The organism is Acidovorax sp. GW821-FHT09A11 (assembly GCF_059418365.1).
Genome location: NZ_JBWKPS010000016.1, coordinates 1 through 53,234 on the forward strand (window position 1 = coordinate 1; position 53,234 = coordinate 53,234).

Consider the following 53,234-nt stretch of genomic DNA (forward strand, 5'->3'; position numbering starts at 1 on the left):
CCGCTGCTCTTGCGCGGGGTGGATGCGGGGCGGCGGCTGCGGGGCGCGGGTGCCGGCGCAGGGGCATCGGGCAGCGCATCGCTCGCGGTCCCTTCCGCCGCCGGCGCCGCCACGGGCGCCTGCACGTGCACGTGCACGGGTTCCTCGTCCGCGAGGTCCTCGCCCCGCGCCGTCTCATGGCCGGATTGCGCCTGGGCCGTCACGGGCGCCGGCAGCTGCGGGCGAAAGTAGCTGCCCGCCGGGCGCTCCGGCAGCGCATCGTCGCGCGCGCCGGAAGCCGGCGGCTCGGCACGGGTTTCTGCCGACAGGTCCTGGCGCGCATCCGGCGGCACCGCCCCGGCGCGCGCAGCGGCATCGCCCCGGCGCCCGCGCGAACGGCCGCCACGCCCACCGCCCTCGCTGCCGCCAGCGGATGCCTCCGGCACCGACGCGACCGCATGGAAATCATGGCGGAAGTACCCCGCCCCGCCCTGCCGCTCAGCGGGCGCGTCGGCTCGGCCCACGGGCTCGGCCCCCGTGGCCGCGGGACCGTGGCCCCGGAACACATACGCGCCCGATTTCTCGTCGCGCCCGAACTCCAGCAGCCCCCGCGCCTGCGCTTCTTCGAGCAGGTTGCCAAAGGTGCGAAAGCCGTAGTAGCCCTCGCTGAAATCGGGCTTGCGGCGCTTGATGGCTTCCTTGAGCACCGAGGCCCAGATCTTGCCGCTGTCGCCACGCTCGGAGGTCAGGGCCTCGAAGGTCTCCACCGCCAGCTCGACGCCCTGGGCGCGGCGCACCTCCTGGCTTTCCTTGCGATGGCGCTCTTCCTCGGGGGACCGGCGCGGTGCGGGTGCCGCGCCGGGGGGCTGGCGCCGGGCCAGCGCGCGCTGCTTCTCGCGCACGAGGTCGTCGTAGAAGATGAATTCGTCGCAGTTGGCGATCAGCAGGTCGGACGTGGACTGCTTCACGCCCACGCCGATGACCTGCTTGTTGTTCTCGCGCAGCTTGGACACCAGCGGCGAAAAGTCCGAGTCGCCGCTGATGATGACGAAGGTGTTGACGTGCGACTTGGTGTAGCACAGGTCCAGCGCGTCCACCACCAGGCGGATGTCGGCCGAGTTCTTGCCCGACTGGCGCACATGGGGGATCTCGATCAGCTCGAAATTCGCCTCGTGCATGGTCGCCTTGAAGCCCTTGTAGCGCTCCCAGTCGCAATAGGCCTTCTTGACCACGATGGAGCCCTTGAGGAGCAGGCGCTCCAGCACGGGCTTGATGTCGAACTTTTCGTACTGCGCATCGCGCACGCCCAGGGCGACGTTTTCAAAGTCGCAGAACAGGGCCATGCTGATGCTGTCGGAGGGGGATGCCATAAATGCTCGCGGTGTTCCGTTCAATGTTGGGACGGATCATCACACGGAACGCCCCGGGCCCTTCATGAGAACCCGCCGCGCCATGGTGCATGAGCGTGGTCAACGGGCATTGTCCGCTGCGAACGGCTCGCCAGCGAACGTCGCAACTGGCGCGTCCCAGGCCAGTGCCCCCCGCGCAAGGGCCGCCAAGCCGCTTGCGGCGCTTCACTTCCGTGCGCTGGGGGCGTCCCCTTCCCGCCAGCGCAGCGCAGCGAGAGAGGGGGAAGCGGCGCAGCCGCTCAGGGGGAGCTCACTTCAACTCGGCTTTGCCAGGCCCAGCTTTTCGACCAGCGCCTTCTCGCGCGTGAAGGTGTCCTGCGCGAATTTCTTGTACGCCGCCGTGCTCATGTACATCGGCACCATGTCGTAGCGGGCCAGGGCCGTGCGGTAGCTTTCCTGCTCCATGGCCTGCTTGAACGCGTCGTGCAGGCGCTTGACCACCGCATCGGGCGTGCCCTTGGGCGCGCCGATGCCAAAGGGCGAGTTCTGCACCAGGTTCAGGCCCAGCTCCTTGAGCGTGGGCGCATCGGGGAACTTGGCCAGGCGCTCGGCGCCCCAGGTGTTGAGCACGCGCAGCTTGCCGGCCTCGACCTGCGGCGCAAAACCGGTGGAGTCGGCCGCCGCCATGATCTGCCCGCCCAGGATGGACTGCATGAGGTCGGCGCTGCCCTTGTAGGGCACGTGCAGCAGCTCGATGCCCAGCTGCTGCGCGATGAGCTCCATGGTCAGGTGCGGGCTGGTCATGGTGCCGGTGGAGCCGTAGCTGAGCTTGCCGGGGTTGGCCTTGGCCCAGGCGACGAAGTGCGTCCAGGTCTTGAGCGGCGAGTCGGCGGGTACCACCAGGCCGAACGCATAGCCCGTGACGTTCAGCACGTAGCTGATGTCCTTGACCGGGTCCCAGTTGATCTTGGTGGTGTAGGGCAGGCGGAACACCCCGAGCGGGATCTGCGCCACCGTGTAGCCATCGGCAGCGGCCGATTGCAGCGCCTGCGCGGGCAGCGTGCCGCCGGCGCCCGGCTTGTTCTCCACGATCACGGGCTGGCCCAGGATCTTGCTGGCGTTGTCGGCCAGGGAGCGCATGGTGATGTCGGTGGGACCGCCCGCCGGGAAGGCGATCACGAGCTTGATGGGCTTGTTGGGAAAGCTCTGGGCCTGAGCCAGGAATGCGGGGGCGGCGAGGCTGGCGGCTCCCCATTGGATGATCTGGCGGCGTTGCATGGAGGGCTCCTGAAAAGGCAAAACGAAGACCCCTTCATTGGACTGCAGCCACGGCGGCCAGGGCATGCGGAAACCCCCTAGCCGCTGTCGCCAACGCGGCACCCCTGGGCCGCGTTTCGCGCCTCCGTGCCACCGCCAGGGGCGGCGGCGGCGGCCGCCGCCGCCGCTCGCCCGCGCCGCGCCGGTGGGGCGAGCATGGGCCGGAAGGGGCTGTCCGCCAACCCCGGGGTTCAAGCCTTGTAGGTGGACAGCAGGATGCTGGTCTCGGTGTTGGCGATGCCGGGCGTGAGGCGGATGCGGCCCAGCGCCGCGTCGAACGCCTCCAGGCTCTCGGCGCGCACCTCGGCCACGATGTCCCAGCGGCCGTTGGTGGTGTGCAGCGTGCCCACCATGGGCTCGCCGCGCAGCGCGCGGATCACCTCGGGCGCGGCGTTGCCCTCCACCGCGATGCTCATCCACGCGCGGATGCGCTGCGGTTCGGAATCCGGCCGCAGGCGCACGGTGTAGCCCACGATCACGCCGCCCTCCTCCATCTTGTGCAGCCGGTTCTGCACCGTGCCGCGCGATACGCGCAGCTTCTGCGCGAGGGTGGCCACGGGGGTGCGCGCGTCGGCGCGCAGGATGCTGAGGATTTCCCGGTCGGTGTCGTCCAGCCTGTTCATAGTGGGCCTCATTGCTATCAGAGTGGCAGATTTTGCAGCATTTTGACCAGTTCTAAGGCTATTGGTTGGCGTGGGCTGCCAGCAAAATTCTCCCACCCCCTCCCTTGCACCCATCCACCGCCATGCCCACACCTGCTTCCGTCCAGGCCCCCCGCGCCGTCGTGATGGTGCGCCCGCACCACTTTCACCCCAACCCGGAAACCGCGCACGACAACGCCTTCCAAACCCGGCCGTGGAACGCCACCGCGGCAGAGACGGCGCTCCAAGCCCATGCCGAAGTCACGCAGGCCGCCGCGCGGCTCGAAGCCGCGGGCGTGCGCGTGCACCTGTTCGAGGACCGGGGCGAGCGCCACGCGCCGGACGCCGTGTTTCCCAACAACTGGTTCTCCACCCACGCGGGCGGGCACGTGGCCGTGTACCCGATGTACGCCACGAGCCGCCGGCGCGAGCGCCGCAGCGACGTGCTGGACCTGCTCAAGGCCGAGTACCGCGTGCAGGACGTGATCGACTACTCGGGTCTCGAGGCCGACGGCATGTTCCTCGAAGGCACGGGCGCCATGGTGCTCGACCACATCTCCCGGGTCGCCTACACCGCGCAGTCGAACCGCGCCGACCCCGTGGCCCTGGAGCGCTTTTGCACCCACTTCAACTACGAGCCCATGGTGTTCGCCACCGCCGACGCGCGGGGCCAGCCCTGCTACCACACCAACGTGATGCTCTGCGTGGGCACCGATTTCGCGCTGGGCGGGTTCCACATGATCACCGACCCGGCGCGGCGCGAGGCCGTGCGCGAGCGCCTGCGCGAAACCGGGCGCGAGGTGATCGAACTGAGCGCGGCGCAGATCGCCGACTTCGCAGGCAACGCGCTGGAACTCACGGGCGCCCAGGGCCGCGTGCTGGCCCTGTCGTCGCGCGCGGCGGCCAGCCTGGCGCCCGCGCAAAAGGCCGTGATCGAGCGCAGCGCCCGCCTGCTGCCGCTGGCCGTGCCCACCATCGAACTGGCCGGGGGCTCGGTGCGCTGCATGCTGGCGGGCATCCATCTGGCGCGGCGCCATGCCCCCGCACCCACGGGAATTCACATCGAAATGGCCACCAGCGCCGGATGAACAAGCGCGGCGCGCTATATATTCAATAGCAAACTCAATCCCGGGAAGGCGGCGGCAACGCCTGCGTGTGCAGCCGCGCATCGCACCCCACGCCCGAGGCGATCCAGCGCCGCGCCAGCGCCGACAGCGCGCGCACGGCCCAGGGGTGGGCCAGGCCGGTCACGCCGCCGGGGTCGGCCACCATGCCGCACCAGTAGCGCTGGTCGGCATCGCTCCAGCGCAGGGCCGTGCACGGCCCCGTGCGGCGCCGCGACACCAGCATGCCCAGCGGGCAGGGCTCCGCCAGGCAGCACAGCCCGCAGCCATTGCAGGGCGCGCCTTCCGGGGGCTTGGGCGGTGCCTGGGTGTGCAGCCACACCACGGCGTGCGGACCAGGGGATTGTGCGGGCATGGAGAAAGCGGATCGAATGGACCGCGCGCAGCGGCCTCGGGCCGCAGCGCTCAGGCCTGCATTGTGGCGCCATGCACGCATGGGCGCGTGGCGCGCCCGCAGGCCGGCCGCAGGGGCATGCACGCAAAAAAGCCCCGCGCGGCCGGGGCCACGGGGGCTGAACCGGTCGAGAGGACCGGGAGAGGGAGACAAGCAAGGGGGAGCGAGCTGCCCCGGAATCAGCAAGGCCGCATCAGCATCCCAGCGGGCGGTTCGGGCGCATGGGGACGATGCCCGAGACACGCAGCGTGGCGCTGGAGCCGTCGGTGGCGGTGAGCGTCTTGCCGGTGAAGCGCACCTGGTTGCTCTCGCGCACCACGGCCGTGTCGGTGGGCTCGCCGCTCGCGTATTCCTTGCCGTCGAAGGTCAGGAACACCTGGTGCAGGCCGGTGGCGTCGGGGCGGTAGCGGATGTCGCCAAAGGCCGTGGCCGACGATCCCACCTTGTTGGCACCGTCGAAGCGGAAGGCGCACAGCTCGGGCACGGAACCGACAGGGTTTTCCTTGTCCACGTCCGTGAGGTTCAGCGTGCCGTTGCCATACACGCCGTTGAGGCTGTCCAGGGTGGCGCTGCTCACGGTGAGCACGCCGGGCTCATTGCTGGGCGTCGGATCGTCGTCATTGCCGCCGCCGCAGGCGACCAGCAGAACGGAGGTGGCTGCAAGGGCAGCGCAGGTCTTGAGCAGTGATTTCATGGTGATGGGTCCGTAGGAGTTGGTGGAGATGTGCGGGGCCGCTGCGCCTGGCGCCAACCCCTGCACTGAATCCTAGAAACCTCACCCCGCGCCGCGCGTGCGCCATGTTCCGCGCCGTGCGTAGGACATGGGCCGACAGTGGCGTGCGCCACCGCCGGGCCCTCCGGTCACCGCGCCAGCACCGCCGCCAGCGCCTTGCCGGTGTGCGTGCCCAGCCGCACCACCTCTTCCGGCACGGTGGCCGCCACGATGCGGCCGCCCTCCCTGCCCCCTTCCGGGCCGAGGTCGATGATCCAGTCGGCCTCGGCGATCACGTCGAGGTCGTGCTCGATCACCACCACGCTGTGGCCGCCGTCGACCAGGCGGTGCAGCACGCGGATGAGCTTGTCCACGTCGGCCATGTGCAGGCCCACCGTGGGCTCGTCCAGCACGTAGAGCGTGTGCGGCACCTTCTGGCCCCGGCGGCCCACCTCGTCGCGCACCTTGGTCAGTTCGGTCACGAGCTTGATGCGCTGCGCCTCGCCGCCCGAGAGCGTGGGCGAGGGCTGGCCCAGCGTGAGGTAGCCCAGGCCCACGTCCTTCAGGAGCTGCAGCGGGTGCGCGATGGAGGGCATGCTGGCGAAGAACTCCACCGCCTCGTCCACCTCCATCTGCAGCACGTCGCCGATGCTCTTGCCGCGCCAGGTCACGGCCAGCGTCTCGGGGTTGAAGCGCGCGCCGTGGCAGGTCTCGCAGGGCACCTTCACGTCAGGCAGGAAACTCATCTCGATGGTGCGCACGCCCGCGCCCTCGCAGCTCGCGCAGCGGCCCTCGCCGGTGTTGAAGGAAAAGCGCCCGGCCGCGTAGCCGCGCGCCTTGGCCTCCAGCGTTTCGGCGAACAGCTTGCGGATGGTGTCCCAGAAGCCGATGTAGGTGGCCGGGCAGCTGCGCGGCGTCTTGCCGATGGGGGTCTGGTCCACTTCGAGCACGCGGTCGATGCTCTCGAAGCCCGACAGGCCCGTGCAGCCCACCAGCGGCGGCGCCTTGCCCGCGTCCATCGCGTCGCGCCCGGCCTTGGTGGCGCGCTGCTGCACCCAGGCCTGGACGTTGGCCAGCAGCACGTCGCGCGCCAGCGTGGACTTGCCCGAGCCGCTCACGCCCGTGACGGCCACCAGGCGGTGCAGCGGCACGGTGGCCGTCACGTCCTGCAGGTTGTGCAGGTGCGCACCGTGCACGGTAAGCCAGCGGATCGCGGCGCGCGCCTTGGCATCGGCCAGCGCATCGGCCGTGAGCGCCGCCGCCGCCGCGGCCCGCTTCTTGACCGCGGCGCTCTGCCGGCCTTTGGGCGCGTCGGCGGGTTCGCCCAGCGCGAGGGCCTCGGCGCTCAGCTCGCTCGGCAGCATGCTGCGGCGCAGCTGCAGCGGGTGTTTCATGGCGTGCAGCAGGTAGCGGCCGGTCTGGGATTCGGGCGCGCCGGTGATGTCGTCCACGCTGCCCTGCGCCACCAGCCGCCCGCCGCGCTTGCCCGCGCTCGGGCCGATGTCGATGATGTGGTCCGCGCGGCGGATGGTGTCCTCGTCATGCTCCACCACCACCAGCGTGTTGCCCTTGTCGCCCAGCTTGTGCAGGGCGTTGAGCAGGATCTGGTTGTCGCGCGCATGCAGGCCGATGGTGGGCTCGTCGAGCACGTAGCACACGCCCTGCAGGTTGCTGCCCAGCTGCGCGGCCAGGCGGATGCGCTGCGCCTCGCCGCCGCTGAGCGTGGGCGCCCCCCGGTCGAGCGTGAGGTAGGACAGGCCCACTTCCTCCAGGAATTCGAGCCGGCTCTGGATCTCGGGCACGAGGTCGCGGGCGATGTCGGCCTCGCGCCGGCTCATGCCGCCTTCGATCTGCAGGGTCTCGATCCAGCGGCGCACGTCCGTCACCGACAGCGCGGCGATGTCGGTGATGCCGATGCCCGCGAACCGCACCGCGCGCGCCGTGGCGTTCAGGCGCGTGCCCTGGCAGCTGGGGCAGGCGGTGTCGGCCAGGTCTTCCACCTCGGGCTCGGCGAAGGTCTGCTCGCGGCCCTTTTCCTTGTCGTCCTGCACCGAGTCGTCGAACACCTTGCGCTGGTCGCGGGTGAGCTTGACGCCCGTGCCCACGCAATCGGGGCACCAGCCGTGCTTGCTGTTGTAGCTGAACAGGCGCGGGTCCAGCTCGGCATAGCTGGTGGCGCACACGGGGCAGGCGCGCTTGGTGGAAAAGGCCTGCAGCTGGCCGATGCCCGCCGTGGGCTGGCCGCTTTCCATGGCGGCGCGCAGGTCGCCGATGCTGCTGAGCACGTGCACCACGCCCTTGCCGTGCGTGAGGGCCTCGGCCAGCGAGGCGCGCAGCAGCGCCTCGTTCCCGGCGGACACCTCGACGCTGGCCACGGGCAGTTCGATGGTGTGCTCCTTGAAGCGGTCGATGCGCGGGAAATGGGTGGTGGGCAGGAAATTGCCGTCCACCCGCAAATGCGTGTAGCCGCGCGGCCGCGCCCAGTCCGCCAGTTCGGTGTACACGCCCTTGCGGTTCATCACCAGCGGCGCGAGCAGCCCGATGTGCTGGCCCCGGAACTGCGTGAGCAGCTGGGCGGCGATGCTCTCGGGCGTCTGCGGCTGCACGGCCGCGCCGTCCTTCACGCAGTGCTGGGTGCCGAGCTTGACGTACAGCAGGCGCAGGAAGTGCCACACCTCGGTGGTGGTGCCCACGGTGGACTTGCGCCCGCCGCGCGACAGGCGCTGCTCGATGGCCACGGTGGGCGGTATGCCGTACACCGCATCCACCTCGGGCCGGCCGGCCGGCTGCACGATGGACCGCGCATAGGCGTTGAGCGATTCGAGGTAGCGCCGCTGCCCCTCGTTGAACAGGATGTCGAACGCGAGCGTGGACTTGCCCGAGCCGCTCACGCCCGTGACCACGTTGAATTGGCCGCGCGGGATGTTCACGCTCAGGTTCTTGAGGTTGTGCTCCTTGGCGTTGACGATTTCAATGGCGTTTTTGGCCGCTGGCGCTTTATCCATGAGCGCAGAGCGCTCCTGTTTTCGTAGCGCGGCGGCTTTTTCGTGCACCGAGTGGCCGCCGATGCCCAGCGTGAGTTCGTAGTCGCGCAGCGCCAGGCCCGTGTGCGAGGTGGCGTGCTGGCGCACGTCCTCGGGCGTGCCCTCGGCCACGACGAGGCCGCCCGCGTCGCCGCCCTCGGGGCCCAGGTCGATGAGCCAGTCGCTCGCGCGGATCACGTCCAGGTTGTGCTCGATGACGATGAGCGAGTGCCCCGCGTCGATGAGCTTGCGCAGCGCGCGCATGAGCTTGGCGATGTCGTCGAAGTGCAGGCCCGTGGTGGGCTCGTCGAACAGGAACAAGGTGCCCTTGCGCGCTATCGTCTGGCGCGACTTGCTTTGCACGCGGGCCGCTTCCGCCAGAAAGCCCGCCAGCTTCAGGCGCTGCGCCTCGCCGCCGCTGAGCGTGGGCACGGGCTGCCCCAGCGCCACGTATTCGAGCCCCACGTCCACGATGGGCTGCAGCGCGCGGATCACGTCGCGGTCGGCGGCGAACAGCGCGGCGGCCTCGGCCACCGTGAGGGCCAGCACGTCGGCCACGTTCAGGGCCCTGCCGCCCCGCTCGATGGTGATCTCCAGGATCTCGGGCCGGTAGCGCTTGCCGTCGCAATCGGGGCAGCGCAGGTACACGTCCGACAAAAACTGCATCTCCACATGCTCGAAGCCCGAGCCGCCGCAGGTCGGGCAGCGCCCGTCGCCGCTGTTGAAGCTGAACTTGCTGGCGGTGTAGCTGCGCTGCCTGGACAGCGGCGCCACGGCGTACAGCTCGCGGATGCTGTCCCAGGCGCCCACGTAGCTCACGGGGTTGGAGCGGGCCGTCTTGCCGATGGGCGACTGGTCCACGAACACCACGTCCGAGAGGTGGTCCGCGCCCAGCATGCGGTCGTGCGCGCCCGGCGTGTCGGTGGCCTTGCCGAAGTGGCGCAGCAGCGCGGGGGCCAGCACGTCCTGGATCAGGCTCGACTTGCCCGAGCCGCTCACGCCGGTGACGGTGACCAGGCGCTGCAGCGGGAACTCGACCGACACGTTCTGCAGGTTGTGCTCGCGCGCGCCTTCGAGGATGAGGCGCGGCGTGGCCTCGGTCACCATGCGCTTGAAGCCGAAGCCCACGTGCTTGCGCCCGCCCAGGTAGGCGCCGGTGAGCGTGTCGGCATGGCGCAGGTCGGCCGTGGTGCCGTCGAACACGATCTGCCCGCCCAGGCGGCCGGGGCCGGGGCCCATGTCGATCATGCGGTCGGCCGCGAGCATCACGGCCGGGTCGTGCTCGACCACCACCAGGGTGTTGCCCGCGTCGCGCAGGCGCAGCATGGCCTCGGTGATGCGGTGCATGTCGCGCGGGTGCAGGCCGATGCTGGGCTCGTCCAGCACGAACAGCGTGTTGACCAGGCTGGTGCCCAATGCGGTCGTCAGGTTGATGCGCTGCACCTCGCCGCCGCTGAGCGTGCGGCTCTGCCGGTCCAGCGTGAGGTAGCCGATGCCCACGTCGCACAGGTACTTCAGGCGCGTGGTGATTTCTTCATGCAGGAGTTTCAGCGCCTGCGCATCGCCACCGGCCGCGGCGTCGCCCACGGGCAGCTCCATGCGGTCGAAGAAGCGGCGCAGCCGGTCGATGGGCAGCAGCATCAGGTCGTGCAGGCACAGGCCGGGCAGGGCTTCGAGCTGCTCGCGCGACCACAACACGCCCTCGGGCATGAAGCGGCGGGCAGGATCGACCGCGGCGTCCGCATCCTCCTTGCTGCCCACGCGCCAGAGCAGGCTCTCGGTCTTGAGGCGCGCGCCCGCGCAGGTGGGGCACGGCGTGTAGCTGCGGTACTTGGACAGCAGCACGCGGATGTGCATCTTGTAGGCCTTGCTCTCCAGGTACTCGAAGAAGCGCTTGATGCCGTACCACTGCTTGCTCCACTGCCCGTCCTTGTAGCCCGGCGTGCCGCCGATGACCCATTTCTTCTGGTCGTCGGTGAGCTTGTACCAGGGGGTGTCGCGCGGGATGCCGGCCGCCTCTGCATGGCGCATGAGGTCGTCCTGCGCTTCCTTCCAGGCGGGGGTCTGGATGGTCTTGATCGCCCCCGCGCGCAGCGTGAGCCTGTCGTTGGGGATCACGAGGCCGTAGTCCACGCCGATCACGCGGCCGAAGCCCCGGCAGCTCTCGCAGGCGCCCACGGCGGAGTTGAACGAGAACATCGAGGGAATGGGGTCGCTGTAGCGCAGGTCGCTGTCGGGGCAGTGCAGGCCGGTCGAGAAGCGCCACAGCTCGGGCTCGCCCTCGTCCACGAGGCGGTACACGTTCAGGCGCCCCGTGCCGCGCTTGAGCGCGACCTCGATGGCCTCGACCACGCGCGCCTTCTCGGCATGGCCCAGGCGGAACCGGTCGGCCACCACATCGAGCACCTTGCGCGGGCCCGTGGGCGTGGCCACCTCGCGCTCGGCCTGCACCTTGGTGAAGCCGCTGGCGGACAGCCACTGCTCGACCTGCTCGGCCGACGTGCCGCCCGGCAGCTCCACGGGGAATGTCAGCACGATGCGGGGGTCGCCGGCCTCGGCGCCGCGGCGCTGCAGCTCGGCGTAGATGGTCTCGGGCGAGTCGTGGCGCACCGGCTGGGCGGTCTGCTTGTCGAACAGCTGTCCGGCGCGCGCGAACAGGAGCTTCAGGTGGTCGTTGAGCTCCGTCATCGTGCCCACGGTGGAGCGGCTGGAGCGCACGGGGTTGGTCTGGTCGATGGCGATGGCGGGCGGCACGCCCTCGACCTTGTCCACCGCCGGCTTGTCCATGCGGTCAAGGAACTGGCGCGCGTAGGCGCTGAAGGTCTCCACGTAGCGGCGCTGGCCCTCGGCGTACAGCGTGTCGAACACCAGGCTGGACTTGCCCGAGCCGCTGGGGCCGGTGACCACGGTGAGCTCCCCCGTGCGGATGTCCAGATCCAGGTTCTTGAGGTTGTGCTGGCGTGCGCCGCGGATACGGATCAGTCCCTGGGTCATGGAGGCAGTCTTTTTCGAGGGTGAGGCGGGACATTCTAGGCACCGCCACGGACCCCGTCCGGCCATGCCGCAATAGCCCCTGATCGCACATCTGCTGACAAGTCCTGTCACACCTTCGGGTTATGCCGATTCGCAAACCGAGGACATTTGTCTAGAGTGGCCGGACAATTCAAAGGAGACGACCATGCACACATGGACACAATGGGGAGCCGCGACCGCCCTGGCCGCCGCGCTGTGCGGCACCGGCCATGCCCAGATCCTGATCGGCCAGACCGCGGGCTTCTCCGGGCAGGTGGCGGCGGGCGTGAAGGAGACCACCGATGGCGCCCTGCTGCACATCGAGGCCGTCAATGCCAAGGGCGGTGTCCACGGCCAGAAGATCGAGCTGACCTCGCTGGACGACAAGTTCGACCCCAAGCTGGCCGCCGCGAACGCGCGCAAGCTGATCGAGGAGAACAACGTGTCCGCGCTGTTCCTCACGCGCGGCACGCCCCACACCGAAGCCATCATCCCCCTGCTGGAGAAGCATGGCGTGGCGCTGGTGGGCCCGTCCACGGGCGCGATGGTGCTGCACCAGCCGGTGCGCAAGTACATCTTCAACGTGCGCGCCACCTACCAGCGCGAGGCGGAAAAGGCCATGACCCACCTGGCCTCCATGGGCATTTCGCGCATCGCCGTGGTGTACGCGGACGACAGCTTTGGCGCCGACGGCGTGGCCGGCGCCCAGAAGGGCCTGGCGGCCGCCAAGCTCACGCCCGTGGTGCTGGAAAAGTTCGACCGCGCCAAGCCCGATTTCGCGCCCATCGCGGCCAAGGTGGCCAAGGCCGATACCCAGGCCGTGCTGATGATCGCCTCGGGGTCGGCCGTGGTGGACGCGGGCAACGCGCTGCGCGGCGCGGGCTCGGCCGCGCAGATCGTGACGCTGTCCAACAACGCCTCGGGCGGCTTCATCAAGAGCCTGGGGAACAACGCGCGCGGCGTGATCGTGACGCAGGTGTATCCCAATGAGCGCGCGGTGACCTATGCCATGGTGAAGGAGGCCCAGGAACTCGCGCGGGCCAAGGGCCTCACCGAGATCACGCCCGCCATGCTGGAGGGTTTTGCCGCGGCCAAGGTGCTGGTGGAAGGGCTCAGGCGCGCCGGCCCCAAGCCCAGCCGCGAAAAGATCCATGCGGCGCTCGAGAGCATCCGGAAGCTGGACCTGGGCGGCCTGGAGGTCTCCTATGGCCCGGACGACCACACGGGCCTGGACTTCGCGGACTTGTCCATCATCGGCACCGACGGCAAGTTCCGCCGCTGAGGTGTTGCGAAATACCCGCAAACCCGGGAAGAAATTGTTGACAAATCAGTGAAAACACCCCCTGGCCGCTACGCACTTCTACGGATGCCCTGCGGTGCCCAGTCCCTAAACTCGGGCACCTCAATGAAGAGAGGAGCACCATGACAGTCCCTGGCACCCTTGCGAAATGCGCCGCCGCGCTGCTCACCCTGGCGTTCGGCGCGGCCCAGGTCCACGCGCAGATCCTCATCGGCCAGACGGTGGGCATCACCGGCTCCGCCGCCGCCACGGTGGCCGAATCCATGCGGGGTGCCGCCCTCTACCTCGACCACGTCAACAGCAAGGGCGGCGTGGGCGGCCAGAAGGTGGAGGTCGTGTCGATGGACGACAAGTTCGACCCCAAGCTGACGCTGGAGAACACCCGTGCCCTCATCGAGGAAAAAGGCGTGATCGGGCTGTTCATGACGCGCGGCACGCCCCACACCCAGGGGATCATTCCGCTGCTGGAACAGCATGCCGTGCCGCTGGTGGGGCCCTCCACGGGCGCCATCGCGCTGCACCAGCCGGTGAACAAGTACATCTTCAACGTGCGCGCCCCGTACCAGCGCGAAGTGGAAAAGGCCATCACCCACCTCAACACCCTGGGCATCAAGCGCATCGGCGTGGTGCATGTGGACGACACCTTTGGCGCCGACGGCCTGGCGGGAGCGCAGTCCGGGTTCAAGGCCAACCAGCTGGAAGCCCTCTTCGTCGAGAAGTTCGACCGCGCCAAGCCCGACTACAGCACCATCGCCCCGCGCGTGGCACAGAAGGAGCCCCAGGCCATCATCTTCATCGGCACGGGCGCGGCCGTGGTGGACGGCATCAAGGCGCTGCGCGCCGCCGGCGCGACCGGGCAGATCGTGACGCTGTCCAACAATGCCTCGGGCGGCTTCGTCAAGGCGCTGGGCGAGCAGGCCCGGGGCGTGGTGGTCACGCAGGTGTTCCCGTCGGAGCGGTCCTTGAACTACGCGGTGATCAAGGAGGCCATGGACCTGGTGCGCGCCAGGAACCTGGGCGAGCTGACCCCCGCCATGGTGGAAGGCTTCGTGAGCGCCAAGGTGCTCGTGGAAGGCTTGAAGCGCGCGGGCGCCAAGCCGGACCGCGCCAGGCTGCAGGCCGGGCTGGAGAGCATCCGGAAATGGGACCTGGGCGGGCTGGAACTGAGCTACAGCGCCACGGACCACAGCGGGCTGGATTTCTCCGACCTGTCCATCATCGGAAGCGACGGCCGCTTCAAGCGCTGAGCAAGGCCCCCGCAAAAGAAAAAGCCCGAAGCCAGTGGCTTCGGGCTTTTTCATGGAGGCCCGCAGGGCCCCGGGGCACGCACCCCGCGCTCCGGGGCCGCCATGGACTCAGCGCATCACTGCGCGCTGGCGGCCGAAGCCGGCACCGACGCGGGCGCAGCCGCCGCCGGCGCGCTGGCCGCAGGCTCGGGCGCATGCACGGCATCGGCGCCGTGCTTCTCGCCGCCCATGTCGGCCTTGTCGCCCGCCTTGATGATCACGTACATCGACAACGCGGCGAACAGGACGAAACCAACAACAATCTTCCACATATCAATATCTCCTTGGATGGGTTTGTTCAATCAAGGGGCCTGGAGCGCGGCGTTGTAGGTTGTACTGGTGCAGCACAAGCCCCTTGATGGAACACAGGGCCCGACCCTTGCGGGGCGGGCCCTGCACACCGATCAGAAACGGTCAGTCGTTGGCGTAGATGTCAACGTCCTTGGTTTCCTTGACGAACAGGCCGCCGATCACCACGGTGGCGCCCGCGATGATGATGGGGTACCACAGGCCGTTGTACATGTTGCCGGTCTGGGCCACGATGGCGAATGCCGTGGTGGGCAGCAGGCCGCCGAACCAGCCGTTGCCGATGTGGTACGGCAGGGACATGGACGTGTAGCGGATGCGGGTGGGGAACATTTCCACCAGCATGGCGGCGATGGGGCCGTACACCATGGTCACCAGCAGCACCAGGTAGGTCAGGATGACCGTGACCATGACCTTGTCGATGCGGGCGGGATCGGCCTTGGTGGGGTAGCCGGCGGCCTTCAGCGCATCGGCCACGGCCTTCTTGAACTCGCCGTCCTTCTTCTTGGCTTCGTCAGCGGGCAGGCCCTTGCTGGAGTACGAGGTGATGACCGTCTCGCCGATCTTGATCGAGGCGGGCGTGCCGGCGGCGGACGTGGCGTTCTCATAGCTCACCGAAGCGCCAGCCAGAACCTGCTTGGCGATGTCGCACGAGCTGGTGAACTTGGAGGTGCCGGTGGGGTTGAACTGGAACGAGCATTCCTTGGGGTCTGCCGTCACGATCACCTGGTTCTTGGCCTGTGCTTCGGCCAGGGCGGGGTTGGCCGCCTTGGTCAGCGCGCCGAACACGGGGAAGTACGTCAGCGCGGCCAGCAGGCAGCCCGCCAGGATGATGGGCTTGCGGCCGATCTTGTCCGACAGCGCGCCGAACACGATGAAGAACGGCGTGCCGATCAAGAGCGACACGGCCACGAAGATGTTGGCGGTGGCGCCATCGACCTTCAGCGCCTGCGTCAGGAAGAACAGCGCATAGAACTGGCCCGAGTACCACACCACGGCCTGGCCGGCGGTCAGGCCCACCAGCGCCAGGATCACGATCTTCAGGTTCTTCCACTGGCCGAAAGACTCGGTCAGCGGCGCCTTGGAGGTCTTGCCTTCGGCCTTCATCTTCTGGAAGGCGGGGGATTCGTTCATCGACAGGCGGATCCAGACCGAGATGGCCAGGAGCAGGATCGACACGATGAACGGGATGCGCCAGCCCCAGTCGGCGAAGGCTTCCTCGCCCATGGCCGTGCGGGTGCCCAGGATCACCATCAGCGACAGGAACAGGCCCAGCGTGGCCGTGGTCTGGATCCAGGCCGTGTAGGCGCCGCGCTTGCCGTGCGGGGCATGCTCGGCCACGTAGGTGGCCGCGCCGCCGTACTCACCGCCCAGCGCCAGGCCTTGCAGCAGGCGCAGTGCGATCAGGATGACGGGAGCCGCCACGCCGATCGATGCATACGTGGGCAGGATACCCACGATGAAGGTCGACAGGCCCATGATCAGGATGGTGACCAGGAACGTGTACTTGCGCCCGATCATGTCGCCCAGGCGGCCGAAGAAGATGGCGCCGAAGGGGCGGACGATGAAGCCCGCGGCAAACGCCAGCAGCGCGAAGATGAACGCCGAGCCGGCATCCAGTCCGCTGAAGAACTGCTTGGCGATGATGGCCGCGAGCGAGCCGTACAGATAAAAGTCGTACCACTCGAAAACGGTGCCGAGGGACGACGCGAAGATGACCTTCCTCTCTTCGGGCGACATCGGCCGCGGTGCGGGATGAACGGTTGCCATGGTGTGTGTCTCCTGTTGGTTGTTCAGACCGCGCTGCGGCGGGCTGCACGCATTCTTGGAGATGGCACTGACCACGCTCTGACGCGAAACCAACACGAGCTTTCACCAAACTGACCGCTCTCTGACAACTTAGGGTGAAACCCGCAGCGCCCCTTTCAGCATCCGGAAATCGCTCACACCTTGCCGGGTAAACCCGATGGGAGCTGGCTGACAGCATCCCAGCCCGGACCGTCGAACCACGCGTCGCCGTCGAGGTACGCGCGCAGCATCGGCAGGCCGTCGAGGCCCCAGAACAGCTTGCCGTCCACCTCGAACGCCGGCACGCCAAAAACGCCCGCCGCCTGCGCGGCTTCGGTGTTGGCGCGCAGCAGGGCCTTGGGGCCATCGCTGGCCGCATCCTCGCCGGGACGCAGCTGGTCCGCGAGTTGCGTGGCCAGATCGGCCAGGCGCGCCGGGTCGAGCGCATCGTGCCCGCCCTGCCACACATGGCGCAGCACCGTGCCGGCCACGAAGCGGTTGATGTGGCCGTCGTCGCTGCAGGCCAGCGCCGTGCGCAGCAGGGGCAGCGGGTTGAACGGATGGCGCGCGGGCATCTGCAGCGGCGTGCCCTGCGCGTGGCCCAGCCAGGTCACATGGCGGTAGGTCCAGTCGCGCTTGGGGGCGATGCCCGCCGGCCCGGGGTTGGCATGCTGCTGCAGCAGCGCACCCAGCAGCACGGGCTGGTAGGCCACGCTGTAGCTCAGCCCCTGCAGCGCCTCGGGCAGGCGCTCGAACGCCAGCCAGGCGTAGGGGGACACGAAGTCCAGGTAAAAGGTGATGCGCTTCACGGCGATGTCTCCTGTGCCTTCTGCGGGGCGGCCGGGATGCCAGCGCGGCCCAGCAGCTGCGCCCAGATGCCCCGGCGCAAACTGGCGTCGGCACGCGACCAGATGCGGATCTCGTCGAGCGTGCGAAAGCAGCCTTCGCAATGGCTGCGGTCGGGCGACATGCGGCACACCGAGATGCACGGCGAGGGCACGGGCTCCATGCTCCGGGCATCAAAATGGCCGCCAGCGCCCAACTGGCGGGCGCGATCAGCTAGCAAATCAATAGCATTCATGCGGCGAGCTGCACGCTGGTGTCCACGGGCGCCTGCACCACGTCGACCACGGGCGCCCCGGTCAGGCGCTGCAGGTCGCCCGGATGCAGCGCAAACACGCTGTGCGGATGCCCGGCCGCGGCCCACACCACGTCAAAGCGCAGCAGGTCCTGGTCGATCAGCGTGACGGGCGGCGTGGCATGCGCCACGGGCGACACGCCGCCGATGGAAAAGCCGGTGCGCGACTTCACGAACTCGGCATCGGCCCGGCCGATCTTGCCGCCCACATGGGCCTCGACCTTTTTCTCGTCCACGCGCCGGTCGCCCGACGTGACCACGAGCACGGCCACGTCGTCGCTCTTGCGCCGGAAGATGATGCTCTTGGCCACCTGCCCCACGAGGATGCCCAGTGCATCGGCCGCCTGCTGCGCGGTGCGCGCGGCGTCGTCGAGCATCTGCGGCATGTGGGGATGGCCCTGCGATTGCAGCGCCGCGGCCACGCGCTGCACGCCGTCCGGCAAATTCTTCAGTTCAGCTCCGCACACGGTAGTTTTCTCCTGCGCCGATGGCGCTATCCCGCGCGTTTGGTCAGCAGTGCATTCGCTGCGCGGGAATTGGGTTTACGGTTCAGGAAGCCACTGATGTAGGCCCCCGCATCGATGAGCTTATCAAGATCGATGCCGGTCTCGATGCCCATGCCGTGCAGCATGTAGACCACGTCTTCCGTCGCCACGTTGCCCGTGGCGCCCTTGGCGTACGGGCAGCCGCCCAGGCCCGCCACGGAGGACTGGTAGTTCCACACCCCCAGCTCCAGCGCGGCCAGCGTGTTGGACAGCGCCTGGCCGTAGGTGTCGTGGAAGTGGCCCGACACATCGTCGATGCCGAAATGCTTCAGCGTCGCTTCCAGCGCGCGCTGCACCTTGCGCGGCGTGCCCACGCCGATGGTGTCGGCCACGTCCACGCGCTGCACGCCGATGCCCTGGAGCAGGCCGGCAAGGTACTCCACGCGCCCGGGGGCGATCTCGCCCTCGTACGGGCAGCCCACGGTGCAGCTCATCGCGCCGCGCACGCCGATGCCGGCCGCCAGCGCCGCCTCGACCACGGGCGCGAAGCGCTCGATGCTCTCGGCGATGGAGCAGTTGATGTTCTTCTGGCTGAAGGCCTCGCTGGCCGAGCCGAAGACCACGATCTCGTCGGGCCGGTCCGCCACCGCGGCTTCATAGCCCTTGAGGTTGGGCGTGAGCACCGAGTAGCGCACGCCGGCCACGCGGTTCACGCCCTGCATCACCTCGTGGTTGTCGGCCATCTGCGGCACCCACTTGGGGCTCACGTAGCTCGTGACTTCGATCTCTTTGAGGCCCGCGTCCTGCAGGCGGTGCACCAGGGCGATCTTGACGTCGGCGGGCACGGGCGATTTTTCGTTCTGCAGCCCGTCGCGCGGACCGACATCGATGAGTTTGACGCGAGAAGGAATGCTCATGGCGGCTACCTGAAAGAAAGGGAAACGGGAAACAGGCCGGACCCTGGCGGCGGCAGCGCCCGGGCGGCGCCGCTGCAGCCCGGGCACCACGGCCGGGAACAGGCCTTCTATTGTCCGGGCTTCGCGGGGACGGCACCACCCCATATCCTGCCAGACCCTTCCCCGCTCCTGCCATTGCGGCGCCGGCGTCCGGGGCCTCAGCGTGCAGCCCCCTCCTCCATCTCCTGGCGCAGCAGCGCCACCATCTGCACCGCCGCCAGCGACAGGCGCCGCCCGCGCAGCGTGACCAGGCCGATGGGCCGGCGCAGCGAGGGCAGCTTGAGCGGGCGGGCCACCACCTCGGGCCGGCGCACGACCTGCGCGGCCAGCTCGGGCAGCGCGCTCACGCCCAGTTGCGCGGCCACCATGGCCGCGATGGTGGCCAGGTGTTCCACCTCGTAGCGCGGCGCAAAGCGGATGCGGTGCGTGAGCAGCGCCTCGTCGGCGTACTGGCGCACGCTGGTGCCGGCGGGCATGGAGATGTGCGGCAGGTCCGCCACGTCGGCCCAGCCCAGGGCTCCGCGGCCGCGCGCCAGCGGGTGGGCGCGGGCCAGCAGCAGCACGAAGCGGTCGGACGACAGCGGGGTGTAGTCGAGGTCGGCATACGCCGGGTTGGCGGCAGTGAGCGCGAAGTCCACGCGCCCTGCGCGCACCATGTCGAACGCCGGGCCCGCCAGGCTGTCGAACAGCTCCAGGTGCACGCCCGGGTGCCCCGCCGCAAAGCGCGCGAACGCGCGCGGCACCACGCCCGCCGCCAGCGACGGCAGCGCCGCCAGCGCCAGCCGCCCCACCTGCACCTGCGCCACGGCCTGCACGCGGCGCACCGTCTCATCCATCTGGTGGCGCAGAAAGCGGGCCTGCTCGGCAAACACCTCGCCCGCCTGCGTGAGCTGCACCGTGCGCGTGGTGCGGTCGAACAGGCGCGCGCCCAGCATCTCTTCGAGCCGCGCGAGCGTGCCCGACACCGCCGACTGCGACAGGTGCATCTGCAGCGCGGTGCGCCGAAAGCTCAGCGTGTCGGCCAGCGCCAGGAACACATCGACCTCGCGGGCCGACCAATTGATCTTCATGGCCGATCAGTCTATCGAAAAATACGTCTGGACCGCGCAATGCCGCCTGCCTAGACTGCACCGCAAGACAACACAAGGGGACAGCAGCATGGACATCAGTTCGCCGCGCAATGCACGCACGGTGGTCGTGGGCGGGGGCACCATGGGCGCCGACGTGGCCGTGGTCCTGGCCCGCGGCGGTGCCCGGGTCACGGTGGTGGACCCGCACACCGCACGGCGCGATCTGCTGCTGCCGCACATTGCCGCCGAGCTCAACGCCGCCGGCCTGGCCGCGAGCGCGGGCCCGGTGGAGGTGTGCGCCAGCCTGCAGGACGTGGCCTGGGACGGCGTGGTGCTGGTGGTCGAATGCATCACCGAGCAGCTGGCCGCCAAGCAGCAGCTGTTTGCCGAGCTGGAAGCCATCGCCCCGGCCAGCGCGGTACTGGCCAGCAACAGCTCGGGTTTTCCGATCAGCGCCATCGCACAGGGCCTGCCCACCGCGCGGCGCATGCTGGGCCTGCACTTCTTCATGCCGGCGCACCTGGTGCCGCTGGTGGAGGTGGTGCTGGGCGAGCGCAGCGACCCCACGCTGGGCCAGTGGCTGCACGGCTTCATGCGCCGCTGCGGCAGCGTGCCGGTGCTGGTGAAGAAGGACAAGCCGGGTTTTCTGGCCAACCGCATGCAGCATGCGCTGTCGCGCGAGGCGTTTGCGCTCATCGACGAAGGCATCGCGTCTCCGGAAGACGTGGACGCCGCCGTGCGCTTTGGCTTTGGCTTTCGCTTCCTGGCGGCGGGGCCGGTGCTGCAGCGCGACCACGCGGGCATCGAGGTGCACTGCGCGGCCGCGGCCACCATGTATCCCACGCTTTCCAACACCGACGTGCCCGCCCAGGCGCTGCGCGACCGCGTGGCCAAGGGCGAGCTGGGCATGAAGACCGGCAAGGGCTTCTTCGACTGGCCCGAGGACCGCAAACGCGCCGAGCGCACCCGCTACGACACGCTGCTGCGCCAGGGCCTGGCCCTGCTGGCCAGCGAGCTGCCTGCCATCGAGCCCGCCAGCACACACACCACGCCGGGAGCCACGCCATGAGCGCCACCAGCCAATGGCCCGACCCGCTGATCGTCACCGTGGCGCCCAACGGCGCGTACAAGCTGCCCAGCGACCACCCCGCCGTGCCGACCACGCCGGCCACGCTGGCCGCCACCGCCAAGGCCTGCCTGGAGGCGGGTGCGGCCATGATCCACATGCACATCCGCGACGCCCAGGGCCGCCACAGCCTGGACGTGGAAGGCTACCGCGAAGCCCGGCGCGTGGTGCAGCACGCGGTGGGCGATGCGATGGTGGTGCAGGTCACGAGCGAAGCCGCAGGCGTGTACCGTGCCCCGGCGCAGATCGCGATGGTCGAGGCGCTGCAGCCCGAGGCCGTGTCCATCGGCCTGCGCGAGATCGACCAGCCCGAGATCGGCGAGGCCGGCCTGCAGCGCTTCTTCACCGGCTTGGCAGAGCGGCGCTGCATGGTGCAGGTCATCCTGTATGACGTGGCCGACCTGCGCCGCTGGCAGGCGCTGCGCGCCAGCGGCGTAGTGCCCGATGCGCCGTGGTTCCTGCTGTTCGTGCTGGGCCGCTACAGCGCGGGCCAGACCTCGAGCCCGCGCGACCTGCTGCCCTTCCTGGCCGCCCACGACGGGCCCGAACCCTGGGCCGTGTGCGCGTTCGGCGCGGCCGAGAACACCTGCATCACCGCCGCCGCGGTCTTCGGCGGGCATGCCCGCGTGGGGTTCGAGAACAACCTGCTGCGCAAGGACGGCAGCACTGCACCCGACAACGCGGCGCTGGTGCGCCAGGCGGTCGAGGCCGCGGCTGCGCTGGGGCGGCCGCTGGCCACGGCGCAGGACATCCGCCAGCGGTTCGGCGCGGGCTGAGCCTCGGCCCGCCTCTGCCCATTCTCATTACGCCATCAAACCCATCAGCCCGCGCCAGACGGGCCTTCATCCATCCGCAGGAGACACCATGCAACAACACCCCACCGCCCACGCCCCCGTACCGCAGGCCCGCCAGGCCACGCGACGCACGGCCATCCGCCTGGCGCTTGCCCTGCCCGCCACCTGGGCCCTGGCCCTGGGCATGGCAGGCCACGCCGTGGCCCAGACGGCCCCGGCCGCCTTCCCCACCAAGACCATTCGCTTCGTGGTGCCCTACCCGCCCGGAGGCCCCACCGACCTGATGGCGCGCATGCTGCAGCCCGAGCTGCAAAGCCGCCTGGGCGTGACCGTGGTGGTGGACAACAAGGGCGGCGCGGGCGGCAACTCCGGCAGCGCCGAGGTGGCCAAGCAGGCGCCCGCCGACGGCCACACCCTGCTGCTGGCCGCCAGCGGTCCGATGGCGGTGAACCCGTCGCTGTACGCCAGCATGCCCTTCAACCCGCTGACCGATCTGGTGCCCGTGGTGCAGCTGTCGGCCTTTCCGCTGGTGCTGGAAGTGCACCCCTCGCTGGGCGTGAAGACCTTGCCGGAACTCATCGCCATGGCCAAGGCCGGCAAGCCGGTGCTGAGCTTTGCATCGGCCGGCAACGGCACGCCGCAGCACCTGGCGGGCGAGCTGTTCAACACCACCGCCCACGTGAAGATGGGCCACATTCCGTACCGCGGCGCGGGCCCCGCGCTCAACGACTTGCTGGGCGGCCAGGTGAACGTGATGTTCGACATCGTGGGCAGCTCGCTGCCGCACCTCCAGTCGGGCAAGCTCATCCCGCTGGCGGTCACGTCGGCCGAGCGCGCCAAGGTGCTGCCCAACGTTCCCACCATGGCCGAAGCGGGCGTGCCGGGCTACCAGATCACCGGCTGGCACGGCATCGCCGTGCGCGCGGGCACGCCGCAGGCCACCGTGGACAGGCTCAACGCCACGGTGAATGCGATCTTCAAGGAACCCGCCTTCCGCGCCAAGTGGGAGGCCATCGGCACGCCGGTGGTGGCGGGCACGGCGGCAGACTTCGGCGCGCTGATCAAGGCCGACGCGCAGCGCCTGGGCAAGCTGGTGCGCGATGCGGGCGTGACGATGGATTGACGGGCTGCCAGCCAGGGGCTCAGGGCGGTGGGGCCGCGGCCCTCGGGCGCAGGCGCAGCAACAGCCAGCCCGCCGCCATGCCCACGGCACCGAACAGCAGCATCACGACGCCGATGAAGCTCCTGATCGTGGTGGAGCTGCTGATTTCGGCCTGCGCGGGGTCCTTGGCGGGATAGCGCACCGTGACCGCCTCGCCGACCTTGTGCACGGCCTGAAGCTGGCGCGCCACCGAGTCCGTGAAACGCAGGGTTCGCCCGTCGCCCGCCACGAATTCCACGATGCTTTTCCGGGCGAGCACCTTGCGGTGGGAGGGGCCGACAAAGGTCTCCTCATGCGCCACCACGCGGCCCTGGGCGGTGAGCGTGCCGCCCAGCAGGCTCATGCCCGAGGCCAGCAGCCACGCCGCGCCCAGCACGGTCAGGGCACCGGGCACCAGCAGGAACCAGCCCAGGAAGCCAAGCAAGCCGCGAAAGGTTGACGTGTTCATGCCCCCATTTTCAACGCTGGAGACACCGCCGGCCAGCGGCCTCAGTACCCGCGCCCGGGGTTCACCACGCCCGCGACCGCCTCGCCCCGCTGCAGCGCGGCCATCTTGCGCGCGATCTGGGCAATGCTCTCCTCGCGCAGCGTGCGCGCCGAGGTGTGGGGGGTGACGGTGATGCGCGGGTGGTTCCAGAACGCGTGGCCCGCGGGCAGCGGTTCGGTGCGGAACACATCGAGCGTGGCGCCGGCCACGTGGCCGCTGCCGATGGCCGCCAGCAGGTCTTCGTCCACGAGGTGCGCACCGCGCGCCACGTTGATGACGTAGGCGCCCGGCCGCAGGCGGCCCAGCGTTTCCTTGTTGATGACATTGGCCGTGTCGGGCGTGAGCGGCAGCAGGTTGACCAGCACGCGGCTGGCCGCCAGGAAGTCGTGGAACTGCTCCGCGCCACTGAAGGCGCGCACCCCTTCGATGGCCTTGGGGCTGCGGCTCCAGCCGTTGACCGGGAACTCGAACTGCGCCAGCGCCTTGGCCACGCGCTCGCCCAGCACGCCCAGGCCCATCACGCCAATGGGGTAGTCGCCACGCAGGCGCGGCTTGCGGTAGCCCCAGCGCCCGGCCGCCATGTCGGCCTCGTAGCCGTCGAACTCGCGAAAGTGGCGGATGACCGCATGGCACACGTACTCGGCCATCTGCACGGCCATGCCCGCATCGTCGAGCCGCACCACCAGCGCACCGGGCGGCAGGCGCAGCTTGAGCAGCGCATCCACGCCCGCCCCGATATTGAACAGCGCCTTGAGGCCTGGCTGCTCGTCCATGAACTGCTGGGGCGGCGCCCAGACCACGGCGTAGCCGGCCTGCGGCGCGCCAGGCTTCCACACGGAAATATCAGCGCCGGGCAATGCGGCGGAAAGCCCCTGGAGCCAGGGGTCGGCCTTGGTGTCGGTACAGCAGAAGGTGATTTTCATGGCGCCCAAGCGTAACGGCATTGCCCCCCGCGCGCTGTCGCATGCGGGGTGCCCTGCGGCCGCCTACGCCTTTTCGGCCACCACCAGCTTGAGCAGCTCCGCGCCTTCGGTCACCTGGTCGCCCGGGGCGTACAGCAGCTCCTGCACCACGCCGTCTGCGGGCGCGGCAATGGTGTGCTCCATCTTCATGGCTTCCATCACCGCCAGCGGCTGGCCCTTGGTGACGGCATCGCCCGCCTTGACGGCAAAAGACACCACCTTGCCGGGCATGGGGGCCGTGAGGCGCCCGCCTTCGGCCGCTGCCTCGCCCGCATGGGCCAGCAGGTCGATGGCGGTGATCTGCGTCGCGCCGCGCGGGGTGAACACATGGTCCACCTCGCCCTGGGCGTACACCGCAGCGCGGGTGCGCTGGCCTGCGAACTGCAGTTCGATGGCGCCGCCTTGTTCCGCGAATTCCAGCGGCCCTGCCACGGCCGCATCGCCCTCGCCAACCGCCAGGTGCAGCGCGCCGTCACGTTCGTAGGTAAGCCAGGCCTTGGCGTGCTCGCCGCCAAACTCGAACTCGAAGCGGCGGCGCGTGAGCGCGTGCGAATGAAAACCGTCGCGGCGGCTGAAGGGGTCCACGCCTTGGCTGGCGCGTTCATGCAGCACCGTCTGCGCCACGGCGGCCGCAGCAGCCAGCGGCAGGCCCACCGGCTCCTGGTGGAACAGCACCGCCTGCTCGCGCGGGATCAGCGCGGTGTCGAGCTTTGCGCTGGCAAACGCACCGGTGCGCGCCACGCGGCGCAGGAACTGCACGTTGGTCGCCAGGCCCACGATGTGCGTTTGCGCCAGGGCCTCGTCCAGCCGCGCCAGCGCCTGCTCGCGCGTGTCGCCGTGCACGATGAGCTTGGCCACCATGGAGTCGTAGAACGGGCTGATCGCATCGCCCTGGCGCACGCCGGAGTCCACGCGCACCGCGCCCCGCTCGAAGGTCACGCAGTCGGGCAGCGCATACACGTTGAGCGCGCCGGTGGCGGGCAGGAAGTTGTTGTCGGGGTTCTCGGCGCAGATGCGCGCTTCGATCGCATGGCCGGTGATGCGCAGCGCGTCCTGTGTCAAAGGCAGCGGCTCGCCAGACGCCACGCGCAGTTGCCACTCCACCAGATCGAGCCCCGTGATGGCCTCGGTCACCGGGTGCTCCACCTGCAGGCGGGTGTTCATTTCCATGAAGTAGAACTTCATCTGGTCGGGCCGCTCGTAGCCACCGGGCTGCTCCACGATGAACTCCACCGTGCCCGCGCCCACGTAGTTCACCGCCTTGGCGGCGGCCACGGCGGCTTCGCCCATCTGTGCGCGCAGTTCCGGCGTCATGCCGGGGGCGGGGGCCTCTTCCAGCACCTTCTGGTGGCGGCGCTGCACGGAGCAGTCGCGCTCGAACAGGTAGACGCAGTTGCCGTGCGTGTCGCCAAACACCTGGATCTCGATGTGGCGCGGGCGCTGCACGTATTTTTCTACCAGCACCGCATCGTCGCCAAAGCTGTTGATCGCCTCGCGCTGGCACGATTCGAGCGCGGCGGCGAAGTCCCCGCTGTGGTCCACCGCGCGCATGCCCTTGCCGCCGCCACCCGCGCTGGCCTTGATGAGCACGGGGTAGCCGATGCGGTCGGCCTCGCGCTGCAGCAGCGCCGGGTCCTGGTCACTGCCGTGATAGCCGGGCACCAGGGGCACGCCGGCCTTTTCCATGAGCTGCTTGGACTCGGCCTTCAGGCCCATGTCCTTGATGGCCGAGGGTGGCGGGCCGATGAAGACCAGGCCTGCGGCCGCGCAGGCGTGGGCGAAGTCCTCGTTCTCGGACAGGAAGCCGTAGCCCGGGTGGATGGCCTGTGCGCCCGTGGCCTGGGCGGCCTCGATGATGCGCTCCCAGCGCAGGTAGCTGTCCTTGGGCGCGCTGCCGCCGATGTGCACGGCCTCGTCGCACACGGCCACGTGTTTGGCCTTGGCGTCGGCATCGGAGTACACCGCAACGGTCTTCACGCCCAGGCGCTTGGCCGTAGCGGCGACCCGGCAGGCGATCTCGCCACGATTGGCAATCAGAATCTTTTTGAACATTTTTAAGCCACCTTGGCAGAACCAGAAAAGAAAGAAGACAAGCGCCGCACCACGGCGCGCAGAAACTTGAACAGCACCACCAGGAGCAACACCGACACGGCCACCATCAGCACCAGTGCGATGCCGAAGGCCACCGGGTGCTGCGTGGCCAGCCACACCACGGCCACTACCAGGCCGTCTTCGAAGAAGGACAGCAGCCAGTTGGAAAACGGCTCGGGCGAGGTGTTGGCCGCTGCGCGCGTGGTCATCTTGGTGGCCATCGACGTGGCGGCCAGCGACCCGCCCAGCAAACCGGCCACCACGCCCATGGTGGCGTTGTCGGCACCGAACACGCCCGCGGCCAGCAGGGCGCCGCCGGGCACGCGGATGACGGTGTGCACGGCGTCCCAGGCGCTGTCGATCCACGGGACCTTGTCCGCAAAGAACTCGACCAGCATCAGGCCGCCCGCCACCAGCAGCACCAGCGGGTTCTGCAGCACGTGCAGACCGGGGGGCAAGGGCATCCAGCCCATGGAACCCATGCCGCCGACGAGGAACACGACCGCGTACAGCCGAAAGCCGCTGGCCCAGCCCAGCGCGGCGGCCAGCGCCAGCAGGCTGGGCATGTCGAGCCGCGCGGTGGCCGTGGCCGCTGCGTCACCCACGGCGCGCGCCGTGCCGCCATCCACATGCAGCCCCAGCGTGTGGAGCCACTGCACGATGTTGAGCCAGAGGGTGTCCATGTCAGTAGGTCTCCCCGACACTGTGAAAGATCGCTGGCCGCGACAACTGGCGCGCCCCAGGCCAGGGACGCCGAGCAAGGGCCGCCCCGCAGCGAGGGCGTCGTCCACCTGCCCGGTGCGCGCAGCGCAACGAGAGCGGGGGGAAGGCGCGCAGCGCCTCAGGGGGGTGTCTCATATCAGCCAGTTCGGCTTGCGCTTGTTCAGGAAGGACTGCACGCCCTCCTTGCCCTCGTCGCTGGCGCGGATGTCGGCAATGCCCTGCACGGTGGCGGCGATCAGGCCCGCGTTGATTTCCCGCTCGGCCACATCCATCACCAGCTTCTTGCATACGCGCACGGCGTTGGGACTGGCGCTGGTCAGGGCTTTCAGCAGTTCGTCCACCTTGGCGTCGAGCTGGTCGGCCGCCACCACCTCGTGCACGAAGCCGATGCGCAGCGCCTCGGCCGCGCCGAAGCGCTCGGCCGTCAGGAAATAGCGGTGCGCGGCGCGCGCCCCCATGGCACGGATCACATAGGGGCTGATGGTGGCGGGGATGAGGCCCAGCTTCACCTCGCTGAGACAAAAGCCCGCCGTGTCCACCGCCACCGCCATGTCGCACGCGGCCACCAGGCCCATGCCGCCCGCGTACACATCGCCCTGCACGCGGGCGATGGTGGGCTTCTCGCATGCGTAGATCACGCGCAGCATCTCGGCCAGCTTGCCGGCGTCGGTGATGTTTTCGTCGCGCGTGTAGTCGGCCATGCGGCGCATCCAGTTCAGGTTGGCGCCCGCGCAGAACGCGGGCCCTTCTGCGGCCAGCACCACGGCGCGCACATCGGCACGCCCGCCCACCTCCATGAAGGCGGCGGTGATCTCGGCGATGACTTCGTCGCTGAAGGCATTGCGGATCTCGGGCTGCGTGAGCGTGATGCGCGCCACGGCGCCGGTGTGGGTGATGGACAGGTTCTGGCTCATGGCTTGGGCGGGTTTTGCAGGAAGTAGACAAGGTCCAGCTCGGGGCTGGACTGGCCCAGGGCGGTCAATGCGGCGGTGATCTGGCCCCGGTGGTGCGTGCCGTGGTTGAACACATGCGCCAGCGTGGCCGCGAACGGCAGCGATGCCGCCGTGCCGCGCATGGTGGTGTAGTCCAGCGTACCGTCCCAGCGGCCTGGGGCGAACGAAGCGATCAGCGGTGCCCAGCGGGCCGCGCCCTCGCGCAGGCGGGCATCCAGCCGCGCGCGGTCGCTTTCCAGTTCGGCGTCCAGCGCCATCTTGGGCGAGGTGCCTTCGGCAAACCGCACGAACCACAGATGGTGTTCGCCCACCAGCAGGTGGTTGAGCGTGCCGTGGATGCTCTTGAAGAACAGGCCCACATCGCGCCGGTAGGCCTCTTCAGGCAGCGCCCGCACGGCATCGAGCAGGCGCGCCGTGGCCCACACGTTGTAGCGTGCGAGCTGGGTGAAGTGGGCGACGGCGTCCATGGCGGCTCCCGGCACGGTCACATGCGGAACAGGCCGAACCTGGTGTCTTCGATGGGCGCATTGCGCGTGGCCGCCAGGCCCAGCGCCAGCACGCGGCGGGTGTCGGCCGGGTCGATCACGCCGTCGTCCCACAGGCGGGCAGTGGCGTAGTAGGGGTGGCCCTGGTCTTCGTACTGGCGGCGGATGGGTGCCTTGAAGGCTTCTTCTTCCTCCATGCTCCACTGCCCGCCCTTGGCCTCGATGCCGTCGCGCTTGACGGTGGCGAGCACGCCGGCCGCCTGCTCGCCGCCCATCACGCTGATGCGCGCGTTGGGCCACATCCACAGGAAGCGGGGCGAGTACGCGCGGCCGCACATGCCGTAGTTGCCGGCGCCAAAGCTGCCGCCGATGATGATGGTGAACTTGGGCACGCTGGCCGTGGCCACGGCCGTGACCATCTTGGCGCCGTTGCGCGCGATGCCTTCGTTCTCGTACTTGCGCCCGACCATGAAGCCGGTGATGTTCTGCAGGAACACGAGCGGGATCTTGCGCTGGCAGCACAGCTCGATGAAATGCGCGCCCTTCAGGGCCGACTCGCTGAACAGGATGCCGTTGTTGGCGATGATGCCGACCATCATGCCTTCGATGCGCGCGAAGCCCGTGACCAGCGTGGTGCCATAGCGCGCCTTGAACTCGTCGAACTCGCTGCCATCGACGATGCGGGCAATGATCTCGCGCACGTCGAAGGGCTTGCGTGTGTCGACGGGGATCACGCCGTAGAGCTCTTCAGCTACAAATTTAGGAGCTATTGGCGCTTGATCAGCGGGCGCTGAAGGCTTGTTTTTGTTCAGATTTCGCACCGCATTGCGCGCCAGCTGCAGCGCATGCAGGTCGTTTTGCGCCAGGTGGTCGGCCACGCCCGACAGGCGCGTGTGCACGTCGCCACCGCCCAGGTCCTCGGCCGTGACGACCTCGCCCGTGGCGGCCTTGACCAGCGGCGGGCCGCCCAGGAAGATGGTGCCCTGGTTCTTGACGATGATGGACTCGTCGCTCATGGCCGGCACGTAGGCGCCCCCAGCCGTGCAGCTGCCCATGACCACGGCGATCTGCGAGATGCCCATGGCGCTCATGTTGGCCTGGTTGAAGAAGATGCGGCCGAAGTGGTCGCGGTCCGGAAAGACCTCGTCCTGGTTGGGCAGGTTGGCGCCGCCGGAGTCCACCAGGTAGATGCAGGTGAGGTGGTTCTGCTGCGCCACTTCCTGCGCGCGCAGGTGCTTCTTGACGGTGAGCGGGTAGTAGGTGCCACCCTTCACCGTGGCGTCGTTGCACACGATCATGCAGTCCACGCCGCTCACGCGGCCGATGCCGGCAATCAGCCCCGAACTGGGCGCATCGTTGTTGTACATGTTGAGCGCGGCCAGCGGGGCCAGCTCCAGAAACGGCGTGCCCGGGTCCAGCAGCATCTGCACGCGCTCGCGCGGCAGCAGCTTGCCGCGCGCGGTGTGCTTGGCGCGGGCCGCCTCGCCGCCGCCCTGGGCGACCTTGTCGAGCTGGGCGCGCAGGTCGTCCACCAGCGTGCGCATGGCGGCGGCATTGGCCAGGAAGTCCGCCGAGCGGGCGTTGAGTTGGGTGTCGAGAATGGTCATGCTGTGTTGCTTCTTGTGTGTTTCACGCGGTCTTGGCTTCGACCAGACCGAGCTGATCCTTCATCTCATCGCGGATCTTGAACTTCTGGATCTTGCCCGTCACCGTCATCGGGAAGCTGGTGACGAAGCGGATGTAGCGCGGCACCTTGTAGTGCGCGATCTGGCCCTTGCAGAAGGCGCGGATGTCGTCTTCGGTGGGCTTCGTGCCCGGCTTGGCGATGATCCAGGCGCAAAGCTCCTCGCCATACTTGGCATCGGGCACACCCACCACCTGCACGTCCTGCACCTGCGGGTGGCGGTACAGGAACTCTTCGATCTCGCGCGGGTAGATGTTCTCGCCGCCACGGATCACCATGTCCTTGATGCGGCCGACGATGTTCACATAGCCCTCGGCGTCCATGGTGGCGAGGTCGCCCGTGTGCATCCAGCCGCCTTCGTCGATGGCTTCGCGGGTCTTGGCCTCATCGCCCCAGTAGCCGTGCATCACCGAATAGCCCTTGGTGCAGAACTCGCCGCGCTGGCCGATGGGCACCACGGCGCCGGTGTCGGGGTCCACGATCTTGACCTCCAGGTGCGGCTGCACCTGGCCCACGGTGGAGACGCGCTTGTCGAGCGGCGTGTCGGTGCTGCTCTGGCAGCTGACCGGGCTGGTCTCGGTCATGCCGTAGGCGATGGTGATTTCGCGCAGGTTCATCTGCTCCACCACGCGCTTCATCACCTCGGTGGGGCAGGGAGAGCCCGCCATGATGCCGGTGCGCAGGGTGGACAGGTCGAACTCGGCGAACCGCGGGTGGTCCAGCTCGGCGATGAACATGGTGGGCACGCCGTGCAGGCCGGTGCAGCGCTCGTCCTGCACCGTCTGCAGCACGGTGAGCGGGTCGAACCCGTCGTTGGGGTACACGATGGTGGCGCCGTGTGTCAGGCACGCCAGGTTGCCCAGCACCATGCCGAAGCAGTGGTACAGCGGCACGGGGATGCACAGGCGGTCCTCGGGCGTGAGCTTCATGCATTCGCCGATGAAGAAGCCGTTGTTCAGGATGTTGCGGTGCGTGAGCGTGGCGCCCTTCGGGAAGCCCGTGGTGCCGCTGGTGAACTGGATGTTGATGGGGTCGGTGGCCTTGAGCGTGGCGGCCACCTGGGCCAGGCGCGGGTCGGCCGCATCGCCGCGCGCGATCAGGTCCGAAAAGCGCAGCAGCCCGGGCTCGTCGGCGCCCTGGCCCGCCTCGTCGATCCACACCACCGTGTGCAGGTGGGGCAGCTTCACCGCGCCCAGCTGGCCCGGCTGCTGGTGCTGCCACTGGGGCGCCAGCTCGCGCAGCATGCCCAGGTAGTCGCTGGTCTTGAAGCGCGCCATGGTCACCAGCAGCTTGCAGCCCACCTTGTTCAGGGCGTATTCGACTTCGGACGTGCGGTAGGCCGGGTTGATGTTGACCAGCACCAGGCCCGCCTGCGCGGTGGCCAGCTGCATCAGCACCCATTCGGCGTTGTTGTGCGACCAGATGCCCACGCGGTCGCCGGGCACCAGGCCCTGGCCGAGCAGCGCGCTGGCCAGGCGCTGCGCCTGGACCTGCAGTTCGGCGTAGGTGTAGCGGCGCCCCTGGTGCACGCTGACCAGCGCCTCGCGCCCCGGCTGGCGGGCCACCATGCCGGCAAAGAAGTCGCCGATGGTCTGCTCGATCAGCGGGACGCCGCTGGCGCCACGGGCGTGGCTGCCGGTGAGAGGGGCCGCGGCGGCAAAGGCGGCAGGGGTCGTCGTCATGTTGTGTCTCCTTGCATGGCTCTTCCTCCCGCGTGCGGCGGCGGGGGCGGCGATCCGTAAGCATAGAAGCCCTGGTCCGGCCCTGGTTGCCACAAAGGTTGCAAATCGTGCCACGCATCGGGCACACTGCCTTGTGTGAAACCCGTTGCCCCCACCCCCGAGCCGGCCTGGCAGGCCCTGGCCCCCACCAGCGCACCCGCCGTGACGCCCATGGCCTTCGTGCGGGCGATCGCGCTGGCCTACGAACGCCGGGGCATGGGCCCCGAACGCGCCCTGGCGCAGGCACAGATCGCGCCGGAGCTGCTGCACGATACCCATGCCCGCATCACCGCCTGGCAGATGGAGCAGATCTCCGATGCCGCCATGCAGGAGCTGGACGACGAGGCCCTGGGCTGGTTCAGCCGGCGCCTGCCCTGGGGCAGCTACGGCATGCTGGCGCGCGCGTCCATCAGCTCGCCCAACCTGCAGGTGGCGCTGGCACGCTGGTGCCGCCACCACGGGCTGCTCGCGGACGATATCGCGCTGCACCTCACGGTCCAGGGCGGCACCGCCACCCTGGGCATCGCCGAAGCACGCGACCTGGGCGCGTTGCGCGAGTTCTGCCTGGTCTCGGTGCTGCGCAATGCACACGGGCTGGGCTGCTGGCTGGTGGATTCGCGCATACCGCTGATCGCCGCCGAGTTCGCGTTCGCCGCGCCGCCGCATGCGGACGCGTACGCGGTGCTCTTCCGCGGCCCGGTGGCCTTTGGCGCCCCGCGGACGGCCATCCACTTCGATGCGCGCTACCTCAGCCTGCCCCTGCGGCGCGACGAGCAGGCCCTGCGCCAGATGCTGCAGCACGCCCTGCCCCTGACGGTGCTGCAGTACCGGCGCGACCGGCTGCTGGTGCAGCGCGTGCGCCAGCTGCTGGGCGCCCCCGTGGCCGGGCAACTGGCGCATGCGCTGCCCCAGCACAGCGCCGAATCGCTCGCGGGCCTGCTGCATGTGTCGCCGCGCACGCTGCACCGCCAGCTCAAGGAAGAAGGCGCCACGCTGCAGGGCCTGAAGGACGAGGTGCGCCAAAGCCGCGCCGTGGACCTGCTGCACCGCACGGACCGCCCCATCAAGCAGGTGGCCGAGGCGGCGGGCTTCGTCAACGAGAAGAGCTTCATCCGCGCGTTCCGCGGCTGGACGGGGGATTCGCCGGCGGAGTTCCGGCGCAAGGCGCGCAACGCCGCATGAAGCGTTGCGGCGCTGCGTGACGAGCGTCGCCAGGACGGCACCGGCCAGCGCACTTTCGCCACCCGCCACTACACTGGCGGGCCCGGTCACCACACCGCCATGCCCCCACCGCACCCATGATCCATCTGTACCACTGCGTCAGCGCCCGCTCCTTCCGCCCGTTGTGGATGCTGGAAGAGCTGCGGCTGCCGTACGTGCTGCACATGCTGCCGTTTCCGCCGCGCGCGCACGCCCGCTGGTTCCTGGAAGAGAACCCGCTGGGCACCGTGCCGCTGCTGGTGCAGGGCAAGGCGCCACACCAGGTGCGCATGACCGAATCGGCCGCCATCTGCCAGTACCTGGCCGCCGCGCACCCGGACGCCGGGCTGGACGTGCGTCCCCCCGACCCGGCCTTTGGCGCCTACCTGAACTGGCTGCACCTGGGCGAGGCCACGCTCACCTTTCCGCAGACGCTGGTGCTGCGCTATGGGCGTTTCGAACCCGCGGACCGCAAGCAGCCCCAGGTGGTGGAGGACTACAGCCGCTGGTTCCTGGCGCGCCTGCGCGCGGTGGAGGCCGCCGTGGCGCGCAGCGACTACCTGTCCGCGGGCCGCTTCACGGCGGCCGATGTGTCGGTGGGCTATGCGCTGCTGCTGGCCCAGCACCTGGACCTGGAGCCGCAGTTCGGCGAGGCCACGCGCGCCTACTGGCAGCGGCTGCAGCAGCGCCCCGGCTACCAGAGGGCCCTGGCCGCGCAGATCGAAGCGGCCGAGGACCAGGACGTGCCCACCACCCCCGCGCCCGACACGCGGCCCTGAGCCAGGGACGAAAGGCCTGCCCGCGCGGGCTGGCGGCCTACCGGCCCCGCGCCTCTGTCACTGCGACGGCTGCGGCGGCCTGGGTGCGCCGTGCAGCAATGACTGCACCAGCGCGCGGAACTCGGGCGAATGCCGCAGCACGCTGCCGCCGGCCTCGATGAGGTCGGTGACCTCTTCGTGGGAGATGGAGAACGCCGTGGGCACCTGCAGCAGGCGCCGCCGCGCCACGTCGTCCGGCGCGTCGCGCAGGTTCACGGGAATCACATGGATCTCGGCATCGGGCGCGAAGGCATCGCCGCTGCCCGTGGAGCCCGCGGCCAGGGCCTGGCGCCACTGCTGGGTGATGTCGCGCAGGAACTCCTGCGTCTCGCGCGTGGCGCGTGCGCCGGTGCCGAACAGCAGCGCATCCACCACCTGGGCCATGTTGGGCACCTGGTCGCTCATGTCGATGTTGACCGACGGATCGCGCTCCGCGTTCACGGTGATCAGCACCAGCTTGCGGATGGTGGCGGGCGGGATGCCCACCTCGCTGAACGTCTGGCGCAGGCCGCCGCCCGCCAGGGCCCGGTCCAGCAGGCGCTGCACGCCCAGGTTGTCCGCCAGGCCGCCGTCCACCAGGTGGATGTAGGGCTTGCGCTGCGCGTCGGTGTAGCTCAGTTCGTGCGCGCGGTACAGCCGGGCGCGGTAGTCGCCGGCGGCCGCGGCGCGCGCGCTGGCCGTGGAGCCGGTGCGGCGTTCAGGGCACTGGTCGGCGTAGTTCTTGAGCGTCATCGGGCTGAGCAGCAGCGGCACGGCCGACGAGGAAGCGACCGCAAACGACAGCGGCACCTTGCGCAGGTCCGAGCAGATCAGAGTGAACTGCTCCCAGGTGAACTCGAAGCCCGTGCCCAGCGACATGTCGGTGGCGGTGATGAACAGTTGCGGGTGGCGCGGGCGCCGCTCCACATCGCCGAAGGTCAGCCCGCCGTACAGGTCGTCGAGCCGCCGCGCGAGCAGGTGGGTGCGGCCCAGCCAGGGCGAGGTCAGGTCCACCAGGTTGCCGGGCCGCAGGGCCTGGGTGATGAGGCTGTTCTGGAAGTTCTGCCGCAGGAAGTCGTGCTCGAACCGGGGCAGCCCCTCGATGCCATGCGCCGCGAAGTAGGCGGCAACAATGCTGCCGCCCGACACGCCGCTCACCACGTCCGTGGCGTCCAGCAGGGTGGTGTCCCGCCCGTTCCAGCGAAAGCGGGTCTGCTGCATCTCGGTCAGCACGCCGAAGCCAAAGGCGGCCGCGCGCGCGCCGCCGCCCGAAAGCGTCACGGCCACCAGGATGGTGGGATCGCGCTCGGACTTGCGCACGGGGATGTCCCGGTCTTCGGGCGGCAGCGGCTCGTTGATCCAGGGGCGCACCGACGAGCAGCCCATGAGAACGCCGAGGGCCGCGAGCGCGGCGCAGTTGCGTAGCCACCGTGGCAGCTGGCTGCTGTGCTTGGGCATGGCGTGTCCTGGTGCGAACAGCAGCGGTCAGCAGCCCAGCAAGGCCGGCAGCTCGGCCATGCTGCGAAACACCTCAGACGCCCCCGCCGCGCGCAGGGCCTCGCCATCGTCCAGCGGCGCATACGCAAACACCGTGGCGCCCGCCGCCACCCCCGCAGTGACGCCCGTCACCGTGTCTTCGACCACCGCGCAGCGCAGGGGCTGCGCCTGCAGCGCGGCGGCCGCCGCCAGGTACACGTCCGGCGCGGGCTTGGTGCGCGGCATTTCGTGGCCGCTGAAGATGCGGCCCTCGAAGAAGGGCGTGAGGCCCACCTTGGCCAGCTGCATCTCCACCTTGTGCCGGTCGGCCCCCGAGGCGCAAGCGATGCGCCCGCCATGGTGCGCGTGCACGCGCTCGATGGTGCCGTGGATGTGCTCGATGGCCGTGAGGCGCTGGTCCAGCTCGGCATTGCGCCGCGCATAGAAATCGGCCATCCATGCATCGGTGAGCGGCCGGCCGGTGTGGGTCTCGATGCGGGCGGCCTCGCTGCGCACGGTCTTGCCGATGAAGATGCGCATGCACTCCTCGGCGCTCAGGGCCCAGCCGGCCTCCGCGAGCATGTCGCGCAGCACGCCGTTGGTGATGGGTTCGCTGTCCACCAGGACCCCGTCGCAGTCGAACAGTATTGCTTCAAATTTCATAGCTTATGGCGCCTATGGATAAAGGGCTTGAGGTTATTTTCATGCAAATTTCAACCGTGGACATCGCCATCCACATAGAACCAGCGCCCGCCTTCGCGCACGAAGCGGCTGGTCTCGTGCAGGCGCACGGCACGGCCGCCCACGCGGTAGCGCGCCACGAACTCGACTTCCGCACGGCCTTCGCCCGTGGCGCGGTGGCCGCGCACCGCAAGCCCGAGCCACCGCGCGCCCGCATCGAAATCCATCGACGCGGGGCGCGTGGTGGGGTGCCAGGTGGCCTGCAGGTACTCGGCCCGCTCGCCCACGAACGCGGTGTACCGGGACCGCATGAGGCTTTCGGCGTCGGGCGCGGGCGCCGCTTCCAGATGGTCCACATAGCGGCCGCAGCAGTCGGCATAACGCAGCACGGCGGCCGTGCCGCCGGCGCGCCGGCCCGCGGGCGCCACGGTGCGTCCGCACGGGCAGGGTGCGCTGTCGGCCAGGGCCATGGGCGGGGTGCGCATCGCGGTGAACGGCGATCAGCGCAGCGCGCCGAACACCTTGCGGGCGATGGCACTGCCCGCGCCGGCCGGGTCCTGGCGGATGCGGCGCTCTTCCTCGCCGATCATGGTGTACAGGCCATCGAGCGTCTTGCCGGTGACGTACCGCGCCAGGTTGGCCTCTTCGGGCTTGAGCAGTCCGAAGCCCGCGGCCTTGCCAGCGAAGGCGTTGTACTTCTGGGTGAGGCCCACCTTCTCCGTCGCCTGGTCCACCACCGGCAGGAAGCGCTCCCCCAGCGGCACGCGCGTCTTCTCGGCGAAGAAGGCCGTCACCGAGGTGCTTCCTCCCGCCAGGATGTTCTTGGCGTCCGTCACCGTCATGTTCTGCACCGCGCCCACGAGCAGGTCCTTGCCCATGGGCACGGCGGCCTCGGCGGCGCGGTTGATGGAGGTGACCAGCTCATCGACGCGCTTGCCCTGGCCCAGCGATTTCATGACCTTGGCCGCGTCGTCCAGGTAGCCGGGAAGCCCGATGCGCACCTTGGGATTACCCAGGAAACCGTCGGGCCGCCCCAGCAGCGACACCGCGGCCTGGGCGCCCTGGCCCAGCGCGGCCTTGAGGCCGCCCGTGGCATCGGCATTGGAGAGATCGCCCAGCGACAGGGCCCAGGCCTGCTGCCAGCTGGCGCACAGCAGCGCCCCCAGGGCACTGGCTTGGTGGAATTGGCGGCGTTGCATGGAGGTGTTTTCTTTCTGTGAAGGGACCGGGACCGCACGGGGCGTGGGCCGGCCTGGCAGGTGGCATGTCCGGGATTTTCGCTCAGCGCCGTAGACTGGCACGCGACACAACCCTCCAACAAGGAGCCTGCAATGTGGGAAATGAATGTGCCGTGGTGGGAGTTCGTGCTGCGCGGCGTGGTGGTCTATGTCTTTTTGCTGGTGTTCCTGCGCCTGACAGGCAAGCGGCAGACAGGGCAGTACGCGCCGTTCGACCTCGTGCTGCTGCTGATCCTGTCCAACGCGGTGCAGAACTCGATGAACGCGGGCGACAACTCGCTGGTGGGCGGGCTCGTCTCGGCCACCACGCTCATCGGCTGCCACGTGGTGCTGGCGCAGCTGACGTTCCGCTTCGCGTGGATGGAGCGGCTGATCGACGGCACGCCGCGGGTGCTGGTGGAGCAGGGACAGGTGAACGCCGACCTCCTGCGCAAGGAGCTGCTTTCACCGGACGACCTCGAGGCCGCGCTGCGCGCCAGCGGATGCCTGCACCTGCACGAGGTGGAGCGCGCGACCATCGAGACCAATGGGCAGATCACGGTGGTGCTGCGGCGCCGGGGCAGTGGCGGCTGAAATTCCGCCCCGGCCCCCGTCCAGCCGCCCGGCCGTGCCCGCGGGCCGCCACGGCCCGCAGGGAGCACGGGGGTTCAGTTCTGGGTGTAGCAGGCCTTGTTCTGGATGGAGATGTCGGCCGAGGCCTCCACGGCGGCGGCCGAGCCGAACAGGCTCGGGTTCTGGTCGCCCAGCGGGCACAGATAGGGGCCCTTGCGCGCCCACACGGTGCGCGAGGTCAACCCCGTGACCTGGGCCCAGCTGCCCCAGAAGGCGGCGAGCGTGGGCGTCGCGCCCGTGCGGTCAAACGTGAAATTGCCCCCATCGCCCCCTTGCCCGCCAATGACCGCGCCCGCGGCGGTGCAGTTCGCGTCGGAGTAGGTCGCCACGCCCAGGCTGACCGTGGCCCGGGTCTCGCCTTGCCGCACGATGCGCCACAGCGACCGGCCCCATTGGCCCGGGCCGATGGGCGTGCAACGCTCCTGCTTCCAGTCCCCCTGCGGCAGTGCCACGGCCGTGGCGCAGGCCACCTCCACCGAGCCGACATGGGCCGAACCCACCGTGCCGCTGCCGTTGCGCACCGCGCAGTTCTGGCCTGCGGGCGGGGTCTTCACCGTGACGACATAGGGGCTGCCCGTGGCCACCGCCGTGGAAAACGCGAAGCCGCCGTTGCTGGCCAGGGACAGGTCATCGCCGCCGTTGTTCTGCAGCACCACTGCGCCGCCCGCCAGGCCCGATACCGAGCCCCCCACCGTGAAGGTGGCCGCCGCCAGGTTCTCGCAGCGCACCTGCACATCGCCCACGTTCGCGGTGGCGGTGCCCGTGCCTTGCGCCACGGCGCAGCGCTGGCCGCCGGGCTGCGTCCTGACGGTGACGGCATAGGCCACGCCGCGGTCCAGCCGGGCCGCGAACACAAAACCGCCGTTGGCGCTCACGGCCAGGTCATCGCCGCCATTGTTCTGCAGGGTCAGCGCCTTGCCGGCGCCCAGGCCGACCACGGAGCCCCCCACGGTGAAGGCCCCGGCCGTGGGCGGGGGCGTGGTGCCGCCGTCGCCATCGCCGCCCCCGCAGCCCGCCAGCAACACCGCGGCCAGCCCAAGAGGGGCCCAGCGGACTGCGGGCCGTGCGTGGTGCCGGGTGAACTTTGCGCTTGTGGGGGTCATGAACGGAAACCTCCTGGGTGGTGAAGGAATGAATGGATGAAAGAGGGGCGGATTCTGTGCGGCACGCCGCCCGCCGCAAAACCCTACCGAGGTAGGGTTTGCGCGCCGCCCCTTCCGGTCCACACTTGGCAGAATTTGCTTTGCTGCGGCATCCTGGCGCCCGGCGCCGCAGCGCCCCCCCGGCCCCCATGTCACCCTATGCACTCATCCTGGACGACCACCCGCTGGTAGCACGCGGCGTGGCCGAATTCCTGCGCTTGCGCCTGCCCTACCTGGAGGTGGCCGTGGCCGGGTGCGCCGATGACTTTCTGCCGCTGGTGGCCACGCGGGGTGCCCCCGCCATCGCGCTCGTCGACTTCTGGCTGGCCGAAGGTGCCGCGCTGGGCCTGATCGCGCTGGTGCGCGAGCACTGCCCCGGCACCGCGCTGGCGGTCGTCAGCGGCGACGACGACCCGGCCATGATGGAGCGCGTGCGCCAGGCGGGTGCGCACGGCTTCATCCACAAGCAGGCTCCGCCAGAGATCTTCGCCCAGGCGGTGGAGGCCCTGCTGGGCGGCCTGGCCTGGTTTGTGCCCGCCCCCCCCGGCAACCAGCCCCCGCGCAGCCGCGACCTGCCGGTCACGCCCGCCGAACTGGGCCTGTCGGTACGCCAGGGCGAAATCCTGGCGCTGGTGCTGCAGGGGCTGCCCAACAAGCGCATCGCGCTGCAGTACGACCTGTCGGAGAGCACGGTCAAGGAGCACATGAGCGCCATCCTCCTGCGCCTGGGCGCACGCACCCGCGTGGAGGCCATCACGGGGCTGCGCGGGCGCCGGCTGGTCCTGCCCGGTCCACCCGCCTGAACACCGGCCCGCCCGCGCCCCATGCCACTCCAGTTCTTGCCGCGCCGCTGGTTTCCCCACCCCCATCCCCGCGCCGGCACCGGACCGGGCGAGCGCGGCCAGGTGCGCATCCCGGCCTGGACCGCGGTCCACGCCCGCGCGGCCCTGGGCATGTGGCGGCAGGCGCGCCGGCTGCGGCGCCGCCGGGAGGCGGCGGCCGCCTTCGCACGCACATGACGCCCAACACCAAGGCCCCGGGCCACGCGCACGGCGCGCCCAGCGCACAAGGCTGGCTGCTGCTGCTCGAAGCCTCTTTTGCGCGCCTGCGGCTGGGCATGTCGGTCATGCCCGCCATGGGGCTGCTGTTTGGCCTGCTGCTGGGCTGGCAGGGTGGGCAGGCCATGCCGCTGCTGGCGTGGGGAGGCGCATACCTGCCCGTGTTGCTGTTCGTGGGGTGGGGCCACCGGCAGTACCGGCGCGAACGCGCCTTGCGGCCGCCCGAAGTCCTGCTGCCCCCCTGGACCCGCCGCGTGTGCTACCTGGCCCTGGCGCACGGGGTAGGCGTTTCACTCTCGATAGCGTTGTCGCTGGGCCACGCCAGCTACGAATACATGCTGTTGCTGCATATCACGCTGGCGGGCATTCTGGCCGCCAACGCAGCGCAGATGACCGCCACGCTCGCTGTCTACCGCATGTATTTCGTGGGTGCCGTGGGTGGGCTGGCGATGATCCCCTGGGCGTTTCCGGCGCAGTGGCCGTTTGTACTGCCCATGACGCTGGTGATGGCCGCCGTGATCTACCGCAGCGCCATGAACTCGCACCGGTTCTTCGTGCGCCAGGTGGTGCTGGAAGAGCGCAGCCGCGACCTGGCCGAGCGCTACCGCGAGGCCAGCGACGCGGCCGAAGCCGCGCTGGCCGAGAAGAACCGGTTTCTGAGCACCGCCGCCCACGACCTGCGCCAGCCCGTGCACGCCATGGCGTTGCTGGCCGAAGCCATTGCGCTGCAGGGCCAGGACCACCCGCACATCGGCCCCTTGCTGGGCCAGTGGCGGCTGAGCATGCACTCGCTCAGCCAGATGTTCGACGCCCTGCTCGACCTGTCGCGCATCGAATCAGGCACGGTGGAGCTGCGGCCCGCGCCCGTGCCGCTGGCCCACCTGTTCGACGACCTGCGCCACCAGTTCGTCACCGAAGCCACCGCACGCGGGCTGGCCCTGCGCATGCGCCCGCCCCCGGCGCACGCCACGGTGCTGGCCGACCCCGCGCTGGTGCGGCAGTCGCTGGCCAACCTGGTGCACAACGCCTTGCGCTACACACTGCGGGGCGGGGTGCTGGTGGGCGCACGGCAGCGCGGTGGCCACTGGCGGCTGGAGGTGTGGGACACCGGCGAAGGCGTGGCACCACAGGAGCAGGCCGCCATCTACCAGGCCTTCTACCGCCCGCAGAGCGCGGGGCACCTCCACCGCGAAGGCCACGGCCTGGGGCTGGCCGTGGTGGCGCGCTGCGTGGCGCTGATGGGTGCACGCCAGGGCATGGCCTCGCGTCCGGGGCGGGGGTCGTGTTTCTGGATCGAGCTGCCGGCCACGGCCGCGCCTGCGCTGGCGCCCGACGCACGTGGCACCGCCGCGCCACGCACCTGGCCCCGCCTGCAGGGCCGGTGCCTGGTGCTGGACGACGATCCCCACGTGCTGCGGGCCTGGTCGGCCCTGCTGGGCGGCTGGGGCATCGCGTTGCGCACCGCCCGCACCCCCGGCGAGGCCCACGCCCACCTGGACAACGGCTTTGCACCTCAGGCCATCCTGTGCGACCAGCACCTGTCGTCGGGCGATAGCGGCTTTGACGTGCTGCGCGTCCTGCTGGAGCGCTGCCCCGCCGCGCGCGGAGCCATGGTGAGCGGCGAGTTTGACTCACCCGCCCTGCACGAGGCCGATGCCGAGGGCTACCTGGTGCTGCGCAAGCCCGTGGATGTGGACGCGCTCCATGCGGTGCTGGCCCAGTGGCTGCCGCCGCAAGAAGCTTGAACAAAACAGGCCCTGGCGCTTTCCCCTTCTGCGCCAACAGCTATTCGATTCATAGCAATCAGCATCAAGCCAGCGCGCGCTGAATGATGATCTTCTGCACGTCGCTCGTGCCTTCGTAGATCTGGCACACGCGCACGTCGCGGTAGATGCGCTCCACCGGGAAGTCGTTCACCACGCCGTAGCCGCCCAGGGTCTGGATGGCGGCGCTGCACACGCGTTCGGCCATCTCGCTGGCGAACAGCTTGGCCATGGCGGCTTCCTTCAGGCAGGGCCGGCCCGCATCGCGCAGCGCGGCGGCGTGCCAGATGAGCTGGCGCGCGGCTTCGATCTGCGTGGCGCAGTCGGCCAGGCGAAAGCCCACGGCCTGGTGGTTGAAGATGGCGGTGCCGAAGCTCTCGCGCTCTTTCGAATACGCCAGCGCCACGTCGAAGGCACTGCGTGCCATGCCCACGCTTTGCGCGGCGATGCCGATGCGGCCGCCCTCGAGCGCGCCGAGGGCGATCTTGTAGCCCTCGCCTTCCGCGCCGATCAGGTTTTCGGCCGGAATGCGGCAGTGGTCGAAGTTGATCTGCGCGGTGTCGCTGCTGTGCTGGCCCAGCTTGTCTTCGAGCCGCGCGACCACGTAGCCCGGGTTGCTGGTGGGCACGAGGAAGGCGCTCATGCCCTTCTTGCCCGCGCCCTTGTCGGTCACGGCGATGACGATGGCCACGTGGCCGTTCTTGCCGCTGGTGATGAACTGCTTGACGCCGTTGATGATGTACTCGTCGCCTTGCTTCACTGCCGTGGTGCGCAGTGCCGAGGCATCGGAGCCCACATGCGGCTCGGTCAGGCAGAACGCGCCCAGCATCTCGCCACGGGCCAGCGGCGTGAGCCAGTCGCGCTTTTGCTGGGCGTTGCCATAGCGCATGAGGATGGCGTTGACCGGGCAGTTGGTCACGCTGATGGCGGTGCTGGTGCCGCCGTCGCCGGCCGCGATCTCTTCAAGCACCAGCGCGAGGGTGACGTAGTCGAGGTGTGCGCCGCCAAATTCTTCGGGCACGCAGATGCCATACGCGCCCAGTGCAGCCAGGCCCTGGTGCGCCTCCTTGGGGAAGTGGTGTTCCTTGTCCCAGCGCGCGGCGTGGGGCCACAGCTGTTCCTGCGCGAAGTCGCGCACCGCGTCGCGGATCATTTCCTGGTCTTGGGTCAGCAGCATCGGGGTTGTCTCCAGAAGTCGTTGTGGGTTCGGTCGAAAGGGTTACCAGTGGGTGGCGCGGCGGCCGTCGTGGTGCAGCAGGCGGCCCTTGTCGGCGGCGGTGACGCCCGCCACGGTGGCGCGCAGGCCGCGCACGCTGTCCTGCACCGTCAGCGCGGCGCCTTCGCCGCCCATGTCGGTCTGCACCCAGCCGGGGTCGATGGTGATGAGCGTGGCGCCTGGGTAGTCATGCTGGGCCGCGGCCACCGCCATGTTCAGCGCCGCCTTGCTGGTGCGGTACAGCCAGGAGCCGCTGCCCGGCACCCTGCCAATCTGCGACATGGACGAGGACAGGAACGCGAACACGCCCTGCGCGTCGGCCACCAGGGGCGCGACCTGCGGCAGCGCCTGCATGGCGCCCAGCACGTTGGTGTGCATGACGGCATCGAAGTCCTGCTGCGTGGGCGGCGTGAGCGCGTTGGGACGGCGGATGACGCCCGCCACGTACCAGGCGGTCTCGATCTTTTCGCCGTCCAGTTGCCAGGCCAGCGCGCTCACACTGGCGGGGTTGGCCACGTCCACGGTGAGCACCTCGGCGCCCAGGGCCTGCACCCGTTCGCGGCCCGCTTCGTCGCGCACGGTGGCGATCACGCGGCGGCCCGCCTCGGCGTACTGGCGCACCAGCTCCAGACCGATGCCGCGCGATGCGCCGATGACAAGTATGGATTTCATGGTTGAAATTTGGATTGAATTGGGCCCTGGCGCCTATGTATCAAGCGCCAATAGCTATCAAAATAGTAGCAATCACTCTCAACACCCTCAGGCGTCGCCGAGCTGCTGCTCCTGCGCCAGTTGGGCGCGGTAGCGCTGCAGCATCGCCACTTGCGACTCAGGCTCGGTGGCGAGGCCCATCTGGTCGTGGATCATCTGGTCCATGGTGGGCAGCGCGGCGCGGTCCACCTGCGCATCGGCGGACCACAGCCGCGAGCGCATGAAGGCCTTGGAGCAGTGCAGATACGCCTCGGCCACGCGCACTTCGATCACCATCTTTGGGCGCTGGCGCCCGGCCGTGAAGAAGTCGGTGTACAGCGCCTCGTCGCGCAGGCGCGCGGTGCCGTTCACCCGCAGGGTTTCGTCCACGCCCGGAATCATGAACAGCAGGCCGATGCGCGGGTCATCGAGCAGGTTGGTCAGGGTGTCGAGCCGGTTGTTGCCCCCCGCGTCGGGCAGCAGCAGGGTGTGCGCATCGGGCGACTTCACGAAACCGGGCGCACCGCCGCGCGGCGAGGCATCGAGCAATGCGCCATGGAGACCACCACTGGCCACCACGCAGAACGGCGACAGGGCAATGAAGCGCTGGCAGTGCGCATCCAGCTGCGGTTGCTGCTTGTGCAGGGCCCGCTCGCTTGGGGCGGCATACAGGGCGCGCAGCTGCTCGGTGGTTTCGATCATGGTCGCGTCCAGGTCAATGCACGGCAAATTCGAAGTAGCCCGACCACGCCGGGTCATAGGTGGTGGACAGCACCAGCGACTCGGCCTCTTCCCGCAGCAGCAGAGGTGCCAGCGCCTGCCTGGCCAGTTGCTCGTCGCCCACGTAGTAGACGGCCTTGCGGCGCCCGGCACGGGTCAGGGTGTAGGCCAGGATGCCCAGCTGGGGCAGCTCCAGCAGCGTGGCGGCCTGGTCCTGCAGCGCCTGCACGGCGGCCAGCTCATCGCGGTCCCCCACGGCCAGGTCCAGCACCAGCGCGTGCGACAGGTCGGCGCGCATGGCCACGGGGCTGGCGCTGCGGTTGACCATGACAATGGCGGTGTCCTCGCGCCCCCCGGGGCCTTCGTCGTCGTCGCCATCTCCGGGCTCGCCGCCGAACGCCATCGTCATGCCCGACCAGTCGTGTTCACCCGCCGGGAAGTCTCCCGTGCGGCCCAGCGTCTCGACCCAGTAGCGATCAAACACCGGAGGCAACTGGCTGAGTGGGACCCACTGCGCCTGCGGGTCGCCAGCCTGCCCGACAAAATCCACCGCCCCCACCTTGACGGCGAAGTCGTACTCGCCGAGCACATGGTCGAGCATGATGAACGCCATGTTGCGCGCATGGTCCTGGTAGTCGCTCGGGATCTCGCGGCCAAAGCGGATCTCCAGCGCGGCCTGCCCGCCATCCTGGTCCAGGGCGATGAGCACCTCGGACGTGGCCAGCTGGAAACCGTCCATGCCGATGGGAAAGTCCGGCTGCGTGGTGCGCTCGCGGAACGCGCGCACGCGGTAGTTCTGCAGCGCGGGCGCGGCCGCCACCGCCTGCATCAGCAGTGGAAATTTTTCGGTGCTGCCGTGGGCGGTGACGATGAGGTCCACCACCGCATCGCCGTCGCCGCCGGACATCTCCAGCGCCAGGCCGCCCAGGTGGCACTCGATGAGCGCGTTGGCGGACTCGACCCGCTCGCGCAGCGGCTGGGCCTGGAGCGATGCCTGGGCATCGGAAAACGCGCGCCAGAAGGCGGTGATCTCGGGAGAGGGTGCGGTCATCACTGTCCTTGTGAAAAGAGCCAAATCATCCCATCTCCCTCCCGCATCAAACGAGTTCCAGCGCCACCGCCGTGGCTTCGCCGCCGCCGATGCACAGCGTGGCCAGGCCCTTGGTCAGGCCGCGCGCCTGGAGGGCATACATCAGCGTGACCATGATGCGGGCACCGCTGGCACCGATGGGGTGGCCCAGGGCGCAGGCGCCGCCGTTCACGTTGACCTTGTCGTGCGGCAGGTCCAGCTCTTTCATCAGCGCCATGGGCACCACGGCGAAGGCCTCGTTGATCTCCCACAGCTGCACGTCGCCCACTTCCCAGCCGGCCTTGGCCAGCGCCTTCTGCGTGGCGCCCAGGGGGGCGGTGGCGAACCACTCGGGCTCTTGCGCGTGGGTGGCGTGGCTCACGATGCGCGCCAGCGGCTTGGCCCCGAGCTTCTTCGCGGTGGATTCGCGCATCATCACCAGCGCGGCGGCGCCGTCGTTGATGCTGGAGCTGGATGCGGCGGTGATGGTGCCGTCCTTCTTGAAGGCGGGCTTCAAGGTGGCGATCTTCTCCAGCTTGACCTTGCCCGGGCCTTCGTCCACCGACACCACGGTCTCGCCCGCGCGGGTCTTGACGGTGACGGGTACGATCTCGGCCGCGAACGCGCCGGACTCGGTGGCGGCCTTGGCGCGCTGCACGCTGGCCGTGGCGAACGCGTCCTGCTGCTCGCGCGTGAACTGGTACTTGGCGGCGCAGTCTTCGCCAAAGGTGCCCATGCTGCGGCCTGCTTCATAGGCGTCTTCCAGGCCGTCGAGCATCATGTGGTCGAAGATGCGGTCATGGCCCAGGCGGTAGCCGCCACGCCCCTTCTGCAGCAGGTAGGGGGCGTTGGTCATGCTCTCCATGCCGCCGGCCACCATCACGTCGTGCGAGCCAGCCAGCAGCATGTCGTGCGCCATCATCGCGGCCTTCATGCCAGAGCCGCACATCTTGCTGAGCGTGACCGCGCCAGCGCCCTTGGGCAGGCCGCCCTTGAAGGCCGCCTGGCGTGCGGGCGCCTGGCCCTGGCCGGCCATCAGGCAGTTGCCGAACAGCACCTCGCCCACGGCGTCGGGTGACACACCGGCGCGCTCGATGGCGGCCTTGATCGCGGCGCCGCCCAGGTCGTGCGCGGCCAGGCTGGAAAAGTCGCCCTGCAGCGAGCCCATGGGGGTGCGCGCGGCGCCGACGATGACGATGGGGTCTTGGGTGGATGTGGACATGGTGCAAATCTCCTGGGAAGGGTTCAAACGAAAGTCGGGGGTTGAATGAAATGGACTACCGGGCCGGCGCGCCCTGCGCGAAGCGCCGGTCCGTGTCGTAGGGAAAAACGTCGAACATGTGGCCCGCCTGGATGCGCTCCTTGTGCGACTGCCAGAACGCGGCGTCGAGCAGGTCGGCGTGGTGCGACATGAACACCTCGCGCACGGCATCGTTGCCGAGCAGGAAAGGGCCGAAGGTTTCGGGGAACACATCGCGCGGGCCCACGCTGTACCAGACCTCGCCGCTCATCTCTTCCTCCTCGTTGCGCGGCGTGGGTACGCGGCGGAAGTTGCAGTCGGTGAGGTATTCGATCTCGTCGTAGTCGTAGAACACGACCTTGCCATTGCGCGTGACGCCGAAGTTCTTCCAGAGCATGTCGCCGGGGAAGATGTTGGCGGCCACGAGGTCCTTGATGGCGTTGCCGTATTCGATGACGCTGTGCTCCATCTGCTGGCGCGCACGCGGGTCGGAGAGCCCGGTGTCGAAGGCTTCCTGCAGGTAGATGTTGAGCGGGATCATGCGCCGCTCGATGTACAGGTGCTTGATGATGACTTCGGTCTGGCCGTCGCCATCGCGGTCGCTGATCTCCAGCTGGCTGGGGGCGAACTTCTCGATCTCGGCAATCAGTGCATCGTCAAACCGGTCGCGGGGAAAGGCCACCTCGCTGTACTCCAGCGTGTCGGCCATGCGGCCCACGCGGTCGTGCTGCTTGACCAGCAGGTACTTGGCCTTGATCTGCTCGCGCGTGGTTTCCTTCTGGTGCGGGAAATAGTCCTTGATGAGTTTGAACACGAACGGGAAGCTCGGCAGGTCGAACACCAGCATCACCATGCCCTTGATGCCGGGGGCGATGCGAAACTGATCGCTGGAATGCTTCAGGTGGTACAGGAAGTCGCGGTAGAACAGGGTCTTGCCCTGCTTGGCCAGGCCCAGCGCGTTGTAGATCTCGGCGCGCGGCTTGCGGGGCATGAGGCTGCGCAGGAACTGCACGTAGGCGCTGGGCACCTCCATGTCCACCATGAAGTAGGCGCGGGCGAAGCTGAACAGCATCTGCATATCGTCTTCGCCGAACAGCGCGGCGTCGATGAACAGCCTGCCAGCATCGTCGTGCAGGATGGGCAGCGCAAACGGCACTTCGTTGAAGCCGTTGATGATCTTGCCCACCACATAGGCGCCCTTGTTGCGGAAGAACAGGCTGGTGAGCACCTGGATCTGGAAGTTGGCGCGCAGCCGCACCTTGTCGAGGCGGCCGCGCACGGCGGCCACCACGCAGGCACTGTCTCGCGCCAAGTTCGCAAACTCACGCTGCAACTGGAAGTTCTCGATGATGGTCTGGAACGTCTCGTGCAGATTGTCGCGGGAGGGGTAGTACGCGCGGTAGGTGGGGCGCGCCGCGGGCTCTTCGTTCTCGATGTATTCGGTGCTGACCGCGGGCCGCACGAAGATGAAGTCGTTGTGGAAATGCGTGCGGTGCAGGATCTTGGTCGTGACCGAGTTGAAGAAGGTCTCTGCCAGCTCGGGCTGGTGGTGGTTGACCAAGAGGCCGATGTAATGCAGCTTGATCTGGTGCCACACGTCCATGGGCTGCGCGCCCGCGCTGAATTCCTTCTCCAGCCGGCGCACGCATTCTTTCACGCGCAGGTCATAGAACTCGATGCGTTCGCGCTGCGCCCGCTGCTGGCCGTGCCAGTCGCCGGTTTCGAAGCGGTGCTTGGCCCGCGCCGACTCGGTGCGGAACAGCCGGTAGTGCCGGTTGAAACCGTCCATCATGGCCTTGGCAATGCCGTAGGCCTGGGGAGCATCAAGCCGTTGCGGGAACATGGCAGTCTTTCAGCGCAGGCATCGCAATGCGGTCAGGCAAGAGGCGGGCTATTGCCTTTTGACGGCCGCAACACCGGCGATCGCCGCCTTGTACAGCGAGTCCAGGCCTTCGGTGCTGCCCACGGACATGTGCAGGTTGTTGATGAGACCGTCCTTGAGCCCATAGCACCAGCCGTGCAGCGTGACCTTCTGGCCCCGGCCCCAGGCGTCGAGCATCACCGTGGTCTGGGCGATGTTGACGACCTGCTCGATGGCGTTGAGCTCGCACAGCACGTCGTGGCGCCACTCTGGGGCGGTGGCGGCAATCAGGTCGCGGTGGCGGTCGCGCACGTCCTGCACATGGCGGATCCAGTTGTCGGCCAGGCCCACGCGCGTGCCCTCCAGGGCCGCCAGCACGCCACCACAACCATAGTGCCCCACCACCATGAGGTGCTCGATGTGCAACTGGTCCACCGCGTACTGGATGGTGGAAAGGCAGTTCAAGTCGGTGGGCACCACCACATTGGCCACGTTGCGGTGCACGAACACTTCGCCCGGCTCCAGGCCCGTGATCTGGTTGGCGGGCACGCGGCTGTCGGAGCAGCCGATCCACATGTACTTGGGCTTTTGCTGGGCCAGCAGGCTGGTGAAGAACCCGGGCCGCTCGCGCTCCATCTGGGCCGCCCAGGCGCGGTTGTGAACAAACAGGTCGTCGATCGAGGAGGGCATGTTGTCCTTGGAGAGTCAGTGAAAGAAGTGAAGCTCAGCAGGTTTCGGCGAACAGCTCGCGGCCGATCAGCATGCGGCGGATCTCGCTGGTGCCCGCACCGATCTCATACAGCTTGGCATCGCGCCACAGGCGGCCCAGCGGGTATTCGTTGATGTAGCCATTGCCACCGTAGATCTGCACGCCTTCGCCTGCCATCCAGGTCGCCTTTTCCGCGCACCACAGGATCACGCTGGCGCAGTCCTTGCGCACCTGGCGCACGTGGTCGGTGCCGAGCATGTCGAGGTTCTTGGCCACAGTGTAGGCAAACGAGCGCCCCGCCTGCAGCACGGTGTACATGTCGGCCACCTTGCCCTGAATGAGCTGGAACTCGCCAATGCTCTGGCCGAACTGCTTGCGGTCGTGAATGTACGGGATCACGTTGTCCATCACGGACTGCATGATGCCCAGCGGGCCGCCGGTCAGCACCGCACGTTCGTAGTCCAGGCCGCTCATCAGCACCTTGGCGCCCTGGTTCAGGCCACCGAGCACATTGGCGGCGGGCACTTCGACATTGTTGAAAACCAGCTCGCCCGTGTGGCTGCCACGCATGCCCAGCTTGTCGAGCTTTTGCGCAATGCTGAATCCCGGCATGCCTTTTTCGATCAGGAAGGCCGTGACGCCCCGCGCCCCCATTTCGGGTTCGGTCTTGGCGTACACCACGAGGGTGTCGGCATCCGGACCATTGGTGATCCACATCTTGTTGCCGTTGAGCAGGTAGTAGCCGCCCTTGTCCTCGGCCTTGAGCTTCATGCTGATCACATCGGAGCCCGCGCCCGGCTCGCTCATGGCCAGCGCACCCACATGCTCGCCACTGATGAGCTTGGGCAGGTACTTGGCCTTTTGTGCCTCGCTGCCGTTGCGGTTGATCTGGTTCACGCACAGGTTGCTGTGCGCGCCGTAAGACAGGCCCACGGAGGCGCTGGCGCGGGAGATTTCCTCCATGGCCACCATGTGGGCGAGGTAGCCCATGGCGGCGCCGCCATATTGCTCGGGCACCGTGATGCCGAGCACGCCCAGGTCGCCCATCTTGCGCCACAGGTCCATGGGGAACTGGTCGCTGCGGTCGATCTCGGCCGCGCGCGGCGCGATCTCGGCCTGCGCAAAGTCGCGCACGGCATCGCGCAGGGCATCGATATCCTCGCCCAGTTGGAAGTTGAGGCCAGGCAGGTTGGCGGGAATGCTCATGGTGAATGTCTCCTCAAAACAGATGGTGGAAGGTGGCTTGTTCAGCCTTGGATGTTGTCGCGCCCGGTGACGGCCATGAGGGTGCACCCCATGGTGGCCACCAGCTTTTCCTGGGAGTTTTCTATGGCGAAGGCACGGCCCTCGCACACGGTGATGGTGCGGCCGGGCTTCAGCACCCGTCCCTCCATGCGAAAACGCTGGCCCTTGGCGGGGGCCAGCAGGTTGATCTTGAATTCGATGGTGAGCACGGCGGCGTCGGGGCCCATCAGGGTGAACCCCGCATAGCCACAGGCCGAATCCAGGGCGGTGGCCACCATGCCGGCATGCAGGAAGCCATGCTGCTGGGTAAGTGCCGGAGCCCATTCGAACTCGATGTCGACCGCCCCCGCCGCCACGCGGGCCAGGCGCGCGCCCAACGTCTGCATGGCGCCCTGAAGGGCGAAGCTGGCGCGCACGCGCTCCGCGTAGTCAGCGCACCGGGGCTCAAGGGGGGGCGTGCTCAAGGCAATCTCCTGATCAGCATTTACGTTTACGTAAACGTCAATTATGAATCATTTTTGCTTTTCGACCTTCAGCAGGAGTGCCCGCGCCTCGTTTTCATGCTCCTGGACCTCCTCCAGATTGGCCTGCAGGTCAGCCATCTGTTCCTCGAGCTGCTTGCGATGGACGACAAGCACATCCAGAAACTTGCGCAGCTGCACGCCCGTGTCGCGGGGACTGTCGTACAGATCGATGATCTCCTTGGCCTCCGTCAGCGACAGCCCCAGTCGCTTGGCGCGGAGCGTGAGGCGCAATCGGGTCCTGTCACGGGCACTGTAGACGCGGTTTCGGCCCGCTGGTCCCGTGCGTTCCGGTTGCAGCAGGCCCATGTCTTCATAAAAGCGGATCGCCCGCGTGGTGAGATCAAACTCTTTGGCGAGATCGCTGATGGTGTAGGTGTTGGCCATGGTGGGTACTGCGTGCAGCAAGGTCGGTTTCGCACAGGAGACAGCCCCGCGGCCGCAGCTCCCTACAATGCATCGGATGCATGACGTTTACGTTAACGTCAATGCTAACCCATACCACGACCGCCATGAACCCACTCGAACACCAGATCCACTACCCGCTTGGCGATGCACTCCCTCCGCAGGGGGGCACCATGGAAGTCGCACCTGGCGTCAAGTGGATCCGCATGGGCCTGCCATTCGCGCTGGACCACATCAACCTGTGGTTGCTGCGCGACCGGCAACCCGACGCCGACGGCACCATGGTCAGCGGCTGGACGGTGGTGGACTGCTGCATCGACAGTGCGACCACGCGTGCACAGTGGGAACAGGTTTTTGCGAGCAGCCTGGAAGGGTTGCCGATTTTGCGCGTGATCGTGACCCACATGCATCCGGACCACATCGGGCTGGCGCATTGGCTGTGCGACCGATGGAAAGTACGCCTTTGGATCAGCGCCACCGACTACAACGTGGCGAGAACCGCGGTATACGACCGCAATGGATTCGGTGGCGAGGCCAGCGCCGACTTCTATGCCCTGCATGGCATGCAGGATGTGGAATTTCTCCAGCATGTCCGGGGACGCGTGTCGTACTTCCCGACCCTGGTGCCCGCCCTGCCTCCGACCTTCCGCAGGCTTATGGAAGGTGATGTCATCGAAATCGGTGGCCGCGATTGGCAGTGCATTAGCGGGTACGGGCATGCGCCTGAGCACATTGCCCTGTATTGCGCAGAATTGTCCTCCCTGATCAGTGGCGACATGGTGTTGCCGCGCATTTCCACCAACGTCAGCGTCCACGCGGCAGAACCCGAATCGGACCCTCTGCGGCTTTTTTTGGCCTCCCTGCTCCGGTACCTCGCATTGCCGGCTGACACGCTTGTCCTGCCGTCTCATGGCAAACCCTTCCAGGGATTGCATGAACGCATCCAGCAACTGCAGAACCATCACCGGGATCGGCTGGCAGAAATCCTGGAGGCTGCGAAATCGGGCCCTTTGTCAGCGGCGGATGTGCTGCCCATCATGTTCAAGCGAAAGCTGGATGCCCACCAGATGACCTTTGCGATGGGCGAGGCGCTGGCCCATCTGCACCTGCTGTGGTTTGACAGCCAACTGCATCGGGTTCTCGACGCCGCTGGCGTTCACAGGTTTGCCCCCCCACGCAAGCATTGAACTTGCGCGAACCGCCGGTGCATTGGAGCTCAGGCGCCTTCGTCATGCGTGTGGGTGGCGCAGTGGTGGAAAGGCGCTACCCGCGTATAGGCAGGTGCCGCAGAGTGATGAAGAAGACGTGTGGCGGGTTTTTCGCGAAGCGGGGGCACAAGAGCAGGGTGAGTCCATTCCATCAGACGCTCATAGAGCTCACCAAGGTCCAGACCAGCAGAGAACCCAGCTGAATGGATGCTTGCTTTTCGCCATCCCTCAAAGCAAAAAACCCCAGTCATTGCTGACTGGGGTTTTCTGGGCTGTAAGAGCCTGACGATGACCTACTTTCACACGGGAACCCGC

General features: G+C 68.7%; 49 protein-coding genes. 13 read left to right on the forward strand and 36 right to left on the reverse strand.

Translation table 11 applies throughout. From position 1 onward, the window contains the following. The 3 genes from AC07PV_RS24015 to AC07PV_RS24025 all read right to left on the reverse strand — a co-directional run. A partial coding sequence (locus AC07PV_RS24015; RefSeq protein ID WP_494631504.1) for an NYN domain-containing protein occupies positions 1–1,349 on the reverse strand: 1,349 nt, incomplete at its 3' end. Between the two features lie 294 nt (positions 1,350–1,643). Further along, the gene (locus tag AC07PV_RS24020) at positions 1,644–2,606 is read right to left on the reverse strand and encodes a Bug family tripartite tricarboxylate transporter substrate binding protein (protein WP_218296253.1); all 963 of its coding nucleotides are present in this window, start codon (positions 2,604–2,606) and stop codon (positions 1,644–1,646) included. A 230-nt stretch (positions 2,607–2,836) separates the two neighbouring features. Continuing rightward, positions 2,837–3,268 carry an Lrp/AsnC family transcriptional regulator gene (locus tag AC07PV_RS24025; protein WP_218296254.1) on the reverse strand — a complete coding sequence of 144 codons (432 nt, stop codon included), beginning with the start codon at positions 3,266–3,268 and terminating at the stop codon, positions 2,837–2,839. A 122-nt stretch (positions 3,269–3,390) separates the two neighbouring features. Between AC07PV_RS24025 and ctlX the strand changes: the two genes are divergently transcribed. Then, a complete protein-coding gene (ctlX, locus tag AC07PV_RS24030; protein ID WP_494631506.1) occupies positions 3,391–4,374 on the forward strand; it encodes a citrulline utilization hydrolase CtlX in 984 nt (327 codons plus the stop codon). Positions 4,375–4,408: 34 nt separating this feature from the next. On the opposite strand, the gene AC07PV_RS24035 is transcribed toward ctlX, so the two are convergent. The 3 genes from AC07PV_RS24035 to uvrA all read right to left on the reverse strand — a co-directional run bounded on the left by AC07PV_RS24035 (position 4,409) and on the right by uvrA (position 11,533). Beyond that, positions 4,409–4,765 (reverse strand): hypothetical protein, encoded by a 357-nt coding sequence (locus AC07PV_RS24035; RefSeq protein ID WP_218296256.1) that lies wholly within the window; start codon positions 4,763–4,765, stop codon positions 4,409–4,411. Between the two features lie 232 nt (positions 4,766–4,997). Further along, positions 4,998–5,498 (reverse strand): hypothetical protein, encoded by a 501-nt coding sequence (locus AC07PV_RS24040; RefSeq protein ID WP_218339873.1) that lies wholly within the window; start codon positions 5,496–5,498, stop codon positions 4,998–5,000. A gap of 167 nt (positions 5,499–5,665) precedes the next feature. Next, a complete protein-coding gene (gene uvrA / locus AC07PV_RS24045; RefSeq protein WP_494631508.1) occupies positions 5,666–11,533 on the reverse strand; it encodes an excinuclease ABC subunit UvrA in 5,868 nt (1,955 codons plus the stop codon). 184 nt (positions 11,534–11,717) lie between these two features. Here uvrA and AC07PV_RS24050 point away from each other — a divergent pair, with 184 nt between their 5' ends. Beyond that, a complete protein-coding gene (locus tag AC07PV_RS24050) occupies positions 11,718–12,833 on the forward strand; it encodes an ABC transporter substrate-binding protein (protein ID WP_218296259.1) in 1,116 nt (371 codons plus the stop codon). 140 nt (positions 12,834–12,973) lie between these two features. Beyond that, positions 12,974–14,098, forward strand: a complete 1,125-nt coding sequence (locus tag AC07PV_RS24055; RefSeq protein ID WP_492806832.1) for an ABC transporter substrate-binding protein — start codon at positions 12,974–12,976, stop codon at positions 14,096–14,098. A gap of 116 nt (positions 14,099–14,214) precedes the next feature. Here AC07PV_RS24055 and AC07PV_RS24060 read toward each other — a convergent pair whose 3' ends face one another. From AC07PV_RS24060 to AC07PV_RS24090, 7 genes are all read right to left on the reverse strand, one after another. Next, positions 14,215–14,409 (reverse strand): hypothetical protein, encoded by a 195-nt coding sequence (locus AC07PV_RS24060; RefSeq protein WP_494631510.1) that lies wholly within the window; start codon positions 14,407–14,409, stop codon positions 14,215–14,217. Positions 14,410–14,551: 142 nt separating this feature from the next. Next, entirely contained in the window at positions 14,552–16,213 is a 1,662-nt protein-coding gene (locus AC07PV_RS24065; protein WP_218296262.1) for an MFS transporter, read from the reverse strand. Positions 16,214–16,386: 173 nt separating this feature from the next. Beyond that, a complete protein-coding gene (locus AC07PV_RS24070; RefSeq protein WP_492244673.1) occupies positions 16,387–17,040 on the reverse strand; it encodes a 2-hydroxychromene-2-carboxylate isomerase in 654 nt (217 codons plus the stop codon). Next, positions 17,037–17,312 (reverse strand): DUF1289 domain-containing protein, encoded by a 276-nt coding sequence (locus AC07PV_RS24075; RefSeq protein ID WP_218296264.1) that lies wholly within the window; start codon positions 17,310–17,312, stop codon positions 17,037–17,039. The genes AC07PV_RS24070 and AC07PV_RS24075 overlap by 4 nt, the downstream gene beginning before the upstream one ends. Then, a complete protein-coding gene (locus AC07PV_RS24080; RefSeq protein WP_494631512.1) occupies positions 17,309–17,836 on the reverse strand; it encodes a YbaK/EbsC family protein in 528 nt (175 codons plus the stop codon). The genes AC07PV_RS24075 and AC07PV_RS24080 overlap by 4 nt, the downstream gene beginning before the upstream one ends. Positions 17,837–17,862: 26 nt before the next feature. After that, entirely contained in the window at positions 17,863–18,771 is a 909-nt protein-coding gene (locus tag AC07PV_RS24085) for a hydroxymethylglutaryl-CoA lyase (RefSeq protein WP_218296266.1), read from the reverse strand. A gap of 197 nt (positions 18,772–18,968) precedes the next feature. Continuing rightward, a complete protein-coding gene (locus AC07PV_RS24090; RefSeq protein ID WP_218296267.1) occupies positions 18,969–19,880 on the reverse strand; it encodes a LysR family transcriptional regulator in 912 nt (303 codons plus the stop codon). Between the two features lie 88 nt (positions 19,881–19,968). On the opposite strand from AC07PV_RS24090, the gene AC07PV_RS24095 reads away from it, so the two are divergent. The 3 genes from AC07PV_RS24095 (at position 19,969) to AC07PV_RS24105 (ending at position 22,923) form a co-directional block, all read left to right on the forward strand. Then, entirely contained in the window at positions 19,969–20,949 is a 981-nt protein-coding gene (locus AC07PV_RS24095; RefSeq protein ID WP_494596410.1) for a 3-hydroxyacyl-CoA dehydrogenase family protein, read from the forward strand. Further along, a complete protein-coding gene (locus tag AC07PV_RS24100; RefSeq protein WP_218339883.1) occupies positions 20,946–21,782 on the forward strand; it encodes a beta-keto acid cleavage family enzyme in 837 nt (278 codons plus the stop codon). The genes AC07PV_RS24095 and AC07PV_RS24100 overlap by 4 nt, the downstream gene beginning before the upstream one ends. A gap of 88 nt (positions 21,783–21,870) precedes the next feature. Next, positions 21,871–22,923 carry a Bug family tripartite tricarboxylate transporter substrate binding protein gene (locus AC07PV_RS24105; RefSeq protein WP_494631514.1) on the forward strand — a complete coding sequence of 351 codons (1,053 nt, stop codon included), beginning with the start codon at positions 21,871–21,873 and terminating at the stop codon, positions 22,921–22,923. Positions 22,924–22,942: 19 nt separating this feature from the next. Here the strand turns inward: AC07PV_RS24105 and AC07PV_RS24110 are convergent, their stop codons facing one another. From AC07PV_RS24110 to AC07PV_RS24145, 8 genes are all read right to left on the reverse strand, one after another. Next, the gene (locus tag AC07PV_RS24110; RefSeq protein ID WP_494631515.1) at positions 22,943–23,410 is read right to left on the reverse strand and encodes a DUF3592 domain-containing protein; all 468 of its coding nucleotides are present in this window, start codon (positions 23,408–23,410) and stop codon (positions 22,943–22,945) included. 41 nt (positions 23,411–23,451) lie between these two features. Next, positions 23,452–24,372, reverse strand: coding sequence for a 2-hydroxyacid dehydrogenase (locus AC07PV_RS24115; protein WP_494631517.1), 921 nt, complete (start codon positions 24,370–24,372; stop codon positions 23,452–23,454). A gap of 63 nt (positions 24,373–24,435) precedes the next feature. Further along, the gene (locus AC07PV_RS24120) at positions 24,436–26,463 is read right to left on the reverse strand and encodes an acetyl/propionyl/methylcrotonyl-CoA carboxylase subunit alpha (RefSeq protein WP_494631518.1); all 2,028 of its coding nucleotides are present in this window, start codon (positions 26,461–26,463) and stop codon (positions 24,436–24,438) included. Between the two features lie 2 nt (positions 26,464–26,465). Then, positions 26,466–27,185, reverse strand: a complete 720-nt coding sequence (locus AC07PV_RS24125; RefSeq protein ID WP_494631520.1) for a DUF4126 domain-containing protein — start codon at positions 27,183–27,185, stop codon at positions 26,466–26,468. Between the two features lie 171 nt (positions 27,186–27,356). After that, complete coding sequence (locus AC07PV_RS24130) at positions 27,357–28,139, reverse strand: enoyl-CoA hydratase/isomerase family protein (protein ID WP_492244681.1); 783 nt, start codon at positions 28,137–28,139, stop codon at positions 27,357–27,359. Then, positions 28,136–28,645 carry a DinB family protein gene (locus AC07PV_RS24135; protein WP_218339893.1) on the reverse strand — a complete coding sequence of 170 codons (510 nt, stop codon included), beginning with the start codon at positions 28,643–28,645 and terminating at the stop codon, positions 28,136–28,138. The genes AC07PV_RS24130 and AC07PV_RS24135 overlap by 4 nt, the downstream gene beginning before the upstream one ends. A 17-nt stretch (positions 28,646–28,662) precedes the next feature. Further along, complete coding sequence (locus tag AC07PV_RS24140) at positions 28,663–30,270, reverse strand: carboxyl transferase domain-containing protein (protein WP_494631521.1); 1,608 nt, start codon at positions 30,268–30,270, stop codon at positions 28,663–28,665. 22 nt (positions 30,271–30,292) lie between these two features. Then, positions 30,293–32,029, reverse strand: coding sequence for an AMP-binding protein (locus AC07PV_RS24145; protein WP_494631522.1), 1,737 nt, complete (start codon positions 32,027–32,029; stop codon positions 30,293–30,295). A gap of 210 nt (positions 32,030–32,239) precedes the next feature. Here AC07PV_RS24145 and AC07PV_RS24150 point away from each other — a divergent pair, with 210 nt between their 5' ends. Continuing rightward, a complete protein-coding gene (locus AC07PV_RS24150) occupies positions 32,240–33,250 on the forward strand; it encodes an AraC family transcriptional regulator (protein ID WP_494631534.1) in 1,011 nt (336 codons plus the stop codon). 116 nt (positions 33,251–33,366) lie between these two features. Then, the gene (locus AC07PV_RS24155) at positions 33,367–34,047 is read left to right on the forward strand and encodes a glutathione S-transferase family protein (protein ID WP_494631523.1); all 681 of its coding nucleotides are present in this window, start codon (positions 33,367–33,369) and stop codon (positions 34,045–34,047) included. Between the two features lie 57 nt (positions 34,048–34,104). On the opposite strand, the gene AC07PV_RS24160 is transcribed toward AC07PV_RS24155, so the two are convergent. From AC07PV_RS24160 to AC07PV_RS24175, 4 genes are read right to left on the reverse strand one after another with little or no spacing between them, the layout of a single operon-like run. Beyond that, complete coding sequence (locus AC07PV_RS24160; RefSeq protein ID WP_369643478.1) at positions 34,105–35,523, reverse strand: patatin-like phospholipase family protein; 1,419 nt, start codon at positions 35,521–35,523, stop codon at positions 34,105–34,107. A 27-nt stretch (positions 35,524–35,550) separates the two neighbouring features. Then, the gene (locus AC07PV_RS24165) at positions 35,551–36,204 is read right to left on the reverse strand and encodes an HAD family hydrolase (protein ID WP_218296282.1); all 654 of its coding nucleotides are present in this window, start codon (positions 36,202–36,204) and stop codon (positions 35,551–35,553) included. A gap of 50 nt (positions 36,205–36,254) precedes the next feature. Next, positions 36,255–36,707: a YchJ family protein gene (locus tag AC07PV_RS24170; RefSeq protein WP_255591056.1), complete on the reverse strand. Its 453-nt coding sequence runs from the start codon at positions 36,705–36,707 to the stop codon at positions 36,255–36,257. 15 nt (positions 36,708–36,722) lie between these two features. Beyond that, on the reverse strand, positions 36,723–37,421 hold the full coding sequence (locus tag AC07PV_RS24175; protein WP_218296283.1) for a DUF4197 domain-containing protein: 699 nt from the start codon (positions 37,419–37,421) through the stop codon (positions 36,723–36,725). Between the two features lie 132 nt (positions 37,422–37,553). Here AC07PV_RS24175 and AC07PV_RS24180 point away from each other — a divergent pair, with 132 nt between their 5' ends. After that, positions 37,554–38,033: a DUF421 domain-containing protein gene (locus AC07PV_RS24180; RefSeq protein WP_218296284.1), complete on the forward strand. Its 480-nt coding sequence runs from the start codon at positions 37,554–37,556 to the stop codon at positions 38,031–38,033. A 74-nt stretch (positions 38,034–38,107) separates the two neighbouring features. On the opposite strand, the gene AC07PV_RS24185 is transcribed toward AC07PV_RS24180, so the two are convergent. After that, on the reverse strand, positions 38,108–39,175 hold the full coding sequence (locus tag AC07PV_RS24185; RefSeq protein WP_494601736.1) for a hypothetical protein: 1,068 nt from the start codon (positions 39,173–39,175) through the stop codon (positions 38,108–38,110). A gap of 188 nt (positions 39,176–39,363) precedes the next feature. Between AC07PV_RS24185 and AC07PV_RS24190 the strand changes: the two genes are divergently transcribed. Genes AC07PV_RS24190 through AC07PV_RS24200 form a run of 3 tightly spaced genes read left to right on the forward strand, consistent with a single transcriptional unit; the run spans position 39,364 to position 42,017 of the window. Continuing rightward, the gene (locus tag AC07PV_RS24190) at positions 39,364–40,017 is read left to right on the forward strand and encodes a LuxR C-terminal-related transcriptional regulator (protein ID WP_494596395.1); all 654 of its coding nucleotides are present in this window, start codon (positions 39,364–39,366) and stop codon (positions 40,015–40,017) included. A 21-nt stretch (positions 40,018–40,038) separates the two neighbouring features. After that, a complete protein-coding gene (locus AC07PV_RS24195; protein ID WP_494631525.1) occupies positions 40,039–40,233 on the forward strand; it encodes a hypothetical protein in 195 nt (64 codons plus the stop codon). Next, a complete protein-coding gene (locus AC07PV_RS24200; RefSeq protein ID WP_494631526.1) occupies positions 40,230–42,017 on the forward strand; it encodes a hybrid sensor histidine kinase/response regulator in 1,788 nt (595 codons plus the stop codon). The genes AC07PV_RS24195 and AC07PV_RS24200 overlap by 4 nt, the downstream gene beginning before the upstream one ends. 64 nt (positions 42,018–42,081) lie before the next feature. Here AC07PV_RS24200 and AC07PV_RS24205 read toward each other — a convergent pair whose 3' ends face one another. The 10 genes from AC07PV_RS24205 to AC07PV_RS24250 all read right to left on the reverse strand — a co-directional run bounded on the left by AC07PV_RS24205 (position 42,082) and on the right by AC07PV_RS24250 (position 51,693). Continuing rightward, positions 42,082–43,212 (reverse strand): acyl-CoA dehydrogenase family protein, encoded by a 1,131-nt coding sequence (locus AC07PV_RS24205; RefSeq protein ID WP_218339908.1) that lies wholly within the window; start codon positions 43,210–43,212, stop codon positions 42,082–42,084. Positions 43,213–43,254: 42 nt separating this feature from the next. Continuing rightward, on the reverse strand, positions 43,255–43,923 hold the full coding sequence (locus tag AC07PV_RS24210) for an SDR family oxidoreductase (protein ID WP_218339909.1): 669 nt from the start codon (positions 43,921–43,923) through the stop codon (positions 43,255–43,257). A gap of 87 nt (positions 43,924–44,010) precedes the next feature. Continuing rightward, entirely contained in the window at positions 44,011–44,643 is a 633-nt protein-coding gene (locus AC07PV_RS24215; protein WP_494631528.1) for a pyridoxamine 5'-phosphate oxidase family protein, read from the reverse strand. Between the two features lie 13 nt (positions 44,644–44,656). Next, positions 44,657–45,712, reverse strand: coding sequence for a DUF695 domain-containing protein (locus tag AC07PV_RS24220; RefSeq protein ID WP_218339912.1), 1,056 nt, complete (start codon positions 45,710–45,712; stop codon positions 44,657–44,659). Positions 45,713–45,758: 46 nt separating this feature from the next. Then, complete coding sequence (locus AC07PV_RS24225; protein ID WP_494631529.1) at positions 45,759–46,952, reverse strand: acetyl-CoA C-acyltransferase; 1,194 nt, start codon at positions 46,950–46,952, stop codon at positions 45,759–45,761. A 55-nt stretch (positions 46,953–47,007) separates the two neighbouring features. Continuing rightward, on the reverse strand, positions 47,008–48,813 hold the full coding sequence (gene aceK / locus AC07PV_RS24230; RefSeq protein ID WP_494631531.1) for a bifunctional isocitrate dehydrogenase kinase/phosphatase: 1,806 nt from the start codon (positions 48,811–48,813) through the stop codon (positions 47,008–47,010). 48 nt (positions 48,814–48,861) lie between these two features. Further along, the gene (gene can / locus AC07PV_RS24235) at positions 48,862–49,521 is read right to left on the reverse strand and encodes a carbonate dehydratase (RefSeq protein ID WP_010466789.1); all 660 of its coding nucleotides are present in this window, start codon (positions 49,519–49,521) and stop codon (positions 48,862–48,864) included. Positions 49,522–49,555: 34 nt separating this feature from the next. Further along, entirely contained in the window at positions 49,556–50,746 is a 1,191-nt protein-coding gene (locus tag AC07PV_RS24240) for an isovaleryl-CoA dehydrogenase (protein ID WP_218339915.1), read from the reverse strand. 41 nt (positions 50,747–50,787) lie between these two features. Then, positions 50,788–51,249 carry a PaaI family thioesterase gene (locus AC07PV_RS24245; protein WP_494631533.1) on the reverse strand — a complete coding sequence of 154 codons (462 nt, stop codon included), beginning with the start codon at positions 51,247–51,249 and terminating at the stop codon, positions 50,788–50,790. A 48-nt stretch (positions 51,250–51,297) separates the two neighbouring features. Beyond that, a complete protein-coding gene (locus AC07PV_RS24250; protein ID WP_218296297.1) occupies positions 51,298–51,693 on the reverse strand; it encodes a MerR family transcriptional regulator in 396 nt (131 codons plus the stop codon). Between the two features lie 125 nt (positions 51,694–51,818). Here AC07PV_RS24250 and AC07PV_RS24255 point away from each other — a divergent pair, with 125 nt between their 5' ends. Then, positions 51,819–52,898, forward strand: a complete 1,080-nt coding sequence (locus tag AC07PV_RS24255; RefSeq protein WP_492253997.1) for an MBL fold metallo-hydrolase — start codon at positions 51,819–51,821, stop codon at positions 52,896–52,898. The last annotated feature ends 336 nt before the right edge of the window (positions 52,899–53,234 follow it).

Bases quoted from the DNA above. Each gene is read 5' to 3' on its own strand.
- AC07PV_RS24195 (WP_494631525.1), top strand. From the start codon at position 40,039: ATGCCACTCCAGTTCTTGCCGCGCCGCTGGTTTCCCCACCCCCATCCC.
- AC07PV_RS24185 (WP_494601736.1), bottom strand. From the start codon at position 39,175: ATGACCCCCACAAGCGCAAAGTTCACCCGGCACCACGCACGGCCCGCA.
- AC07PV_RS24215 (WP_494631528.1), bottom strand. From the start codon at position 44,643: ATGATCGAAACCACCGAGCAGCTGCGCGCCCTGTATGCCGCCCCAAGC.
- AC07PV_RS24130 (WP_492244681.1), bottom strand. From the start codon at position 28,139: ATGAGCCAGAACCTGTCCATCACCCACACCGGCGCCGTGGCGCGCATC.
- AC07PV_RS24250 (WP_218296297.1), bottom strand. From the start codon at position 51,693: ATGGCCAACACCTACACCATCAGCGATCTCGCCAAAGAGTTTGATCTC.
- AC07PV_RS24135 (WP_218339893.1), bottom strand. From the start codon at position 28,645: ATGGACGCCGTCGCCCACTTCACCCAGCTCGCACGCTACAACGTGTGG.
- AC07PV_RS24170 (WP_255591056.1), bottom strand. From the start codon at position 36,707: ATGCGCACCCCGCCCATGGCCCTGGCCGACAGCGCACCCTGCCCGTGC.
- AC07PV_RS24120 (WP_494631518.1), bottom strand. From the start codon at position 26,463: ATGTTCAAAAAGATTCTGATTGCCAATCGTGGCGAGATCGCCTGCCGG.
- AC07PV_RS24200 (WP_494631526.1), top strand. From the start codon at position 40,230: ATGACGCCCAACACCAAGGCCCCGGGCCACGCGCACGGCGCGCCCAGC.
- AC07PV_RS24040 (WP_218339873.1), bottom strand. From the start codon at position 5,498: ATGAAATCACTGCTCAAGACCTGCGCTGCCCTTGCAGCCACCTCCGTT.
- AC07PV_RS24205 (WP_218339908.1), bottom strand. From the start codon at position 43,212: ATGCTGCTGACCCAAGACCAGGAAATGATCCGCGACGCGGTGCGCGAC.
- AC07PV_RS24150 (WP_494631534.1), top strand. From the start codon at position 32,240: ATGGCCTTCGTGCGGGCGATCGCGCTGGCCTACGAACGCCGGGGCATG.
- AC07PV_RS24160 (WP_369643478.1), bottom strand. From the start codon at position 35,523: ATGCCCAAGCACAGCAGCCAGCTGCCACGGTGGCTACGCAACTGCGCC.
- AC07PV_RS24140 (WP_494631521.1), bottom strand. From the start codon at position 30,270: ATGACCATTCTCGACACCCAACTCAACGCCCGCTCGGCGGACTTCCTG.
- AC07PV_RS24220 (WP_218339912.1), bottom strand. From the start codon at position 45,712: ATGACCGCACCCTCTCCCGAGATCACCGCCTTCTGGCGCGCGTTTTCC.
- AC07PV_RS24100 (WP_218339883.1), top strand. From the start codon at position 20,946: ATGAGCGCCACCAGCCAATGGCCCGACCCGCTGATCGTCACCGTGGCG.
- AC07PV_RS24050 (WP_218296259.1), top strand. From the start codon at position 11,718: ATGCACACATGGACACAATGGGGAGCCGCGACCGCCCTGGCCGCCGCG.
- AC07PV_RS24085 (WP_218296266.1), bottom strand. From the start codon at position 18,771: ATGAGCATTCCTTCTCGCGTCAAACTCATCGATGTCGGTCCGCGCGAC.
- aceK (WP_494631531.1), bottom strand. From the start codon at position 48,813: ATGTTCCCGCAACGGCTTGATGCTCCCCAGGCCTACGGCATTGCCAAG.
- AC07PV_RS24025 (WP_218296254.1), bottom strand. From the start codon at position 3,268: ATGAACAGGCTGGACGACACCGACCGGGAAATCCTCAGCATCCTGCGC.
- AC07PV_RS24095 (WP_494596410.1), top strand. From the start codon at position 19,969: ATGGACATCAGTTCGCCGCGCAATGCACGCACGGTGGTCGTGGGCGGG.
- AC07PV_RS24055 (WP_492806832.1), top strand. From the start codon at position 12,974: ATGACAGTCCCTGGCACCCTTGCGAAATGCGCCGCCGCGCTGCTCACC.
- AC07PV_RS24145 (WP_494631522.1), bottom strand. From the start codon at position 32,029: ATGACGACGACCCCTGCCGCCTTTGCCGCCGCGGCCCCTCTCACCGGC.
- AC07PV_RS24020 (WP_218296253.1), bottom strand. From the start codon at position 2,606: ATGCAACGCCGCCAGATCATCCAATGGGGAGCCGCCAGCCTCGCCGCC.
- AC07PV_RS24105 (WP_494631514.1), top strand. From the start codon at position 21,871: ATGCAACAACACCCCACCGCCCACGCCCCCGTACCGCAGGCCCGCCAG.
- AC07PV_RS24225 (WP_494631529.1), bottom strand. From the start codon at position 46,952: ATGTCCACATCCACCCAAGACCCCATCGTCATCGTCGGCGCCGCGCGC.
- uvrA (WP_494631508.1), bottom strand. From the start codon at position 11,533: ATGACCCAGGGACTGATCCGTATCCGCGGCGCACGCCAGCACAACCTC.
- AC07PV_RS24125 (WP_494631520.1), bottom strand. From the start codon at position 27,185: ATGGACACCCTCTGGCTCAACATCGTGCAGTGGCTCCACACGCTGGGG.
- AC07PV_RS24165 (WP_218296282.1), bottom strand. From the start codon at position 36,204: ATGAAATTTGAAGCAATACTGTTCGACTGCGACGGGGTCCTGGTGGAC.
- AC07PV_RS24180 (WP_218296284.1), top strand. From the start codon at position 37,554: ATGTGGGAAATGAATGTGCCGTGGTGGGAGTTCGTGCTGCGCGGCGTG.
- AC07PV_RS24060 (WP_494631510.1), bottom strand. From the start codon at position 14,409: ATGTGGAAGATTGTTGTTGGTTTCGTCCTGTTCGCCGCGTTGTCGATG.
- AC07PV_RS24210 (WP_218339909.1), bottom strand. From the start codon at position 43,923: ATGAAATCCATACTTGTCATCGGCGCATCGCGCGGCATCGGTCTGGAG.
- AC07PV_RS24255 (WP_492253997.1), top strand. From the start codon at position 51,819: ATGAACCCACTCGAACACCAGATCCACTACCCGCTTGGCGATGCACTC.
- AC07PV_RS24090 (WP_218296267.1), bottom strand. From the start codon at position 19,880: ATGAAGATCAATTGGTCGGCCCGCGAGGTCGATGTGTTCCTGGCGCTG.
- can (WP_010466789.1), bottom strand. From the start codon at position 49,521: ATGCCCTCCTCGATCGACGACCTGTTTGTTCACAACCGCGCCTGGGCG.
- AC07PV_RS24115 (WP_494631517.1), bottom strand. From the start codon at position 24,372: ATGAAAATCACCTTCTGCTGTACCGACACCAAGGCCGACCCCTGGCTC.
- AC07PV_RS24190 (WP_494596395.1), top strand. From the start codon at position 39,364: ATGTCACCCTATGCACTCATCCTGGACGACCACCCGCTGGTAGCACGC.
- AC07PV_RS24155 (WP_494631523.1), top strand. From the start codon at position 33,367: ATGATCCATCTGTACCACTGCGTCAGCGCCCGCTCCTTCCGCCCGTTG.
- AC07PV_RS24065 (WP_218296262.1), bottom strand. From the start codon at position 16,213: ATGGCAACCGTTCATCCCGCACCGCGGCCGATGTCGCCCGAAGAGAGG.
- AC07PV_RS24175 (WP_218296283.1), bottom strand. From the start codon at position 37,421: ATGCAACGCCGCCAATTCCACCAAGCCAGTGCCCTGGGGGCGCTGCTG.
- AC07PV_RS24035 (WP_218296256.1), bottom strand. From the start codon at position 4,765: ATGCCCGCACAATCCCCTGGTCCGCACGCCGTGGTGTGGCTGCACACC.
- AC07PV_RS24240 (WP_218339915.1), bottom strand. From the start codon at position 50,746: ATGAGCATTCCCGCCAACCTGCCTGGCCTCAACTTCCAACTGGGCGAG.
- ctlX (WP_494631506.1), top strand. From the start codon at position 3,391: ATGCCCACACCTGCTTCCGTCCAGGCCCCCCGCGCCGTCGTGATGGTG.
- AC07PV_RS24075 (WP_218296264.1), bottom strand. From the start codon at position 17,312: ATGAATGCTATTGATTTGCTAGCTGATCGCGCCCGCCAGTTGGGCGCT.
- AC07PV_RS24110 (WP_494631515.1), bottom strand. From the start codon at position 23,410: ATGAACACGTCAACCTTTCGCGGCTTGCTTGGCTTCCTGGGCTGGTTC.